The sequence below is a fragment of the Corynebacterium sp. HMSC073D01 genome (assembly GCF_001815555.1).
In the GTDB taxonomy this organism is placed as follows: domain Bacteria; phylum Actinomycetota; class Actinomycetes; order Mycobacteriales; family Mycobacteriaceae; genus Corynebacterium; species Corynebacterium glucuronolyticum.
In genome coordinates this window covers 1-57,671 of sequence record NZ_KV821027.1, presented here as the reverse complement: position 1 = coordinate 57,671, position 57,671 = coordinate 1, and the positions used below count along the sequence as shown (strand labels likewise).

The window sequence follows — 57,671 nt, the reverse complement described above, 5'->3', positions numbered from 1 at the left end:
CCTCGACCCCCAAGGCGCCCTCTCTGCGGGACTCGGAATCCGCCAAGATGAGCTGGATCTCACTGTGTACAACCTGCTGGTGGATACCGATGCCACCATCGAGGAAACGGTCATGTCTACCCGTGTCCCGGGGATGGACATTGTTCCGGCGAACATCGACCTTTCAGCAGCGGAAATCCAGCTCGTTAACGAGGTCGGTCGCGAGCAAACTCTCGCCCGTGCATTGCGTCCGGTGATGAAGGAATATGACTACATCGTCCTGGACTGCCAGCCCTCCCTGGGGCTCCTCACTGTGAACGCCCTGACCTGTGCACAAGGTGTGATCATCCCAATGGAATGCGAATACTTCTCGCTGCGCGGGCTTGCACTCTTGACAGACACAGTGGAGAAGGTGCGTGACAGGCTCAACTTTGACCTCGACGTGCTGGGGATCTTGGTCACTATGTTTGACCGGCGTACGACGCACTCTCGCGAGGTTATGGACCGGCTCGTCGACGTTTTTGGCGATAAGGTGTTTGACACGGTCATTACCCGAACTGTGCGGTTCCCCGAGACCTCCGTCGCAGGCGAGCCGATTACCACGTGGGCTCCGAAGTCCCAGGGGGCCGAGCAGTACCGAAACTTGGCCAAAGAGGTCATCGAACGGACCACACTCGAGTGAGCCCTGTAACGAATATCAGCGACGACGCGTCACTTTCTCAAAAAGCCGAACAGCCGGAGCTCACCGGGTTCCGCGTCGCGCTTCACAACTTTGAGGGCCCCTTTGACCTGCTTCTGCACCTCATTGGCAAGAAGAAACTGGACATCACCGAGGTGGCCCTAGCGGAAGTGACGGACGAATTCATCGCGTACACGCGCGCGTTGGGGGAAACCGCCGACCTCGATGAAACGACGCAGTTCGTACTCGTCGCGGCAACGCTCTTGGACATCAAGGCTGCCCGCCTGATTCCCCATGGTGAAAGCGATTCCGAGGAGGAGTTGGAAGCTCTCCGTGAACGGGAGCTACTCTTCGTCCGACTTCTCCAGTACCGGGCCTACCAGAAGGTTGCGGCACTGTTCCGGAAATGGGAGGCGGAGGCCGACAAAATTTACCCCCGCGAGGTCTCGATGGAAGAACCGTTCGTGGACGTGTTGCCCCCGCTGCGCCTGGATATTGACCTGGCAGACTTTGCCACGTTAGCTGCGAGCGTCTTTCGCCCGCATAAGGACGAAACGGTGGACACCGGTCACCTGCACCAAGTAGAGGTTTCCGTCCCCCACGAGGCTGGCTTCCTTCTCGATACTCTCTCGCTGGCTGGTAAGGGTACGTGGATGACTTTTTCCACCCTGACCCGTGACTGCACCGTCACAATGGAGATTGTCGGCCGTTTCCTCGCGTTGCTCGAGCTCTTCAAAGCACACGCCGTGGACGTGGATCAACCCGTGCCGCTCGAAGAACTCAATGTAGCCTGGACGGGGAAGACAGTGGATCCAACGGTTGTTGCTGCTGCGAACTGGGACTAGGAAAGTGCCCCTTCTTCCGTCGCGGCATTAATCATCTGAGAGGCTTCTGGAATTGATTATTGGGCAACGTTGAGAGTTCGTTATTTTGTGAAATGACCGCTTGAATAAACGTATTGAACGGAGTTTAATCATGGGTATGCAGTTACGGTCTGAGTTGGAATCCATTCTATTGGTGGTGGATACTCCTGCGACTGTTGCGGCGCTAGCTGCGGCGACAGAGCACTCAGAGGACGACGTTGCTACCCAGTTGCGGGCGATGTCCAATGATTTCAGCGGCCGGGGTAGCGGGATAGATCTCCGTGAAGTTGACGGAGGTTGGCGCTTTTACACCCGGCGCGAGAACTCCCGCGTTGTGGAACGTTTCATCACAGGTGGAAGCCATACGAAACTCACGAAGGCGGCAATGGAGACTCTAGCGGTCGTGGCCTACCGCCAACCCGTGACGCGTTCTCAGATTTCTGCCATCCGTGGCGTGAACGTCGACGGTGTGATGCGCACGCTGAGCCTTCGCGGGCTCGTTCGCGAATGCGGCACAGAGCAGGGTGCAATTCTCTATGAAACGACGGAGCTTTTCCTTCAACATTTGGGTATCGATTCGCTTGACCGGCTGCCAAACCTTGCCCCCTTGCTGCCGGAAGTAGACCAGATTGAGCAGATATAACCAAGATGAAATAGAAACGGATGCAGTCGATGTGTCGGACGTCGCTACGTCATCCGACACCGCCCATTCACCGGGTATGCCCACTGCACTGGGCGTAGCTCATGGCGTGATTGCGGATGATGAAATGAATTCAGCCGATAGCGTTCGTGAGTCACTAGACTGGGAACTCATCGCCTTTGATCGGGAGCATCTCTGGCACCCCTATGCTCCCACCCCCAACACGTATCCCCACGTGCTCGTTCATGGAGCAGAGGGGGTCTACCTTTCCACAACTGAGGGGAAGCTCATCGACGCCATGAGCTCCTGGTGGGCTGCAGCTCACGGTCACCGCCATCCGGAGATTGTGGAGGCGGCCAAGAAGCAGATTGACACGTTGGAGCACGTTATGTTCGGTGGCCTGACGCACGAACCAGCGGTGCAGCTTGCTAGGAAACTTGTACAGCTTACGGGCCTTCAACGCGTCTTCTACTCTGACTCGGGATCCGTTTCCGTCGAGGTGGCAATGAAGATGGCGCTCCAATACCAGCGGGGGAAGGGCCACCCGGAAAAGAATCGATTTCTGACCTGGCGCAGTGGCTACCACGGCGACACGCAAGGACCCATGAGCGTGTGTGATCCCGAAGGAGGTATGCACTCTATGTGGGAGGGGACCCTCACGACACAGATCTTCGCCCCCGCTCCACCTGTCCTGGGTGCAACGGAGGCAGAACAGGACGCGTATGTGGCGGAATTCGAGAGCTACATCACCGACTCGGTGGCTGCCGTCATCGTTGAGCCTCACGTTCAAGGCGCTGGGGGGATGCGCTTCCACGACACAGCACTTGTGGAGAAAGTAGTGGAACTCTGCCACAAGCACGGAATTTTGTTCATCGCTGACGAAATCGCCACCGGCTTTAAGCGGACCGGACCGATGTTCGTCACCACAGGTATGGGTGTGGACATCATGTGTGTGGGCAAGGCATTGACCGGGGGCTTCTTAAGCTTCGCAGCAACACTCACAACCAGTGAAGTCGCCGAGGTCATTGGGACACTGATGCATGGTCCAACCTTCATGGGCAACCCACTTGCGTGTGCGGTATCGCTGGCCTCAGTCACTCTGATGGAAACGGCACCGTACGACATTGCACACATCGAGTCGGTGCTCACCGAAGGACTAGCACCAGCGAGGGACGTGCCCGGGGTAGCTGATGTAAGAGTGTGTGGTGCTATCGGTGTCATCGAAATGAACCACGATGTGGACATGATCGCTACGACTCGGGCTGCAATGGACGAAGGAATCTGGATTCGCCCATTTGGGCGCCTCATTTACGCTATGCCACCGTTTATCTGTAGCGATGACGAACTCGCCACAATTTGCCGGGGCCTTGTATCCGCTGCCGCACATGCGTAGCTCTTGCGGGAAACCGACACCAGCTGTGAGAGACAGCGAGAGTCCCACAAAAACGCAACGCGCAGTTGGCGAGAACATTCTCGAGGCTGCCAGGGAAACCAATTGGTGGTCAGTGGAAGCCCCAGTCGAACGGCCAGAAATGGATGTGCCTCCAGAGATGGTTGTGCCTAGGGAATACCTAAAGAATGACTAAGGAACGACAAAGGAACAATTCGGCGCAGCGCCAAGCAACGCTACGCAGCGCCACGCAGCTCCAAGAAGCGCCAAGCAACGCCACTCAGCACCAATCGCAACGGTAAACACAATGACGCAACGTGAGCTGCGCAGCCCCATTTTAGGGCTCCCTCCGACTAGAAGTCCGGGCAGCTGCGGGGCACGGCAGCAACCTGAGTGCTCAGGGAATGGCGCAGAAACCACGGGAATGACGCAACACTAAGGAAATAGAGAAAGAGAGAAATTAGGAATGAAGATAGCAGTCACTGGAACCAACACCGATGTAGGAAAGACGATCGTCACTGCGGCGTTGGCAGTAGAGCTCAATCGTCGAAACGTTGCAGGTGGGCAATGGCACATGATCAAGCCAGTGCAGACGGGAGTCAACGATTCGGACGCGCGGACCGTGCGCCAGCTCACCGGCATCGAGACTGAAGAGGTCATGCACTACCCGGAGGCTCTCGCCCCCGATCAGTCGGCTCTGCGAGCGGGGATCGAACCGGCGACGCTGGAGGAGGTAGCCGCTGAGGTGGACAAGCGTGACGGTAATTACCTCGTCGAAGGTGCAGGCGGCATTCTTGTTCGTCTCGGGCAGGACTGGACCTTCCTTGACTTGTGCCTCACTCTGAATCTGCCAATTATTGTCGTCACGTCCATGCAGCTTGGTTCCCTTAATGCAGCTGAGCTCACCGTGTCACACATTCGCTCCCGCGGTGTCACGGTGCTCGGTGTCATTGGCGGCAGTTATCCGGCAGATCCGGACTTGCCCACTCGCCTGAACGTCGATGAGATGGAGGCAAAGACGGGAGTGCCCTTCGCTGGTGTAATGCCAGAGGGAAGTGGGACCCTTGGGAAAACAGAATTCGCCCGTGTCGCAGCTGAGCTGAAATTGAATAAATTGGGTCTGTAGTGTACCGTTGCCCCGTCGAGCGTCTTCCGAGTTCAACGGTGGGCGCAGGAAACGACCGGCTCCACGGGATCGCCAGATAGCGAAGCGCGTGGAGGGCTAGAATCGGATTCAGATCAGCGCGCGCACCACCATGCACGTGCTGAATGGTGGCACCACGGCACTGATCAGGGAACCGATGAGCTAATCTGCGAACCGATTAGCTAAAAACTCTACAAACGAAGAAGGAATATTTGTGACACCATCCGCTCGCCGAGACGGCACACCGGGAAGGAACAAAGGCCGTAATGGCGGCTCCTCATCCCGGTCATTCAGCAAAAATACATCAGGAAAAGGCAAGGGCGCGAAGCGCTCCCACAAGAACCCGCACGCGCGCGACTATGAGCAGCCCCGCACCGGTGGTGCGGCAGGCGGACGAAACGGTCGACGGGCACAATCACAGGCTCCGGGGCATTCTCGTCGCGCCGAAGACGTTTACATCTCCAAGGCCAAGCCTGCACGTCATCAGTATGTCCACGGCGGTCACTCCGGTGGAGGAAGTGCCGGCGCCGAAGGTGGCGTTCGTCTGCAGAAGGTTCTCGCGCAAGCGGGTGTGGCTTCCCGTCGCATGTCGGAGGAACTGATCGCTCAGGGTCGCGTCGAAGTCAACGGTGAAATAGTCATGCGTCAAGGCGTGAGGGTTGATCCGGATACCGCGGTGATCCGCGTCGATGGAGTGCGTGTCAAGGTGAACGAGGATCTCGTCTACATCGCTTTGAACAAGCCACTAGGTGTGCAGTCGACAATGAAGGACGACATGGGGCGCCCGTGTGTCGGCGATATTGTGGGTGAGAAGGTGGATGCGGGTCTGCATCTGTTCCACGTCGGACGCCTCGATGCGAAAACAGAAGGTTTGTTGCTGCTCACCAACGACGGCGAGCTTGCTAACCGTCTGATGCACCCCAAGTACCACGTCTCCAAGACATACCTTGCCACGGTCCTTGGTGAGGCCGATCGCGAGCTGGTGAAGAAGCTTCGCGAGGGTGTCGATCTAGAGGATGGCATTGCTAAGGCTGATTACGTTCAGATCGTTGACACCTACGAAGGGCGCTCCCTTATCCGTGTCGAACTACATGAGGGGCGCAAGCACATAGTCCGTCGCATGTTGAAGGAGCTTGGCTTCCCCGTGCAGCAGCTTGTGCGCACAAAGATTCACACTGTTCAGCTCGGGGAGCTGACCCCCGGCGCGATCAGGCATCTCAACGATTCTGAGCTCCGCGCTCTTTACAAGGCGGTGGAAATGTGATTATTGCGATTGATGGGCCATCAGGAACCGGAAAGTCCTCTGTTTCCCGTGCCGTAGCCACACAACTCGGTGCCAAGTATCTCGATACCGGTGCGATGTATAGGATTGCCACCCTTCACGTATTGCGTGGTGGTATCGATCCTGCAGATGCCACCGCAGTTATCGAGCGGACGGCGGATGTGCCACTGCAGGTCTCCGACGATCCCGCAGACACGCGCGTCTTCCTGGCAGGTGACGATGTTTCTGCCGAGATTCGCGGTCCGGAAGTGACGGCAGCTGTTTCCGCTGTATCGGCGATCCCCGAGGTTCGCGAAAACCTCGTTGCCCAGCAGCGTCGCATCGCAAAAGAGGCTGGCGATATCGTCATGGAAGGGCGTGACATCGGTACTGTAGTGCTTGTCGACGCTCCAACCAAGGTGTACTTGGACGCTCGCCCGGAGGTCCGGGCACAACGTCGCCACGACCAAAATCTGGCGGCAGGAAAGCAGTCGGATTATGACACTGTCCTCGCCGACGTCATTCGTCGCGATGAGCGTGACTCCAGCCGGAAGGCATCACCGCTCCGCCCTGCAGAGGATGCCACTATCATCGATACGTCTGACCTCACCATGGACGAGGTCATCGCTGCCGTCATCAACGCCTACCAGGAGGGAAAATGACCGATAAGCCAGTTAATGAAACAGACGGTGACGACATCGTCTTCGTCTATCCGGCTGCGGACGGAGGAGAGATCTCCGCTGATGATGCCTTCTTGGAAGAAGATGTAGAAGTTACGGGCGGTGGTTACGCCAACTCCGAGTTCGAGCCCTACGACTTCGACTTTTCCACTTTCGATGAGGAGATCGACGGGTTGGATGACGATGATCTGACCGATGAAGCTAAGTGGGAAGAGCTGGAGCGTGCGTTCGGTGTAGAGAAGCCCACACACACGGAGGAAGCCCTGTGTACGGTCGCTATTGTCGGTCGACCGAATGTTGGCAAGTCTTCACTCGTGAACCGCTTTCTCGGACGCCGCGAGGCGGTCGTGGAGGACACCCCCGGGGTCACCCGTGACCGCGTGAGCTACCTCGCTGAGTGGAATGGACAGCGCTTCTGGGTGCAGGATACGGGTGGCTGGGATCCGGATGCCAAGGGTATCCACGCGGCCATCGCTCGCCAGGCGGAAGTTGCAATGGAGACCGCTGATGTCATCGTAATGGTGGTAGATACCAACGTCGGGATCACCGCTTCCGATGAGGTCATGGCTCGTAATCTGCAGCGTTCGGACGTACCCGTGATCCTCGTGGCGAACAAGGTAGACTCTCCGAAGCAGGAGGCAGAAACCGCAGAGTTTTGGGGCTTAGGTCTCGACTACCCGTACCCGGTTTCCGCACAGCACGGCAAGGGTGGTGCAGATGTCTTGGATCAGATTCTCGAACTGTTTCCTGACGAGCCACGCCAGACGTCGATCACGGAGGGGCCACGTCGTGTCGCTCTCGTTGGCAAGCCAAACGTGGGTAAATCTTCCCTTTTGAACAAACTGTCCAACGAGGAACGATCCGTTGTCGATAACGTCGCCGGAACCACCGTCGACCCTGTCGACTCGCTGGTGCAACTCGAAGGTGGCCTGTGGAAGTTCATCGATACCGCAGGGCTGCGTCGAAAAGTAAAAAATGCCTCCGGTCACGAGTACTACGCCTCCCTTCGCACCAAGACCGCGATCGATGCAGCCGAAGTCTGTATCCTCATCATCGATGCCTCGGAGCCGATTTCCGAACAAGACCAGAAGCTGCTGGGGATGATTGTGGAGTCGGGCAAGGCTCTCGTTATTGCTTTTAACAAGTGGGACCTCGTAGACGAAGATCGAAGGGACTACCTCGACCGGGAGATTGACGAGCAGCTGGCTCATGTTCCGTGGGCGAAGCGGATCAACATCTCGGCCAAGACAGGGCGTGCACTGCAAAAGCTTGAGCCTGTCATGCTCGAGGCACTTGAGTCCTGGGATCAGCGTGTGTCCACAGGCCAGTTGAACAACTGGCTGCGGCAAGCTATCGCCGCCAACCCGCCGCCGATGCGCGGTGGCAGGCTGCCACGCGTGCTTTTTGCCACGCAAGCATCCTCCCAGCCACCGGTCATCGTCTTGTTCTCCACAGGGTTCCTCGACGCGTCCTATCGGCGCTACCTGGAACGCAAGTTCCGTGAGCAGTTCGGGTTCGAGGGTACTCCCGTGCGGATCGCGGTCCGCGTGCGTGAACGGCGCGGTGGCAAAACCAACCGAAAGAAGCGTTAGCTCTTTTCTGCAGCATGATGAGTGTGCTGATGTAGGCCCCGGCGGCATCCCCAAAGGAGGGTGCCACCGGGGCTTACCTTGTGGAGTGATGAGGCTCACGAATATCGAGCCATGTACGGACAGACGCATGCCGTAGCGTAAGCTAAAACCCATGGATTCGAGGATTGCGCTGGCCATCGACACCGCTAAGCTTTACTACGTCGAGGGGCTTTCTCAATCCGAAGTCGCAGGAAAACTAGGTGTGTCCCGCCCGACGGTGTCCAAGCTTCTCACCCTTGCCCGGGATGCCGGATATGTGCGCATTGAAATCGATGACCCCCGTACCTCTAGCTCAATCCTCGCCGAACGCTTAAAGCAGGCCTTCGGGCTAACCGAAGCGCGGGTGGTTCCAGCAATTACGGCAGCATCTGGGGCGACAGTTAACGATGCGCCCTCCCTTTCTCTCATGGAGCTCGGAAAAATAGGGGCTCAGCTGCTCGATTCCCTTGTCTCCGATGGCGACCTCATCGGCGTGAGCTGGGGAAACACCCTGCACGCTATTGCCAATCAGCTGCATCAGAAAACAGTGACTGGCGTGCGGATTGTCCAGCTAAAAGGGGGTCTATCACACTCGGCGCACAGCACCAACGATTTCGACACCATCTCAAAGTTCTCCGAGGCGTTCTACGCCCCCGCGCATCTTCTGCCACTTCCCGCAGTTTTCCAATCTGCAGAGGTAAAGCGATTGGTGGAGCAAGAACCGTTCATTGAACAGCTGACTTCGCTCGCCCGCGAGTCCACGATCGCTGTTTTTACAGTCGGCGCGGCCAGCCCGGATTCCACGCTTTTGCAGCTGGGATATTTCAGTGACGCGGATGTAGAGCGGATCCTCGTACACGCTGTGGGCGATATTTGCTCCCGGTGGGTCACAGCCGACGGTGAGATCGCGGTGCCTGAAATCGATGCCCGCTCCGTGGGGATTAGCCTCGCAGATCTGCGAAAAGTTCCGGTGCGGTTACTCGTAGCGGGAGGGTTAGAGAAAGCAGCTCCTCTCCGCGTCGCCTTGGAAAAGGGGATGGCCACCCATCTCGTGACAGATGCGACCGTCGCCGAGCATATTCTCCAGACCCTTTAGCACGCACCGGTAGGCAGACGCATACCGGTTGGCAGACGCATACCGGTGGGCACCTGTCGGCGGGTACCTGCTGCCGCTAGGCACCTACCGACAGTATCCGGCCAGAGGATACCGTTTGGCACACCGGTTGCCAGCGGGTGCAAGCCACAGTTGTACACTCTTCGGGTGTGTGATGGAAGGCTGCGCGTGGTCAACGGGGTGTGTACGTGGGTAGTTGTATGCTGTCTTCTCGCCCTAGCGTTTTCAGGGGAGCCTGTAGCTCGAGCACGAGAGCAGAATAGCCGTCTAGCTGGAGACGGACAATGCTGTGTGTCAGCCTCGTTGGCACCCACATCGTTCCCGCTGGCCGTAACCGATGAGTCAGGGGCTATTGTCGCGCGCGAGCGTACTCACATCACTGTTATGTATACCGCGAGCGGGCGCTGGGTGGAGACATCCAATGCCTACGAAGTTGTGCCTGCGTTATCCCTGATAAAGCTCCTCATCGCCGAATACGTTATCCGTCACGCAGACGGCCTCGGCGCAGCCGCAGATCAAACCAAGGCCTTGGAAATGGTACAGGGCTCTGACGATGAGGCAGCCAAAGAACTGTTTGAAAAATATCCTGCATCAATTCGAATTATTGTCAAAGAGGAAAATCTCCGCTCAACCTGGGTGGGTAACAAGTGGGGCGCAGGGGTAACGACGACAGGCGACATGGTTCGCTTTCTCCACAGCTTAGTAAAACAGAATTCGCCAGTTATAGAGGCGATGGAAGCAGCCCACGAGATAGCAGCAGACGGTTACGCACAAAACTTCGGCACTGCCACCTTGCCTGGCGTGACCGGGACAAAATTCGGCTGGTCGAACGACCGCCGCTCGTTCCACTCCACAGCCTCGGTCGGAAATGGATTCATCGTAGTGGCTTCAACCCAGGGGTCGCGGCAACAACACACCGCCGATGTCACCGGTGCGTTCACTCACCACACGTGTGTCGTCTCACCGATGATTTCTCTTTTGCCTGCGGCACCCACGAGCGTGGAGGCACCTGCGAGGGACGAATGGAAAACGATCTTGCTTCTTCCTGAAGCAATGCCCAGGGAAAAACAGAGAAAATACGCATCATTTATCGGTTTACTCCCGGCGTTATCCAGTGGGTCCTGTTCCACTGATGACATAGAGGTGCTCCCGGTCACCCCGGTCCAACGCGTTCCTTCTCTACCCGGCGATGCGATGCAGTGCACCGTGGGGGACAATCAGGTCAATCCGCATCCTGTGGTGTTCGCGGATCACAGATAACCGCAGCCCCAGCGGAGAACTGTGCCACCCATGCAGGATCCTTGTACACGGCCGGTACGCGCCCGCGCATGACGTCGGAGGAAAGCGCGGTGGCAGCCGACGAATCCCGCTGTGGGAGCTGAACAGACGAGGCGAGGAAGACGATGTTGCCACCACGCTTGCCCTTCAACACCGTGCTGTCTGCGATCAGAGCGACATGGGCAAACGTCTCCCGAAGTGTGGCCGCCTCACGTTTGGCGGTATCGAGACCAGCCTGCGCACCACAGTTAACGGCGTAGAGACCCGGTTGTGCCAGACTGCTCTGCACTGCCTCAGTGAATCCCACGGTAGTGAGGGGAACAGGAGTGGTGGAGGATGAAAACACATCCCGGATGACAATGTCCCGAGATGCTGGACGAAACGACTCAGTCACGTTTCGCGCATCGCCAACGCGAATCTTCACGTGTGGCGCGCGAGGTATGTCGCACAGATTTCGGGCTAGATCCGCAAGCGCAGAATCAATCTCAACAACGGTGTTCCTGCTGCTAGGGTACGTGGCTGCCATATATCGAGCTAGCGAACAACCGGCGCCGCCAAGGTGAGTGATTCGACGAGGTTCGGTGCCTGTCTCTCGTTCGAACCACGCTACTCCGGCTGCGATCCATTGCATGTAGGGGAAGGAAAGGCGGGTAGGCTCACCGACGGTGATGTGAGACGAGTACTGGCCGTTAATGAGAAGGTTCCAGGAATCCGCGTAACCGGCTACCTTCTCAAAGGTAGCAATTCCGGAGTCGATGGGGTACTCCCGTCCGTTTTCACGGACGAGAACATCGTCGGAAGCGTCTTCGGCACGTGTGAGCTCGACGGTATTTCGCCGACGTGTTCCAGGTTTCCTATGCGCCATGACTCTTTCCCTCGCCGCTGTTAAGCGCTTGCCTATAGAAATCGGTGAGGGTGCGCGTAGCTTCCAACCAAGAGTATTTTTCAGCCTCGGCGCGCGCCTGCTCAGGGAACGCGGAGTTCTCATAGGCGGCAATGATGAGACGAACCCATTCCTGTACGTCGTCCGGTGGCGCAAGAAAACCGGTGTGGCCATCGACAACAGTGAACGGAATCCCGCCTGCGCGGGCTCCAACGACCGGGATACCGCTGGCCATCGCCTCAAGAGCCACGAGACCGAGGGTTTCTGTTTTGGAGGGGAACAAGAATACATCGGCCGACGCGAATGCAGCAGCCAGCTCTTCCCCCTGCATGTAACCCATAAACGTGCACCAATCCGAAGAGAAGAGTTGCTTTAACTCCTCTTCATCGGGACCTCCGCCGACAAATGCCAGGCGAGCCTTCGGTAAACGCGTGCGAAGGTCGGACATGACCGAATGAAGAAAAGCGAGGTTCTTTTCCTTGCTTAGCCGACCGACAAAGAGCATGAGAGGATCGTCTGGGTGCCCAGAAGAGAGCTTCTGACGCATTTCTTGAGTCGCCCGTCCGGGGTGGTAGAGATGAGTGTCCACAGCCTTTGGCCAGAGGTGAACGTTTTTTATTCCAACGCTGGTTGCGCGTTCGAGCATTGGTGTAGATGTGACGAGGTTGATCTTCGCACGATTGTGGAAAAAACGAATGATCCGCTGAACGGGTCCACTGATAACCCCTAAACCAAGGTCATTCATGTAATCGGGGACGTTAGTGTGAAAACTAGCAACCAGCGGAATTCGCTGTGTACGCGCTACGCAGATGCCACCCGCAGCCAACCACACGGGATTCACGACATGGATGATATCTGGGTTGAAATCAATAACGGTGCTAACCGCGTGCGGGGTGAGCCACCCGTACTTAAGTTCCGGGTAGACGGTTAGCCCAGTAGCAGGGACACCCACGACGGGGAATCCTGCGAAGGTAGTAGGGCAGGGCTGCGGTGCAACGACGATGCATTCGTGCCCGAGGACACGGAGCTGCTCGAGCGTTTTCGTCAAACGCGTGACGACACCATCGATTTTGGGTAGAAATACCTCAGTGAAAAAGGCGATGCGCATGAAAATTAGTGTAAGAAGAAAGGCACCGTGCGCCCGCACTGGGGTGAGCACACGGCGCGACAATATTACTTGTTCAGGTTCGGCTCACCGGGGTGCTGGTGCTTTGTCCACAGCGAGCGAGCCGGGATCTTATCAAGATCGGCGCGGTCTGCGTACTTCTTTGCGGTGTTTTCCACTTCATGGAGAAGCCCCTCGGACAGGGTAGTAGGTTCCAAACCAAGTTTGAGGAAGTTGTCATTGGTGACGAGTAGCTCGTTTTCAGCAGATTCCTTCCTGGGATTGGGAACCATCTGAACCTCTGCTCCGGTGATCTTGGAGACGAGCTGAGCGAGATCCCGCACTCGGTGGGTCTCGGTCATCTGGTTGAAGATCTTCACCCGATCGCCGCGGGATGGAGGATTCTCGATAGCGAGCTCGATGCAGCGCACCATATCACGGACGTGAATGAATGCGCGGGTCTGTCCACCGGTACCGTGCACCGTCAGCGGGTATCCGAGGGCAGCCTGCATGAGGAAGCGGTTGAGAACGGTCCCGTAATCGCCGTCGTAATCGAATCGGTTGATGAGGCGCTCGTCTCGTTCAGTTTGCGGTGTGTGCGTACCCCAAATGATGCCCTGGTGAAGGTCGGTGATGCGCAATTCGTCGTTTTTGGCGTAATACGCGAAAAGGTTCTGATCGAGTACCTTGGTCATGTGGTACACGGAGCCTGGGTTCGTGGGGTACAGGATTTCCTGCTCAATCTCTTTACCGTCGGCCTTCACAGTCACGGTGAGGTAGCCCTCAGGGAGTTTCATCCCGGCAGTACCATACCCGTAGACACCCATCGTGCCCAGGTGCACGACATGAATGTCCTGATCATTTTCCACAATGGCGACAAGCAAGTTGTGTGTCGCATTGACATTATTGTCCACGGTGTAGCGCTTGTGCGTGGAGTTCGTCATGGAATACGGCGCGGAGCGCTGCTCAGCAAAGTGCACGACCGCATCGGGCTGCTCAGTGGCAAGGAATTCCCGCAGCTTGTCGTACTCCTGCGCAATATCAATGTTGAAAGTGCGGATCTCCTTGCCGGTTACGTCCTTCCAGGCCTTGACCCGCTCATTGAGGGGACAAATCGGTGTGAGGGAAAATGCGCCGAGTTCCTCGTCAATCGCTCGCCGTGAACCGTTGTCCACTATGAGTACGTCGTGTCCCGCATCGGACAAGTGCAAGGCTGTTGGCCAGCCGCAAAAGCCATCGCCTCCGAGGACTGCAATTTTCACGTAGATCTCCACATACCATGGTCGAAAATAGTTACAGCGTTCAACTTTAGTGGGTATTTACTAACTTCGCTGCGCAAGAACAAAAATATTGATGAGCCGGTTACCCCCAATGATGGTGCACATGGGGGAGCACACGAAGATGGTCAGCCTCAATCTGCTGAGCTATGGGGGACATCGCACGTGCAGATGTATCCGTGTGGGGCATCAGATCGTTTGCGCTGGCTGAGAAACTTTCGCAGCTCGTCGTGGTTAGTCCCCTGGTGACGGCGAACTGTAGGAGGAGCGGCACCGTATCTAGAAACGTCAGTGCCCGTTTGAACGCTGAAAGTCACTGAAAGGAAAGGTTGGACCAAAAACAGAAACGCCACCGGTCTCCCGCACCTACTAGTGCGGGCAGTTGGTGGCGAATCGATATGAAGCGCTTCGGACGGACCACCATAGCAGTCCGGGAGAAAGACGGTATGTGCACGTTGAATGTCTATGACACTCACGTTGCTGATGGGGAGGTTAGTTGCTCTCCTGCTTCTTTTCCGGCAGCTGAATGCCGAGAGCATCGAAGGCTACGGGATAATTCTTGGTTGCAGAATCGGTGCCGTTCCAGCACTCCACGTTCTTGATTTCCGGAAGCATTGCGCGGTGGAAGATCGGATCCAACCCCTTGGAACGCTGCTCCGAGTAGTTGCGCAGCAATTTGATAGCTACACCACCGAGTGGAACGATCGCGATGAGGTTGATGATCACCATCGTGCCAGCAAAGGTGTCGCCGAGTGCCCAGATGAGCGGAACAGATCCGACGGAACCAAAGATGACGAACAGAAGAACGACAACTCGGAATACTGTCAGAGCCGTCTTGGAATCGGTGAGGTACTGCACGTTTGCCTGTGCTAGGTAGTAGTTGCCAATCAGCGAGGAGAAGGCGAGACAGAAGAGAACGAGCGTTACGAAGTGGATACCCCAGGTGCCCACGGAATGCGCAACGGCGTCCTGGGTGAGAGACGAGGTTTGCCCGTCGGCAGCAGTGTGGTAATCGCTCAGGAGGATGATGAAGGCCGTGATGGAGCAGACAAGGAGCGTATCGAAGTAGACTCCCAGAGTCTGAACGAGCCCCTGTTTCACCGGGTGCGAAACCGTTGCAGTTGCTGCAGCGTTCGGGGCAGACCCCTCGCCGGCTTCGTTGGAGAATAGGCCACGCTGCATTCCGTACATGAATGCCATGCCCATAGTGGCGCCACCGATCTGGCGGAACCCAAAGGCCGCACCGAAGATGTCGGCGATCATTCCAGGAACCTGTTCAATGTTCAGAGCGACGATGATGATGCCGAGGATGAGGTAAGCCACAGCCATGAACGGGACGATCATTTGGGTGAAGTTCGCAATACGCTGAATTCCGCCGAAGATAACAAGGCTGGCGAGAACCGCCATAACAATGCCGATTCCGAGGCGTACGAGGAACGTCGTATGCTCATCCATTGGGGAACCAATGGTTTCGACTGATTTAGCGATGGCTTCTACGACGGCGTTGGACTGGAGGGCGTTGTACACAAAACCGAAGGTGAAGGCAATTGCGATAGCGAAGATTGTTGCCAAGACCTTGGAATTTAATCCGCGCGTCATGTAATAAGCTGGGCCACCGCGGTAGGAATCTCCGTCGTGGGTCTTCCACAGCTGGGCAAGAGTCGATTCCACAAAGCTCGTGGCACCACCGACGATGGCAACCATCCACATCCAGAAGACGGCGCCAGGGCCACCAGTGGTAATGGCGATGGCGACACCGGCTACGTTGCCAGTGCCCACGCGAGAGGCCGCGGAAATCGTGAATGCCTTGAAGGGGGAAATATCTTCCTCGTTTTGCTCTGCAGGCTTTTCAAGAACAGCCTTGAACATATCGGGGATTTTGCGGATTTGGACAATGAATGTCCGGAAACCGAAGTAAATGCCTGCCAGCATGAGGGGGATGGGCAGGAATGACCACAGGTGACCGTTAAAGGTTCCCACAGCATTCTCCAACACACCCATGACGCTGTTGAAGCCTTCCATAATATTCATGGGAGTAGATTACACGACTGGCATTTAGTTAAAGTAACTGAAACCTCCCTAAGCATCATGGAAAAACCCGACTTATCAGATGTTCCGCAGCAGGAGGTGAAACCTACAGCACTGGATAGGGCAGGCAAACCGCTAACTACAAACGATGAATATTCAAATAATGATTGCTCACTGGTGCACTGTGGTGGAAAAGCGTGGGCCGTCAGTAGAGCTAGGCAGGCCATCGCCTGGGGTAGGGCAAGGAGAGGTAAGCCGCTATCTTGGCACAAGGAGCACGTTTTCTTGGGGCGGCTGGGGCCTTTGTCTTAGAGTGGGTGGGGCATCGCTTGGGATAGGTAGGCCCTGTCCCTGGTTTTAGGGACGTACGAAGAAGATACGAAGAGGCCGCATGCGTGGCGCTGATGAGGCCAGGAAAACGCCGAACTTATTACCGCCGACTTAACTGAGGCGGTATCCTCAATATATGGCCTATCATGCAGACTCTTCCAACATGGATAACCTTGAGGTCCTCACGTGGGATATGTTCGGACAAGCATCACGCGAGCTCGCTCAACAGATTGTCGATTCGGGCTATGAGCCCGACATTATTATCGCGGTAGCTCGGGGTGGATTACTGCCCGCTGGTGCCCTTTCCTACGCCATGGGCGTGAAGCTTTCCGATGCAATAAACGTCGAGTTTTACACCGATGTGGAAGAAACTCTCCCCGACCCGATCCTTCTCGAACCGTTGCTGGACACCAACGCTCTTGGTGGCAAGAAGCTGCTTGTTGTTGATGACGTTGCGGATTCCGGTCGTACCTTGGATCTTGTGCTGAAGATTTTGCAGAAGAGTGCTGCAGAGGTGCGATCTGCTGTCATTTACGGCAAGTCTCGCTCTGTTGTCGAACCGAATTACGTGTGGCGCCACACAGATCAGTGGATTGCTTTTCCATGGTCAGCCGAGCCCCCGGTTACCAAATCGAACTAGGGGCGACGATCCACTCAATAATCAAGGGGAGCGAAGGATAAAAGGTCCGCAGCAGGCAAGCTGCGGACCTTTTATCGTGTGCGAAGTCGGGGATGATGCATCGGTCTAACGCCACACATGGCAGAACCATTAGATCTGGAAAAGCAGGTTCCTGCCTTCAACGATCCGGATGGAAACGCAAGGTGGCATAGTCGTTATCGAGGCGTTAGTACCAGGTCAATTCATCATTTGGCAGGGCAGTGCAGGCATCGATGGCCGGCGCGGTTTCTCCTGCATCGCGCGTCAGTGCCCAATAGGTCAGCGATGCCATGGTGGGAGAAGTTGGTAGATCATCGTGAATAATTTTGTCGTCCTTGAAGGGGCAGGCCTGCTTGACGTTGACGTTAGCAACATCGGCACCGTCGACGGGGCTAAGCTCACTCGTGCTGTTCGGCGTGACAACGGTGTCATCGGGGGAGAAGAAGGACGTGTAGATTACGCCAGGGACCGTGTCCGGCTGTGCATTTAGCCACGCGTTGAAGTCGCTGCCGATAATTTGCTGGGCGCTCGCCGGCGACAGGAAGAAAGTCATGAGGTGTGGAGCAAGGGTGATGAGTCCACGCGCAAAGGTGCCGAACCCGTTGATCGCTGTGCCGTGGAACGGGGCACCCATCGCCACTACACGGTTGACCTTCTCAGCACCATACTTGGCGATGTACGCCTTGGGGATCATGCCGCCTTGAGAGTGCCCGACGAGGTCGACTTTGTCTGCACCGGATTTCTCTAGGACATAGTCAATCTGGTGGGAGACTTCCGCCACAGACGTCATGATGTCACCCGTCGCGTACATACTGGGGTTCAGATTTTGAATCGAAAGCCCTGTGTTCTTCCCATAGTTGTATCCCCAAACACAGAAGCCCTCGTTGTGGAGTGAAGATGCAGAATCGTAAAAGTCTTTGATATTGCGTGTGGTGCCGTGCAAGAAAAGCACCGGATGTGGATGTTCGGCTGCGGGAACACAGTCGGGATCGTTGAGGAATGACGGGGCGCCAATAGGCGTGATGGGGTCGCTGAACTGCCCATTCGCGGAATCCTGCGTGGAGGACCCGTCGGTCGTCTGAAGGTCGCGGAGTCTGGTCCCCGTTTCAGCGGTCCGGGCATCGGGTGTCGGTTCAGCGGATGTCCTCTGGGCCGTTGCCACAACCGTGGTAGTCGTAGACGGCTCCGTGGATGTGTGCTGCGTCGTTGCAGCGACTGCTGGAACTGCGAGGGCAACCGCTACAGATGTAATTGCGGCTGCGCATGTAAGACGAACGGACATGGTCATTTCCGGTTCCTAAAACTTCCTAATCTCTTGAGACACCTGGGGAGCGCACAGTCGGTGAGCCTTAACTCACGTCCAACTCCGAAAAGAAACTATAGTCGAGCGTCTCGACATTTTTCTCCACCTGGATAGGGTGCAGAAAGCGTAACTATGGAGCATGCATAGTAGTTTTCTATTCAAAAACAGTTGTGAAGGAATGGATGACGGGATTTGGGCATTTCAACGGATGTGAGCCGCCATGCTAGGTGGGGGCACTCCGCAGATGCCGCTATGTGGTTACGGAACACGGCACGCTTGCTCGCGGGTGGAGCACACCCCTTTGGGGGGATCTGGCTTCACGTGGCGAGGCGACGCGTTGTCCCCGTGCCTTTTTGGGTGCTGATCTGTGTGCGTGGAGTGCGCATAACAAAAACCGGCGCCGCGTTCGCGGTGCCGGTTTTTCAGTCGGACTGACAGGATTTGAACCTGCGACCCCTACACCCCCAGTGTAGTGCGCTACCAAGCTGCGCCACAGTCCGCCGCTGCCCTTGTTGTGCAGCTCATTCAGATTACAACATTGCAATCCGGATCCAAAATTGGCAGGTGAAGCGGTGGAAAGTCGCCGGGTTTTGAAGCAGTAATAGCTGGTGATTTTCCGCCTGGCATCACTTTGTCAGGCATCTACTGATGTATTGGTGATGGTATCGGTGATATTCAGGGCACCTTCAAGGAGTGAGTGGATGAGCGGATCGTCGAGGGTAGCTGTCAGGCGGGCAACCTCATCGTCGGAAAGCCTGCCGGTGAGTTCGATCGACCGTGTGAGATCGAAGGAACCGTCGCCAGTGAAGTCGGCGACCTCAGTTGCCGCTGTGGGGGTCTGCTGAACTTCGACGTGTACGTTGTCCAACCCGCGGATGCGTAGTTTCTTGGCGTTGACACGGATTTGCTGGGACGTTGACGTAGCGATGGCGCTCATGAGAAGTCCCGTGGGGGTGATGCCGTATCCCTTACCGCCACGCGTGGTTTCGCGGTCGGAGATGAAATGGCGGACGCCGGCGCGCACCGCGTCGGTGTACTTACCCGTCCGGGTAGAGCGTGCCTCGGCGACGGTCTCGTCTATCTGTTCACGGAAGCGCTCACCGACCTGGGTATACGGCTCGGCCCATTCAGCAATAAGTCGCCCGGCGCGTGCCGCAGACCCAGGCTTCGTGCACAGGTGATCCGTTTTATCCAAGGCGACGAGGGACTTAGGGTACCGGGAGACCTGGAAGATGAGCTGGGCGCTGTCGATGCCGACAGTCTGATCGGTGGGTGAGTGGAGGAGAAGGAGGGGCTTCTTTAGATCCGGAAGGTAGGTCTCCGGGTTGGTCTCTGCAAGGTCTTCGAGGAGCTTGCGTGAGATCGTCATGGTGCGTCCCACAAGGGAGAAGGTGTAATCGCCTTGGCGGTCGACCTCGCTGATCGCATCTGGGAACTGGAATACCGCGTGTGCAGGGTCGAAGGGTGCGCCGATGGTCGCAATTGCTTTCAGCTTCTTCATCCGTTGACCGGTGCGCAGAGCGGCAGCACCGCCGAGGGAGTGTCCGACGAGAAGGGCGGGAGCTTCGTAGTTCTCTTCCAGCCATTCGTAAACGGCGTAGAGGTCTTCACAGTTTGACGTGAAGGTCTGGTCAGCGAACTCACCTTCGGATTGGCCGAGGCCGGGGTAGTCAAAGCGGAGAACGGCGTAGCCATACTCCGAAAGTGTTTTGGATACACGTGATGCACACGGCGTATGGCGGTTACCTGTGAAGCAGTGTGAAAAGATGGCGAACGCTTTGGGCTCTGTATCCGGGAAGTCAATAGTTGCGGCGAGCCCGAGGCCTGCCGGTGAGGGGACTGTGACGTTTACTGAGTGCATAGTGTATTCCGATCCTTCTCTTCCGCGGTGTCCTTCAGTGCTGGTGGTAGGTAGTTGTTGAGCAAACCGTACCGTTCGCACCTGAGGCTACTCATCTCAACGCGAATGCGTGAAGTTTTACCGTCCCCAATCCTAATGATTTTGCCCCTTAATAGGTGTGTCGGTATATCACGGAAGTGCTTGGCGTGACTGGCGCCACGGCGGGTCGATGCTGTCATAGCCCGTGTGTTGGAGGGGACAGCTATCGACTTACGTGTCCCTCGATTCTGCCCGCTGTGGTGTTGACTGGTGGAGATGGCTGGTGAGATTCGGCGCCGAAATGGGAAATTTTTGTGGCGGTGCTGGTAGCCGTGAAGAAGGCAAGGGAATCCGTGCGCTAGTCTGGAGACAATGACCGCGTAGCTGGTGTGCAGCGCGCCCGTCCACGGGTGTGTGCATACAGGCATGAGTGAGGTACGAACAAGGAAGGCGACACATGGCCGGAATGGATTGGTTATGGAACGCGTTGGGCTCCAAGAAGGGGCGCAACCAAAAGCAAAGTAAAAAGGTGGTTGCTGCGGCGACACAAGTCGCAGACGATCTTGCTACGCTTTCCGATTCCGATCTAGCTCGCTATGCCCGCGAACATATAGACGACCAGCCGGCCTTTCTCGCCGCGTTGGGAGTTGCCTCCACACGAACCATCGGACTCACGCCTTTTGCTGTGCAGTCGCAGGCTACGCTCCGGCTTCTTGATGGTGATGTCATCCACATGGCAACGGGCGAGGGAAAGACCCTCGTGGGGGCAATGGCGGCAACGGGGTTTGCGCTCAAAGGCAAGAAAGTGCACCTCATCACTGTGAATGACTATCTGGCCGAGCGCGATGCAACGTGGATGCGCCCGCTGGTGGAGTTCTTCGGGCTCTCCGTTGCCTTTGTCACGGAAAAGTCCACCCGTGAGGAGCGCATCGCGGCATATAAGGCGGACATTGTCTACGGTCCCGTCAACGAAATTGGTTTCGACGTGCTCCGTGATCAGCTCATTACACGACGTGAGGATGCCGTCCAGCACGGCGCGGATGTGGCCATTGTGGACGAGGCTGACAGTGTGCTTGTCGACGAAGCGCTGGTTCCGCTGGTCCTCGCCGGTTCGGTCCCCGGTACAGCGCCCCAGGGCCACATCACCGATATCGTTCGCACCCTCACCCCGGGCAAGCATTACACGGTTGATGCCGACGGGCGTAACGCGTTTCTCACGGATGAGGGAGCTGCTGTGGTGGAGAAAGCGCTCGGAATTGATTCTCTCTACAGTGAAGACCATGTCGGTACCACGCTTGTGCACGTCAACCTCGCCCTTCATGCGGAGGCTCTGCTCCAGCGTGATGTGCACTACATCGTTCGCGATGGGAAGGTTCAGCTTATCGACGCGTCAAAGGGGCGTGTTGCGGACCTGCAACGCTGGCCCGACGGGATCCAGGCGGCCGTAGAGGCGAAGGAAGGCCTCGACGTAACCGAGGGCGGACGCATCCTCGATTCCATGACGCTCCAGGCGCTTATCGGGAGGTACCCCGCAGTGTGCGGGATGACGGGCACTGCTGTAGAGGCAACCGATCAGCTACGGGAGTTTTACAACCTGCGCGTCTCCGTCATTGATCGAGCTGAGCCCTTGCGTCGCTTCGACGAAGCCGACCGAATCTACGCTACGGCGGAGGAGAAGATGGAGGCAGTCGTCGCCGATATTCTCGAGCGACACGCCACCGGTCAACCCATCCTCATCGGTACCCATGACGTGGCGGAGAGCGAGGAACTTGCACAAGCTATCCGTGAATACGACATTGATGTCAACGTCCTCAACGCGAAAAACGATGCCGAGGAGGCCGAAATCATCGCTGAGGCCGGAGACATCGGTAGGATCACCGTGTCCACGCAGATGGCAGGGCGTGGCACAGATATCAAATTGGGCGGTGCCGACGAGGCTGAACACGAAAAAGTTTGCGAGCTCGGGGGCCTCTGCGTCATCGGCACCGGTCGTTACAAGTCCTCGCGCCTCGACAATCAGCTACGCGGCCGTGCAGGACGGCAGGGAGATCCCGGTCACGCTGTCTTTTATGTCTCTCTGGAGGACGAGCTCATCCTCAGTGGTGGCGACGGTGAATCCATTACCGCCCACCCCGGGCCGGATGGTCTCATCCAGGAAAAGCGTGTGCAAGATTTCGTTGAGCACTGTCAGCGTGTTACCGAGGGGCAGCTGCTGGAAATTCACTCACAGACATGGAAGTACTCCAAGCTGCTTGCAGACCAGCGTGTAATCATCGACGAACGGCGCGCGACCATTTTGGACACAGACAAGGCGCTGCAAGATTTTGCGGAGCGCACGCCGGATCGTGTGCAGGAGTTGGAGCGTACCGTCGCACACGACACACTTGTGCAGGCCGCGCGTGATGTTATGCTTTACCACCTCGACATGGGGTGGAGCGATCACCTCGCGCTCATGGACGAGGTACGAGAATCCATTCACCTGCGAGCCATCGCGCGGGAAACGCCACTGACTGAGTTTCACCGCATTGCGGTGCGTGAGTTCAAGGATCTCGTTAACCGCGCTGTAGACGAGGCAGTGGATACGTTTAACACTGTAACCGTCGATAACGAGGGTGCCCACTTAGATGATCTTGGATTGTCTCGTCCGTCGGCGACATGGACATACATGGTCGGGGATAACCCCTTGGAAAAGAAGTCCGGGCGCTTCATTCAGGGGGTAACGGATATCTTCCGGTAGACAGAAAATTACCCCACGTGGCGCGTCGAACTGGCTATAGTTGAAAGCAACCGCATGCTTTTTCTACGAGAATTGGAGGCCGCTTAATGGCAGACCATAACGAGATTCCTGAGGCACAGGTAGAAACTACCTCCGTTTTCCGCGCAGACCTCTTGAAGGAAATGGAGTCGAGCGCAAACACGGGTTCGCAACCGGGACTCAACGCGGATAGCCTTCCTTCCGGCTCAGCGCTGCTCGTGGTCAAGCGGGGCCCGAACGCTGGCGCACGGTTCCTTCTCGACCAGCCGGTAACGACTGCTGGTCGTCACCCCGATTCCGACATCCTGCTTGATGACGTAACGGTCTCGCGCCGTCACGCGGAATTTAAGAAGGTTGACGGTGGTTACGAGGTCACCGACGTGGGAAGCCTCAACGGTACGTATGTTAACCGTGAACCTCAGAACAGCCAGGTGCTGTCCTCAGGCGATGAGGTACAGATTGGCAAGTTCCGCCTCGTGTACCTTCAAGCCAAATAGTCCAAACTAATACCAAACTAATACCCAGGCCTTTCCGTTACACGGAAAGGCCTTTTGTAAAGACTGTGTCCTTGATTGTTTACGGCGTGCCGTTAAGGTGGTGGTGAGGGTACAATCTGAAACCATAACGGTAGGTTTTGTTAGAAGAGGGTGTTGTGAGCGTTCCTGCACGTAAAAATGAGGTAGCTTCCTCTGTTTATGAATCCGCCCGAGGTGGGCGGATTCCCAGGGCAAAGAAAACAATGTCGATTGGTGTCGTGCTCAAGCGCATTAACGAGGAATTTCCAGACGTAACCGTATCTAAAATCCGGTTCCTGGAGTCGGAGGGACTCATCTCTCCATCCCGGACATCCTCTGGATACCGTCGCTACACCGAGGACGATGTCGAGCGCCTGCGTTACATCCTCATTACACAGCGGGATCATTATCTGCCGTTAAAGGTCATTCGGGAACAATTAGAGGCTATCGACGCCGGTGAGGTCGCCTCAATCATGAGTGCGTCATCGTCGACTCCCGTGGTTAGCCCGGAGAACTTCCGCGATCCTGCTCCCGTGCGACTTTCCGATGTGGATCTCGCCAACGGCTCCGGTGCGGACGAGGATCTCGTATTCGAGTGCATCAAGCTGGGACTCATCACCCCTGATCCTGCGGGATATTTCACGGCAGATGACATGGCAATTGTCACCACTGTCGCACGCCTGACCGATGCAGGACTTCAGTCGCGCCATCTCAAGAGCTTGAAGAACGCGGCGATTCGCCAATCGGACATCGTGGAACAGGTAACGCAGCCCCTCGCCATGGGACGGGATGACACAGCGAAGCACCGGGCAGACGAAAAACAGCAGGAGATCGCTGCGCTCGTCGTGTCTCTGCATGCGACCCTCTTGAAGAACGCTCTCAGGAGTTAATGCGATGGGGAAGAAACCGGCTCTGCGCGAAGCAATCATGGATCAGGTCTGGTACTCCTTCGACCGTACCTACGCATGCCTGAGCTTTCGGGTTGGGAATGTTCTCCTCCCCGTGTGGGTGCCCGGAAGTTCAGCTGTCCATCTAGAGCGACGGCTCGTGCGACCCCCAAATCGCCCAGAAGGGGTGGATCTGCTCCTGGATCGGATTGAAGACATTGGCGTGGACAAAGTTGCGATAACCGGCTATTCCGACGGTGTGTTTTATGCCACCATTTATTTGAGAAACGGTGAGGAGATCGACTGTCGGCCGACGGATGCACTGGTCATGGCCGATCTCATCGAAGATACGTTGTATATCGGAGAGGATGTCCTCTGTGAATGTGGACTTTCCGTTGATGAACAAACGGATCTTTTCGATCTATTTGAAGGTACGGTACCCCTCCAACCGCAGGGCGAACACATTCAATTCGATCCGAGCGATATTGACATTTCAGACGACGATGAGTTTTCGGCTCTCATGGGTGACTTGGGAATCAGTGAAAGTGATTTGAAGCTTGACTTAGAGAACCCCGATGACCAGTGAGTTTAAAGCGCCATGCTGTACGTGTGGCGCTTTTTTCATACGACACGCCGTCTACAACTTGTAAACTACACGGATGTGACTAGTGTTAAAGTTGAACTTCAGAGTTGCAAGGTGGTTCTGCTTTGCACATTGGAAATGTAGGTAAACACCACGACTAAAGGATGACACATGGTAAACGATGATCGCCCGATGCAAGAGTCCCTTTTCGACATCGGACCCGATGAAGAAGTTGGCTACCGTGTTCCCACAACCTGCCAGGTTGCCGGGATCACCTACCGCCAGCTTGATTACTGGGATCGAACCAACCTGGTGCAGCCTTCCATCCGCGGTGCTCACGGTTCGGGCTCGCAGCGCCTGTATTCGTTCCGTGACATTCTTGTTCTGAAAATTGTGAAGGGGCTGCTGGACACCGGTATTTCCTTGCAAAATATTCGTTCTGCCGTTGAAAAGCTGCGCGATCTTGGTGTCAATGATCTTGCGACTATCACCCTCGTTTCCGACGGCAAGACTGTGTATGAGTGTCGCTCCGCCGGAGAAGTTATCGACCTGCTCAACGGCGGACAAGGCGTGTTCGGTATCGCCGTGCCGAGCATTATGAAGGATCTTACGGGTACGATCACGCAGTTCCCGCACGAGCGACTAGACCAACCAGCAGAGGGCGAGTCCACGGGTGTGGACGAACTGGCTGAGCGTCGTCGCCGCAAGCTTTCCTAGCTTCGTATTACAAAGCCGCACGGGTAAGTCATCCTCCCCGTGCGGCTTTTTCTTCTAATCTATTGCTGGGAGCAGTGTGCATCAGGTCGGGGTTGTTTCCTTAGATCCGTAAATGACCATGTCTGATGCGGGTGGAGGCCGACGGGAAGCATGAGTATTTCCGTTTTGTAAGGCTATCTGTGACGGTGACACGTTTCCCTGTGGCCGAGTTCGTGAATCCGCTTGACTTCCTAGAGGACATTTCGTTTGACGCTTTAGTCTCACACGCAGCTTGGAGCAGGCGATTGAGGTTACAGGCGGTGCGTTTGGCGAGTCCACAGCGGAACTTGTGCGCCACTCTGTCCCGATGTCCCCAGCGCCCCGATGCCACTACGTCCAGATGTCACCACCACGACTCCCGTCGTGAAGAGCGGGAGGAGCGACCCCGGTCTTATGACTGCCTTCGCGTGCAGTGGCACCCGCGAGGCGGCCACCCGGCCGTACGTTTCGTTTCCTCTGGGCCATTGAGACGCAGGTAGAGAAACTGGAGAAGAGGCCTACGGATTGGCATAAGCGGGCGCAGTTCCGTTTAGGCGGCAGCCCCAGCCCACCTCGTGCTAGCCGGGTTGTGTTAGCCGGGTTGCGGGGTGGCGGCTACCGGGCTAGCAATTAGAGCTAGCACGCCGGGCCACTCAAACGAAACACCATCCACAGGCAGGCGAACCGTGACGGCACGTCCGGAACAGAACGTCGTCGAGAAGCGAAAAGCCCGGCCACAACGGGCCGGGCATTGAAGTGTGCGCTCAAAGCTACTGCGTGGGGCTTAGGCTCTGCAAGGCCACACGAAGCGCCTGCGGAGTAGCAGCATCGGTAACGAGACCACCGGTCGCATCTGCGGCCCAGTTCTCGAGTGCCTGATCGTGATCGCCCTTACCTATATGGATGACATTGACGCGGACATCAGCATCGCCGCGAGTTGCATTGAGCTCATCGGTGTAGGCCGTGTCGTCAGCGAGATCTGCCGTTCCGGTGGTGAGAACGGTAAGGTTCACCGGCTTCTGGATCGCCCGGCTCCTATCTGCGGCGGTGCCGAGAGCTGCAACTACGCTGGAACGTGTCCACGACTCGCCGCCGGAACCGAGGATGACGACGTGGTTCGCTGCTGCTTCCCCACCTGCACCCTCATCGAAGGTGACGTTCTGGCGCCATCCCTTCGTCACGCCCGGATTAAGCGGGGATGAATAATTCCACAGTGAGATGCTCGTCCCAGCGCCACCGACGGCGCGGGCATAGTCGGCGACGGCCGACTGCGCCTCTGTTAGCCACGAATTGTCGGACCCGTTAGCAACGTTGCCCATGGCGGCGGAGGTATCAAGGAGTACAAGCGTGTCTCGCGGCTCACTGAAATCAACGGCGGGAGCTGCCTGTTTCTGCTCGGACGTACCGGTACCCGACGAATTACCCGCGATAGCGGAAGCAGTGGCGAGCCAGGACGCGTGGGTTTCATCCGGTTGACGGAAGGAATCCTGGGATTCGAGGAACGAACCGAAATCGAAGGCAGCGCGTGCCTGCAGCTCAGGGACCTTGTCCGTGGAGGTAAGAGGCACGTAGTAGGTGGATAGTGCGTAGTCGTCAGGGTTATAGAAGGAGTATCCCTCCGGTCTCTGCGCTTGGGTTGCAGCGATGATTGGGCGACCTTCGGAAACAGCGCTATCAAGGGATTCGACCTGACCTTTTTCCAGAAGCTGGGAAGCAACTGCCGCGTCACCGTTTGCAAGAGCCACGGCCACAGCCGCCGAGACAGTGGGGTTATCCGCAGGGAATGCGATGTCTAGGTCTTTGAGATTCGACCAATCTCCGCCGGGGAAGTCCGCGCCATCTTTGTGAACTAGCCCCAGTTGTGTTTGCGCCGCGATGGGCCAGTTTTCCGACGCACCGGAGCGACCGGATGCCGCGAGGAACTGGTGCACGCCATCTGGAGAGCCAGCTATCGCCACGCCGGCGGCGCTTTCAATGTCTTCCCTTACAGTGCCCGTCACACAGTGGTCCTGGACGACGGGAGCAGTGTCTGAGTATTGCTGTAGCAGTTGGACAAGGCCACTGTCATTGCTTGCGGCGACGTGAAACGAAGCTGAACCCTCAGGGCAGTCTGCCTTGGCATTTCCCGGGGTGTCTGAGTCTCTGTTGACCCAGGCGTAGATGCCTCCGGCGATGACGAGAAGAAGTACCGCCAGAAGGGCGACGAATCCCTTTGACACGGAGTAGTTGTTTTCCCCGGTCGAATGACGTGCCACAGTAAGTCCACCTTCTATGTTTGGTCGTGCGGTCTAAAGCTCACCCGTGCAGGCGAGGGTTATTTCCATTGTAAGCAATGCGCGGGGTGCTGGTTGTCTCCAGTTAGGGAGTGTCTACTCCGGCGGCTTCGAGTGCCGTCAACAGGCGCGAGCGGATGGCAGTGCCACGCCGGGCGAGTTCGCGTTGTCGATGCACGAACTGGGCTTTTCCCTCTGTCGTCTCCACCGCGACAGGATCGAGCCCGAAGGCGCGGCAGTCATACGGTGATGCCTGCATATCGAGAATGCGCGCATCGCAGGCGAGGAGAAAGGCATCTACAGTGATGTCGCTGGTAATGAGTGGTTCCATCTTGAACGCCCACTTGTACAGGTCCATCGTCGCATGCAAACAGCCGGCTTGCTCCATCACGGGCTGCAGATCCCGCGTGAGTTGCGTTTGGTTGAGGGACCGGGCGGCATCGGTGAAGAAGCGGAACGCATCGTAGTGGGTGCAGCGGATATCGTGGCTGTCCACAACGTCGACAACGCCGTCGGAGCCGAGGCGCAGTGGAAGCGAGTGGCGGGGCGTTTCCTTGTAGCACATCGCCCATTCGTGCAGGCAGAAGCAGTCATAGTGGGCGGTGTGTGCGGTCGTCGCACGCAACAGATTGGCTACGTAACGCGCGGTTTTTCCACGCTTGGCTAGGAACGCATCGGTATCGCACCAGGTGATGTCGCCATCGCTGACGTAGTACTTCCAGTTCGCGTGCGGGCATGCGCGCGCGATGGCGATGCCTGCTCCCGGATGCCAGCGCCGGAACTTTCCGGGCGAGTTGCGGTAGTAGTCAAAAATGAAGTCCCACACGGGATGTTTCTCACCCCGCGCGTGCCGGTCGAGGTGGGCTTTGGTGAGCGTGTCGACGCTCTCCTCGTGGGCACGGGCGAGCGGCATCCATTCGCTTGCGCTTAGTACTTTCTGGGGCCTACTCATGCGTCCAGTCACGCACCGTTCCTACGTACTCCTCGATGAGGTCCTCCAGAGCGACCATTCCGAGAATTTTCCCATTCTCTGTGATGAGACCCATGTGGGCGCGGTCGCGGCGCAGGATCCGCAGGGCATCGTCCATGGGCGTGGCAGCATCCATGACCTTCAGCGAACGGATCTCCGAGCGTTCAATAATCTCGTCCTCTGCTCCGGGATCCTCGGACACCATCTTCTCTAGTACATCCTTGACATGGATGTAGCCGACAAAACCTGTGGTCGAGCGGACGGGGAAGCGGGAGAAACCCGTTTCAGCTACAGCGGCCTCGAGCTGCTTGACAGTCGGGTTCAGAGGAACGGAGATGACCTTGTCCAGGGGGATACACAATTCCTTCACCCTGCGTCGGGCAGCACCCAGCGCCTTCTTCAGTCGAACGTGCTCCTCGGCGTCGATAAGCCCCTCGGAACGAGACTCCGCGATCATCGCGGCGAGCGAGGAGGAATCAACAGTGGAATCAAGCTCGTCTTTTTGCTCGATCCCGAAGGCTTTGAGTGTCATCCGTGCGATCCAGTTCACAAAGTGGATGAACGGCCGAGTGATCTTTTCAAAAGCAATGAGTGGCGGGACGAGTATCAGCGCCGTCGATTCGGGGCCTGCGATCGCGAGGTTCTTCGGCACCATCTCGCCGAGCAGAATGTGGAGGAACGTGATGATGAAAAGGGAGATCGCAAAAGACAACGGGTGGAGGAGGTCTGCCGGAATGGCCATAGCCGCAAAGGGACGCTCCAGAAGGTGAGCGATCGCGGGTTCGCCGAGCTTGCCCAAAATAAGTGAGGCAATAGTCACGCCGAGCTGCGCGGCCGCGAGCATGAGGGAGAGATGCTCCATCGCGTCAAGGACGGTGCGTGCACGATGATTCCCCTGGCTGACGAGGGTTTCCAGACGATCCTTGCGAGAGGAGATGAGAGCAAACTCGCCGCCCACGAAGAAAGCGTTGAACAGCAGCAATACGATGATGAGGAGGGATGCCGTCCAGATACTCATTGCTGCATCGCCTCCGCTTCCTCGTTCGTGATGGGGGTCAACAGGGCTCGATCGATGCGCATTCCGTCCATCTGTGTGACGCGTGCGATCCACCGACCGGGGAGTCCGGACTCGAATTCGTCGAGGTAATCCCTATCTGTTTCGGGCAAAAGGACGGTTTCCCCGCCCTCGGGTATCGCCCCGAGCGTGGCCATGATGAGACCACCGAGTGATTCGTATGGGCCCTCGGGTGCGTAGTACCCGATCTTATCTGGCAGCTCATCCACGCGAGCGAGACCAGAAACGTCCCAACTGTGTGTGCCCGCTTTCCGGTATTCCTGCTCCTCGTAGGCATCGTCGTGTTCGTCGTACACCTCGCCGAGGATTTCTTCCACCACATCTTCCATCGTGACAAAACCGGCAGTACCGCCGTATTCGTCCGCGATGAGGACGACCTGCGATCCTGCAGAACGGACAGCCTTGAGCACGGCATCGCCGTCGAGGGATTCGGGGACGACGGGCACTGTGCGAGCAAGCTCGATGACCTGAGTTGTTGAGCGCTTATCGCGCGGCACGCCGAAGGCTGACTTCACGTGGACAACGCCGAGCGTCTCATCCAGATCACCGTTGACAACGGGGAAGCGAGAGTAGCCGGTGTCGATGGCGACGCGCAGGAGGTCGTTAACAGTGTCATCGGCTTGCAAAGAAACAATGGTAGACCGTGGTGTCATGAACTCATCAGCATCCGATTCGCCAAACTTGAGCGAACGATCGAGCATCTGGGCTTCGGACTGATCAAACTTGCCCTGATTAGCGGAGTTTCGCACCAAAGCGCCGAGCTCCTGCGGGGTGCGGGCCGACGCGAGCTCGTCGGCTGGTTCAACGCCGAGCTTTCGTACTAGCGCGTTTGCCGCCCAGTTGAGTGCTTTGATGAACCAAGAGAAAACCTTATTAAAGATCTGGACGGGCGGGACGACGAAGCGGGCAGTTGCCAGGGGTTTAGTAATGGCTAGGTTCTTGGGCACCAATTCGCCGTAGACCATGGAAAGGAGCGTGGCAACGATAAGCGCGAGAATGAGTGCCACGGAGGTCGCGAGCTCTTCACTAAGTCCCACGAGAGTGAGGAGAGGGGTGAAGTATGTAGAGAGAACCGGTTCTGCGAGGTAACCAGTAGCCAGTGTGGTGATGGTGATGCCCAGCTGGGCACCGGAAAGCTCAAAAGACAGATTGTTGTGCGCCTCTTTGATCGCCAGCGCTCGGCGGTCGCCAACCTGTTTAACGTGGCTGTCGATCGTTGCCCTCTCGAGACCTGTGATTGCGAACTCAATGGCAACGAACAGGCCTGTAAGCCCCGTGAGGGCGACGAAGCCAACGAGGGATAAAATACTTAAAAATATGTCCATCAGTGATCACACATAGCATAACAGTGGAAACAACAGCACCCGCGCTTTGACAGACAAAACGCGGGTGCGAGACAAAAATTATTTAGTACTCAACTTCCGAGCGATCCTCAGACCACAGGGTGTGGAAGGTGCCTTCCTTGTCCACACGCTTGTAGGTGTGAGCACCAAAGAAGTCGCGCTGACCTTGGATGAGAGCGGCGGGCAGGCGGTTGGAACGCAGACCGTCGTAGTAGCTCAGTGACGATGCGAACACGGGCACCGGCACTCCGCGCTTTGTTGCCTCAACGACAACGCGGCGCCAAGAGTCCACCAGACCATCGAGCTCACCGTTGAAGTACGGGTCGAGCAGAAGAGACGGAAGCTCCGGGTTCTTCTCAAAGGCATCGGTAATGCGGTTGAGGAAGGTTGCGCGGATGATGCAGCCCCCGCGCCAGATCTTGGCAAGCTCACCGGGCTTAATCGTCCAGTTGTATTCCTTCGCCCCGGCAAGGATCTCGTCGAAGCCCTGAGCGTAGGCAACGAGCTTCGAGGCGTACAGAGCGCGACGAACGTCCTCGACAAATTGATCCTTGTCCACAGCTTCCTCAGACAGGGTGCCGGAGGGCAGTTTGTCCTGCGCAGCAGCGCGCTGGTCGAGGCTGGAGGACAGTGCACGGGCGAAGACGGCTTCACCAATACCAGTGACCGGGATGCCGAGGTCGAGAGCTTCCTTGGCCGTCCACCGACCGGTACCCTTCTGGCCGGCCGCATCCACAATGACGTCGACAAGCGGTTTGCCCGTCTCAGCATCCTTATGGGCGAGAACCTGAGCGGTGATCTCAACCAGGTAAGAGTTCAGGTCACCCTTGTTCCACTCGCCAAAGATCTCGGAGATCTCATCGGTATCCAGCCCGCCAACGCGACGCAGGAGATCGTAAGCCTCGCCGATGACCTGCATGTCAGCGTATTCGATGCCGTTGTGTACCATCTTCACAAAGTGTCCTGCACCATCGGAGCCGACGTGCGTGCAGCACGGCTCGCCGTCGACGTGAGCAGAGATGGATTCCAGAAGCGGTCCGAGAGATTCGTACGCCTTCTCCGTGCCGCCGGGCATAATCGACGGGCCGTGAAGTGCGCCTTCCTCGCCACCAGACACGCCGGTGCCAACGTAGTGCAGGCCACGGGCGCGGATTGCCTTCTCGCGGCGGATGGTGTCGGTGAACAGAGAGTTACCGCCATCGATGATGATGTCGCCTTCCTCCATCGCATCGGCGAGCTGCTCAATGACGGCATCGGTGGCGGCACCGGCCTGAACCATGATCATGGCACGGCGTGGCTTTTCGAGGCTAGCCACGAAATCCTCGATGGTTTCGGACGGGAGGAAATCTCCCTCGGAGCCGTGGTTTTCCATGAGCGCCTGTGTCTTGGCGAAGGTGCGGTTGTAGACGGCGACGGTGTAGCCCTTGGAAGCGAAGTTGCGGGCGAGGTTGGAACCCATGATGGCGAGTCCAACGACGCCGATTTGGGCCTTCTTGTCAGGAGTTGCTTCTGTCATACTTAGTATCGTACCTAGTCCGCCGGTGGGAGAGCAGTCTCGGCAACAAAGTTGCCAACTTTTTCCTTCACACGAGCCGGAACCCCGCAATCGCGGTAGCCTTAAGGCCATGAAGCTGCAAGAGTTATGTGCCCGTGCCCATTCCCGCCCTCTCGATGAGCAGGAAATAGCGGAATTTAACGCTGCCACCGGCGGGTTGGACAGCACGCTCGGGGCGCGATACACGGCTATTTCCCGCGGAACGGTAACAATGGAGTTGGAGATCACAGACCGCGTCACCCAGCCTTTCGGTATCGTTCACGGTGGTGTGTACTCAGCACTGGCGGAATCGGCGGCATCTGTTGGTGGGCTCGTGGCCACTGCGGGAGCCCGGGGAGTTGCGGGCATCTCCAATTCCACCGATTTCGTCTCGTCCGCAGCGCACGGCACGATCACCGTGACGGCGCAGGCCGTGCACTGCGGAAAAACGCTGCACCTGTGGAACGTGACCTGTACCAGCGGCGAGCGGATCCTGGCCAAGAGCGCCGTCCGCCTCATCGTGCACAGTGCGCGAATGGACTAAAAACGAACTTTCCAGCTTGTACGTCCTCTGTTGGAAAATAGTACGAGCGCAGAAGTATGTTGGGTGCGTTGTTGTCTATGTCTGTAGGCTGAGTCCGATGGGTGAATCGTCGCTTGTAGCTGTTGCCCGCACACTCATTTTCTGCACAAGAAATCCCCTGCCCGTTGCGGGCAGGGGAAGGTCGTTTCGCGGTACGCCGGTTCTTTTACTTAGGAGAACAGGTGGACGAGACCGAGGAAGATGCCACTAATAGCGATCAGGCCGGTCACGATAACGAAGATATTCGATGCGTTCTTGCGGTATGGCTTGAACACATCGACGGTGTAGATCGCGATCATCGGCATGAGGTACAAGATGGACGCGATAACAGGGCCGGAGAGCGATTCGATGATGGACAGAATCGAGGGGTTCATGATCGCCGCGATCCAGGTTGTGACGAACATAAACACGGCGACACCGGTATTGATTGCCTTCATCCCTACCTTTTCCACAAAAGCGGGTGCAGAGGCACGAACGAGTCCGGCAGCGCCCTCAGCGGCACCGAGGTAGTGGCCGAAGAAGCTGGAGACGATGGCGGCAAAGGCTACCAACGGTCCGAGGTAGGAGATCAGGGGGTTGCCGTGCACGTTGGCCAGGTAGGACAGAACCGGGAGGTTCTGTTCCTTGGCCTCAGCCATGCCGTCGGGGCCGAGTGCAAGGACGCAGGACCAGACGAAGAACATCGTGAACACGACGAGGAGGATCATCGTCCAGAACAGGACGCGTGATGCGTGCTGAGTGGAGCGCGAGCCGTGTGCGCGCTGCATGGCAACGGAGAACTGGGAGATTGCCGGGGAGTGGTTGAATGCGAACACCATGACCGGAATGATGATGAACACCGAGTAGATGATGGAACTCGGGGAGTTATCGCCAATTTCCATGAGACCACGGAAGTCCCAGGAGGGGATGAGGTAGATGGATACGCCGAACAAGCAAGCGATGAGCGGGTACACCATCCAGCCGGTGACGATAAGCATGAGGCGCTCGCCCCACAGCAGCACGGCCATCATGGCGGCGATGAGGATCGCGGAGAGGATCGCGCGGGGTACTTCGGGCCAACCCATCTGGTTGACGAAGAAGGAGTTCACGGTGTTGGTGATGGAGACACCGTAGATGAGCACGATGGGGTAAATCGCGAGGAAGTAGAGGATCGTGATGATCCAGCCGGGAATCTTGCCAAAGTACTGAGCTGCGACGACCGTGATGTCATCGGCGTACCCCGGGGAGAGGCAGACGAACCGCGACAGCGCACGGTGAGAAAAGTACGTCATTCCCGGAATGAGAAGTGTGACGATGAGTAGCGGCCAGAAGCCGCCGATACCAGCGTTGAGTGGGAGGAACAAAATTCCGGCGCCGACGGCGGTACCGAACAAGCTGAATACCCAGCTGCGGTCGTAAGCTTTGAGGTCGGAGGGAATTTCGTCGCGTTGCCGTGCGGAGTCGTCTGCAGCCGCAGTGGGTGTGCGGTCGACGGCATCATTGGCTTGTGTATTTTTTGATGAAGCCACGTTGGTCCTTTTCTGTAGATTATTGGACTAACTGTGTTGACCAGATCACATTCTGCTCAACATTTTACGTACACCACCCTAGGGGGTTGTAACAGTGGGAAACAAACTGAATTACGTATGTCGGGTACCCCCGATTGGTTAGACTACAGTTGTTTTTATGCCGACATGGAAACAGATTACGGATAACAACCCGCAGCATTCAGTCGCCTATGCCCAGCGCTGGGACCGTATCGAAGCGGAGGGAAAAGACATCTACGGGGAGGCTCGGCTTGTCGACGCTCTCGTGGATCGGAAGTCTCGAATCCTAGACGTAGGCTGTGGTCAAGGTCGGATCGGTGGATACCTCGTTGGTTGTGGGCACGCGGTGACGGGGGTGGACATCGATCCCTATCTCATCGACGTTGCCCGCTCTCGTCATCCGGAAGCCACCTGGGACGTCGCCGACCTCGTTGCCGATGAGCTCCCGGCCGGCCCCTTTGACGCTGTCATTAGCACGGGAAATGTCTTTACCTTCTTGGCTCCGGGCTCCCAGGGTGCGGTGTTAGAAAAGCTAGCGGGTCTTCTCAAGCAATCTGGTCGCCTGGTACTCGGGTTTGGATTGGATCGAGGTTACAGCTTCGATCAGTTCGAAGCTGATTGGGAGGCGGCGGGTCTGCGCAGCTCCTTGCTGCTGGAAAGCTGGGATCTCCGTCCGTTCACGCGAGGACGTTCCTCCTTTGTGGTCGCCATCCTCGAGCACGCTGAGAAGCAAGCGAAGCCGTCGCTAGACCTCGGCCTGTTGAAGAAGTTTTAAAAAAATGGACTGGGCACCTACCCAGTCCATATTTTTTAGAAAGTAGTGAGGCCGTAGGAACGGAATACGGCCCGTGCTGCCTCCACCGCCTTTGCTGACGGCGGCTTCACGCCCTCGAGCTTGTACTCCATATCGAGGTTCTTCCACTTATCGGCACCCATGTTGTGGAAGGGGAGAACCTCCACACGCTCGACGGATGACTTCCAGCGGGAAACGATTTGAGCGACGCGCTCAATGTTTTCCGGAGCGTCCGTCCAACCAGGCACCAGGACGAAGCGAATCCAGATCTTCTTGCCAAGTTTGGTGAGACGCTCACCAAAGTCCAACGTTGGCTGAAGGTCGCGGCTCGTTACCCTCTTGTATGTGTCCGGAAAGCCAGACTTCACATCGAGGAGGAAGAGATCGATGTTGGCGATGTCATTATCGGTGAGCCTGGCGCCGAGGAAACCAGACGTGTCGATCGCCGTGTGGATGCCCGCCGCGTGAACTGCCTCCAGAATCCGTCGCGTAAACGCGATCTGGAAAAGCGGCTCACCACCGGAGATCGTCAGGCCGCCACCAGAGGCGTTAAACACGGGGCGATACCGTTTAATCTTCTTGATGATCGCCTCGACATCCTCCAGCGTGCCCTCCTTCATATCCATTGTGTCGGGATTGTGACAGTACACGCAACGCAGCGGGCACCCGGAGAGGAAAAGCGTCATGCGGGTACCGGGTCCGTCGACGGCCGTCACAAGTTCCCACGAATGAACGAGCCCCACGGACCCCGTTCTCCTCGCCGCGAAAAGTTCGGAGCGCTCGGCTTCTGCAAGATCGGAATGTCCGCCGATGCCGCCGGCCATGCCACGTATGCGTTCACCGTCGGAGGGAGCGATAGTAACCGTTGAGTTTAATCCATCTGCCATAGTGTTCCTCCTCGTGATTAGTCGTTGTTCATCTCATTTCGACCGCATCCATGATGAGCACCTGTAGGAGGCGGTTATCGCACAACGTCCACTGTTAATTAGATATTACCAAATGTAAAGCCGTGGTGAGATAGGATCCACGGGCATATGAAAGCGCCCGCCACGGGAGTACGCAGCGGGCGAGTTGGGAAAACTATCCCTTAAGCGTTGTGGTGGAACGTACGGGAGAGGACGTCCAGCTGCTGCTCGCGGGTCAGCTTGACAAAGTTAACGGCGTAACCGGAAACGCGAACGGTGAGGTTCGGGTACTTCTCCGGGTGCTCCATTGCGTCTTCGAGCGTGGACTGATCCAGCACGTTGATGTTGGCGTGGTAGAGGCCAGACTCGGAGTTGTTCTTCTCGCGGTTAGCCTTCATGGATTCCATGCGGGACTCGAAAGTCTGAGCAGACATATTGTTATCTCTCTTTCTGTATTTACGGGGCCCCGGGCCGGTTCCTCCACAGGGGAGGGGCCCAGGAAGATTGTTTGAAGCCTACGGTGTCGATTAGGCGGGGCAGTTATCGCCGTCGATGATGAAGCCGGCGTCCAGGATGCCAACGAGGTTGTTGACCTGCTCATCCTTGTTGCGACCAAGGCCCGACGGGGTGATGGTGTTGGTCAGCGAAATGCCGTCCAGCGCATCGTTGTAGTCCAGCTTGCCCACGGAAAGCATGGATGCAACCATGCCGTGGCTGTCTGCGCCGTTTTCGGGGTTCGCACCCGGTGCGAACGGGGTGCCTGCCTTGTGGCCGGACGGGAAGGCACCGGTGGCCTTGCCGTACACCACGTTGGAGGTGATGGTCAGCACGGACTGCGTCGGGATAGCGTCCCGGTACATCGGGATTTCCTTGATCTTCGACATGATGGTGTGAACCACCGTAGCCGCAATATCATCGGCGCGGTCATCGTCGTTGCCGTAGCAGGGGAAGTCACCCTCGGTCTTGTAATCGACGATGAGGCCCGTCTCGTCGCGCACCGGGTAAACCTTGGCGTACTTGATGGCGGAGAGCGAGTCAGCAACGATGGACAGTCCGGCGATGCCACAGCCCATGGTGCGGACAATCTCGGCATCGTGGAGTGCCATCTCGACGGCCTCGTAGGCGTAACGGTCGTGGCAGTAGTGGATGATGTTCAGAGCCTCGACGTAGGTGCCGACAACCCAGTCCAGCATCTCCTCGTACTTCTCCCATACCTCGTCGAAGTCGAGCGGGCCATCGCCCTGAACGCCCTCGCGCTCGTCGGTGATCTGCTTGCCGCTGACCTCGTCGCGACCGCCGTTCATGGCGTAGAGGAGAGCCTTAGCGGAGTTCACGCGGGCACCGAAGAACTGCATCTGCTTACCCACGCGCATCGGGGACACACAGCACGCGATTGCCGCATCGTCGCCCCACTGCTTACGAATCTGCTTGTCGGACTCGTACTGGATAGAGGAGGTCTCGATCGAAATAGCGGCGCAGAATTCCTTGTAACCAGCCGGAAGTTCCGGATCCCAGAAAATGGTGATGTTCGGCTCCGGGGCGGGACCAAGGTTACGCAGTGTCTGCAGCAGGCGGAAGGAAGTCTTGGTGACCAGCGGGCGCCCGTCGTTGGAAAAGCCAGCATCGGACCAGGTTGCCCAGTAAGGATCGCCAGAGAAGATCTGATCGTAATCCTCGGTGCGGAGGAAGCGAACGATGCGCAGCTTGATGACGAGTGCGTCGATGATCTCCTGGGCATCGTCCTCAGTAATGGTGCCAGCAGCGAGGTCGCGCTCGAAGTAGCAGTCGAAGAATGCGGAGAGGCGACCGAAGGACATAGCGGCGCCGTCCTGGCTCTTGACGGAAGCAAGGTAGCCGAAGTACGTCCACTGAACAGCTTCCTGGGCGGTCTTAGCCGGGCCGGAAATGTCGAACCCGTACATTTCAGCCATGTGCTTCAGCTTCTTCAGCGCCTTGATCTGCTCGGAGTGCTCCTCGCGGTAGCGAGCCCAGTGTTCGGAGAAGTTGTCGCCTGCAACCTTGTCCTTTTCCGCAGTCTTCTCCTCGATGAGACGGTCAACACCGTAGAGTGCAACTCGACGGTAGTCGCCGATGATGCGGCCACGGCCGTAGGCATCCGGCAAGCCGGTGATGATGTGGGAAGAACGAGCGGCGCGGATGCGCGGGGTGTAGATGTCGAACACCGCGTCGTTGTGGGTCTTGCGGTAGCGGGTGAAGATCTCCTCAACATCCGGGTTAACTTCCTTGCCGGCCTCCTTGATGGCCTGCTTCACCATGCGCCAGCCACCGTTCGGCATCATGGCACGCTTCAGCGGGACATCGGTCTGCAGACCGACGATGACGTTGTCGTCGTCAGAAATGTAGCCAGCAGGGAAGGCATCGATGTCAGCAGGGGTTTCGGTATCAACATCGTAGATGCGCTTCTTACGCTCGACGGAGAGGTAGTTCTCCTCAAGGTGATCCCAGACACGCTTGGTCTTGTCGGTCGGGCCGGAGAGGAACGAAGCATCACCCTCGTACGGAGTGTAGTTCTTCTGGATGAAGTCGCGGACGTCGATTTCATCCTGCCAGTTGCCGGGCTCAAAGCCCTTCCATTCTGCAGCGACCTTCTGGTTGTCTACTTGTGCAGTCACAGTTCCCGCCTTTCGGGTTAGGTCCGTTAAAACTTAGCTTGCGAGCCGGAAGCCGCTGCTTCAATCCAGGTACATACGTACGTGCCGTGGAGATCGCCCTGTCCGGGCGTTCGCGACTATCGGCCTTTCGTTGAGTCACTGTACACACAAAAAGATCATCCTATTTGCACGTCGCCCGCGAAGGTTTCGCCACCAAACTTTCGTCACCGCCGTGACCTGCCCGGTTGCGGGCGACGGGCCCGAGAAAGGGAAGAGAGATGTGAGAAATCTACCTGTGTAATGTGACCTACAACATACTATAAGTGGGGTGCCGGCAAACATTTTTGACCGCACTAAAAGCTTTTCTAACCCCGGCCGTTTATAAAGTGCGAGGTTAATCGAACTGACATCAGACAACCGACGGTAATGTAACACACTTTATTGTAGAAACGGTACGAAACTACTACCCCCGAATGGTGCACGTTATTGACGTTCGGTGATTGTGCGAGCGATTCACTGGATAGGACATCGGACAACCTCAAGGCGCGTTCTCAAGCGAATTCGCCCATTGGTACAGCTCATCTAAGGTATGTTGGCGCAGTTTCTACGGGTGAGGAACGTAGTGTGAATGGTAATGGTGGCGGGATATGTCGGCGTTGTGCTGCATGTTCTCCACGTCCTATCGCGGGTCTCTTTGGCCCTCTATATAGGGTGTGAAAAAACTAGGATGGATGTACGTGACGGATCGGGGGACGCTGGTGCGTCGGCAAGGCACAGTTGTGCCTCCACGGTCCGCAGGGGTCTGATGTTTGGAAGGGAACATGTGTGCCGACAAAAACCACACTCGTGTTTCTGCTTTCGGGTGGACCGCTGGCCCCACCTCTTCGCGGCATAGGTGTGTCGGAAGACCAACCGCGTTCAACTTTGGGAAAATGGAAAGTGATGAGCACTCCAGAGCACCTTTCGCATGTAGATCCCGATCTTTGGCCGGCCGTCGCTACTGTTCCGACGGGTGGGCTTTTCGGGCGTACCCGCGTGCGGAAAGCAGAAGCGCACTTCGCGGACATATGCCGCGAGGCTGGTATCAGTCTAGGAACCGGTGCAGATATAACCGTCTCGTCGGATGCATTGTTCTATCGTCTTGCTGAGTCCGGGTGGCTCGGGATCGGTGAATCGTACATGGCAGGAGAGTGGACTGCCGGTGATCTGCCGACGGTTCTTCGCCGTCTCATGAGTGTTGCCTATGTGCCGAAGAAAAAAGTTCGGGTCGTTCCCTCGAACGAGGAGGCTATGGGGATCCCAACGGACCTTCGCCGCCTCGCGTCCGGGAGTTTGGTCAGCCTGCAACCTGGCATCTTTAACGCGGGCATCCCGACTGTAACCACACCCAATCCAGCTCTGACCACACGAACCTATTCGGCGCCGGGACGGGTCCTGCCGCGAGACCTCGACGAAGCCCAACAGCGGGCGCTTGCCGTTTTGTGTGCAGACGTAGATATCCGCAGTGGCGATTTCGTCAGCGAACTTGGATATAACGGTGCAGCGTTGAGTGCGGTTGCATCTTCCATGGGGGCTAGGGCAGAGTACCTGAGTGCTGACCCCCTCAACGTGGAAAAAGTGCGAGCTGCTCGCATCCCCGGCGTATCCGTCGGGCGCATACCCTTTCCAGTCCCAACTGAACGCACGCGGCCCCGTCGATTCACGGTAGTGACTACGGGAGACTACGCCAATGTGCTATCTGAATCTGCGTTCTCGGCGTTTGTGCGGTGGGGAAGCGAAAACCTGTCTCCGGTCGGCTCAGTCGCTGTTTCCGCCCTCGTGCGCACTGGCGATCACGCGATTATTGACCACGTACTTCAGGTGACACGGCGCTACCTCGCACCAACCTTTAGACTTCCAGATGCGGCAAAGATGAGCAGAATCGTTAGCCGTGCAAGTGGCTTGCCGAAGCTGTCGACCACGGTCTTTGATACGCACGTCGCACCAAGCTTCGGTATCTTCTTTACTAACTTTGACAACGCCGAATCTGAGGCCGCAGCGTTGGGATTTGACTCCTGTTATCGCAACTTGTTCCGCTTCACACTTGCAAGCGTCGAGGCGTTAGGGGAGAGCGGGATGATCGGTGCCCGACATATAATTGCGAGCCACTAGGATGTAGCGCTGGCAAACAGTTTCCTCTACATTGGGGTGCATGGCTGAAGTAACTTTTCAAGGAAATGCAGTAACGACCTCCGGCAGTCTCCCCGCCGTCGGGGACAAGGCTCCGGACTTTACTGTTGTGGCTGGCGATCTATCGGACCGCACTCTTTCCGATTTCTCCGGGAAGAACCTGGTCATCAACATCTTCCCGTCCGTAGACACCGGCGTTTGCGCACAGTCGGTGCGTACCTTCAACGAGAAGGCATCCTCACTGGATAACACCGTTGTTCTGTGTGTATCCCGCGATCTTCCCTTCGCCCTCGACCGTTTTTGCGCCGCGGAGGGGCTGGAGAATGTGGAGACGGCATCCGATTTCCGCCACGGTTTCGGTGAGGCGTTCGGTATCGAGCAGGTAAGCGGACCTCTGACAGGTCTTTTGGCTCGCGCTGTCGTCGTCATCGACCCCCAGGGGGAGGTTACGTACACCCAGCTCGTTCCGGAGATCGGCGAGGAGCCGGATTACGATAAGGCCCTAGCAGCGCTGTCCTAAGAGCCCGGGAAGTAAAATTGTCGGTCGTGGGAATCCTCCCACGACCGTTTTCTTTTTAGAAAGAGCTACACTTGTGCTTGCTGTTATGCTCGTCGGATCGCTCGTTGCAGGGCTTATCGACGCCCTCATCGGCGGTGGGGGACTTATCCTTCTGCCTCTCATTCTCATCTGCAACCCGCAGTTTTCAAATGCGCAGGCACTGGGCGTAAATAAGGTAGCTGCGATTGTCGGGACGGGAAGCGCGGCGTTCACTCTGGGGGCAAAGGTAGATTCGGCGAGGCGATCGCTACGCTATGCACCGTTGGCTTTGGTCGGTGCGGGTCTTGGAGCGTTGGTGGCGAGTAACGTCGACAAGGCGATTATGCGGCCAATCATTGCAGTTGCGCTCGTCCTGGTAGGGGCGTTTGTGCTGTTCAAACCGTCTTTTGGGCAATCGTCTACGCGGTATCCGCACACCACCGTCAGGGTTGTGGCCATATGTGCGGCGGTGTTGGCTATTGGCATCTACGATGGCACGTTCGGTCCGGGAACTGGAGTGTTTTTCATCATGGCCTTTACGAGCATCCGCGGCGGGGATTTTCTCGAGAACGCCGCTTGGGCGAAGATTGCGAACACATTTACCAACCTTGGGGCGCTCATCGTGTTTTCGTTCCACGGGGAGATTCTGTGGGGACTTGGCCTTGCGCTTGCAGTTGCGAACGTCATTGGGGCACAGATTGGCGCCCGACTCGTGATGGCGAAGGGGGCGGGGATGCTTCGCATTCTGATCTTGGTCCTCGTCGTGGTGATGTCTGCGAAGCTGGGATACGACCAGTTCCTCGCCTAGGCGGGGAAGTCCTAAATGACATAATGTACATTATCGGACAGTTACCCGTACATTGGCGTTTTGTGGGGCTTCATGTCCGGTTGACCGCTCCCTCCAAGGAGTCATGCTATGGTTCATGCCCGGTGATGAGGCCTCGTACTGCTTTCGATGTCCTATCCGTGCTCGACGATCTCAGGACCCGTCAACACCCGGCGAATTGTCCGCCAATTGTTCTCCGCAGGATGTTTCGCTCTTACGTCTGCATGGTTGGGAAATCTCTACGGGTTCCTTTGAGGCGTATCGTACTTAACCCCTACAACTGATCGGCGCCAGGGAAAGAAAAAGCGCAGCCCCCTTTTGGGCTACGCTATTCAACACTCAGGTCCTCCAGGGGTGTTTTTACGCTGGGCTCTGCACGTCACTAATTCGTCACTGTGACAAATTGCGGTACGTGTATGTCAGCTGAAAGACGGTCCACGCAGTTAACGCCACGGCGATGAGTGTGACTACCCACATGGATTTCACTGCAACGAAAATTGTGAAGCCGATAAGGACGACAAGTCGCAACCAAATGAATGGAAGCATACGTTCGGCGAGCATGTCTATTCCTTTTCAAACGTGAGGCGAATGTTCGCCTCGCCTTCCTCGTTGATCAAGGCCGCAACAAACTCCGGAGGCTTGACATCGTAATCGAGGCGGTTGATCGGAAGCGTCGAGGCGATGGTCACGTGCTTGCCACTGCGAACGACATCGAAAACGGGCTCCACGTGGTTGGTTACGCCGTGGACGGTGAGCTCACCTGGAATTGTGACCTGGCCCACGCTACCGTCGCTGGGGATTCCGCTTAGATCCACGGACTCGTTGGTGGTGAAGCTCGCCGTTGGGAATTGGTCTGTGTGGAACAGCTTGCGGCGGATGCTGACATCGCGATCCTGGACATCTGTGCGCAGTTTCACAAGGTCAGCGGTAACGTCGCCGGAGACGAGCGTGTCGTCTTCCACCTTGACGGTCCCTTCAACGTAACGCGTCGAGCCGGACGTGTACTTCTTCTCGTTGGGGAGCATCTCGTAAAAGGTGAAGCCCACCGAAGAATGGTTACTTTCCGGGCCGGGAACGACCTTCCATGTGCCGTTGAGGTCGGTGGATGCGCTGGTTACGCCGGTGTTGTCGATGCCCTCCGTCTTCACACCATGGGAGGTGAAAGCCTTGTACACCATCGGTGCTACTCCGGCGAGGGCAACAACGATGATAGCGACAATGGCAATGGGGACGATGAGAGGTAATTTCCTGCGACGCATAATGTCGATTAGTTTACCGTAGTTTTTCAGTAACTCGAGTTAGGGTAACCAGATCGTCGATAAGCCCCTCGAGCTCGGTTTGCGTGGCCCCGTCTCGGACAGCCTCACGGATGTCTTCGGCTGCGCAGCGAACCTCAAAGAGCTTGTCCTTTAGCTCATCTGCCTGATCTGGAGTGAGCATGACAGCATTGTTGGGAATATTTGTGTTGGATAGATTGTTTCTTTGTTCGTACGCGCGCTGTCGACAAGCCTGGCTGCAGTATTTGCGGCGACGCCCGCAGGAACCTGCCTCGATCGGCTTGCCACACCACGCGCACGACGGCTGCTTTCTGGCTGTTTTGGACTGTTCCACGTCTAACACCATAGGCCATGGTTGCGGTCGTAGGTTATAATAGTTTGTTACGTCACTGCTTCATCGAGCGTGGAGCAGAGAAATTGGACACTCACGAAGGGAAGTTGCAGCTACATGGCAGATCGGGTACTGCGCGGCAGCCGCATGGGCGCCGTCAGCTACGAAACTGACCGCGATCACGATCTCGCGCCTCGTCAAATGGTGAAATACCGCACGGAAGATAATGAGATCTTCGATGTACCCTTCGCCGACGATGCGGAGATTCCGCAGGAATGGCTGTGCAAGAACGGGAAGATCGGCACCCTCGTTGAGGGTGAGGGCATGGAATCCAAACCGACGAAGCCACCACGGACGCACTGGGACATGCTCTGTGAGCGCCGTTCCATGGAAGAGCTCCAGGTACTTCTTGACGAGCGTGTCGACGCACTCCGCAAGCGTCGTCGCCACGCTGCCAAGCTGCTTAAGCAGCAGAAGGAAGAGGAAGCAAAGAAGAACGCATAGGTTGCTCTGGCATCCTGTTCGTAGAGGTATCCCGTCATCAACAGGGATCCCATCGTGCGGGCGCGGTTGAAGGTGGACACGGATTTCCCCTCAGTCGCGCCCGCAAAGTATGCCAGGGAGAGAAAATGATCCGGCGTGGGAACGGCGCGGGCGAAATCGGGGTCCCCGTACAGTTCAGTGAAGCTCGTCGGCTCAGCAGTGATCAGCTCTGCCGCTTTTCGTCGAAGCGGTCTGCCCTATCGAAACCTGCTTCGGTGTGCCAGTCAACGGCGGATAGGTTGTGGACGATGTTACCGGAGCCGATGGGCAGTGCGCCGGGGATGGTGGAGAGCTTCTTTCCGAGCTCAATGTGATAGTCAACGGGTTCGTCGGCGTTGACTGAAACCTGGATGACGGGAATATCTGCGTGGGGGAACATATGGCGCAGGACGCTCCACGTGCTATGGTCGATCCCCCACCGCGTATCCTTTTCCACGCAGATGGGTTTTGCGGCCTCCACAACTTCCTCCCGCGACCTCCGGAGAACCGGGGACGGGATATTCAACCTCGCTGAGCGCGGGCGGGAAGCCCCAGAAATCGTGAATGGTTCGGGGGTCTTCCATCGCCGTCACGTTGGTGCCGTGTGTGTGTACCAGTGGGCGGACACGGCGATGATTGCTTCTGGGTTTCCTACCTTTTCGCCCAGCTTTTTCCACGTCTGGGTGAAGGCGTTTTTGCTAAATCGCGTTCATAGGCGAACCGTGGCCAACGAAAAGTGAGGGCACCAATTTAGGTGACATGTCACCAATGGTACACTATCTTTGCGCCAGAGCGCGGGCAGCTACTCCTTGATGCGTGAGCTCACCGAGCTCAACGCATCTGCGGCCTTGGCGGCCAGCTGTGATGCCGCGTTGAGAGCCTGCTTGCCGCGGTGCTTGAGACCCCAGGCGGTAACGACCTTGAGGGAATCGCCAACAAACGAACCGTCAAGCTTGGACTCCCCCAGCTCCCGCTCGGTGAATGTGATGGGGACCTCCCGTACGTCGAAGCCCATCCGCAAACAACGGCGGGCGATGTCCGTTTGGAAGATGTATCCAGCGCTGGAAAGCTCGTCAAAGTTCAGCGCCTCTAAAACTTCGCGCTTGAAGGCGCGGAAGCCGGCCGTCATATCGGTCAGGCCACCACCAAGCATGAGCCCGATGTACAAGTTTCCGCCCTTGGAGAGGATATACCGCTTCTTCGGCCAGTTGACCACCTTGCCACCCGGCACGTACCGGGAGCCGATTACCAGGTCGGCACCGTTTTCAATCTCATGGAGGAGCTTCGGTAGATCCTCTGGAGCATGGGAGCCATCGGCATCCATCTGGCAGATGACCGTGTATCCGCGATCGAGCCCCCAAGTGAAGCCCTCGACGTAGGCGGCCAGAAGGCCTTCCTTCGCTGTGCGGTGAACAGCGTGAATACGTGGGTTCGCGGCGGCGAGTTCGTCTGCGACGTCGCCGGTCCCATCAGGGCTGTTGTCGTCGACGACGAGGAGATCTGCCTCGGGGACAGCCTTCATCAGACGGTCGGAAATAAGAGGCAGGTTCTCGCGCTCATTGAACGTGGGGATGATAACCAAAGTGGTGTTGTCAGCCATAACCACTAGGGTACTCCTGTTACAGTTGGGCAGAATGAGCAGGCACAGTGGTCAGTGAGAAGGCGTAGGTCACTGGTCGGCGGCAGAAGATCGCGCACCCGATGAGCGCCAGCAATCCGAGCGAAGTGAGGATCCACTCGAGGGCGCGTCCCCACTGCGCGGCGGGTGTGAGTCCCTCCTTCAACGGCAGCGTTGCCACAAGCTGATCCTGGGTAAAGATATCTGTCTGGCTGATCACCGTGCCATCGGGGGCGAGAATGGCGGAGACACCACTGGTGGCGGCAACAACCACTGCCCTGTCCAATTCCATTGCGCGGAATCTGCTCATCGCCAGCTGTTGGTACGTCATGTCGGTAAAACCAAAGGTGGCGTTATTAGTAGGGGTAGCAAGAATCTGAGCGCCGGCGCGGACCGCATCGCGGTAGGCGGCATCGAATGCGACCTCGTAGCAGGTTGCTACACCGACGGCGACGGGATGCTCAAGCTGTGCCGCGACCATGTGTACAAGCCCGTTTCCCGTACCCGGCTTGAAGTTACCGGCCTGGTCCACATAGGAGGAAAACAGCCGGAAAAAGGACCGGAAAGGCATCCATTCACCGAACGGCTGGAGGTACTTCTTGTGGTGGTACTCCCCTGTACCAAGCTTCGGGTCGAAGACAACCATCGTGTTGCGGGGCCCAATCTCATCACGGGTGATGGTGCCAACGAGGATCGGTGCGCCGACAGCATCAACAGCTTCTTCGATGAGCTCCCGAGCCTGTGTGTCCGCAAACGGGTTGACATCTGAGGAATTCTCGGGCCAGATGACCATATCCACCGGCTGACTGAGCTTTTTCGTGGACTCGACATGGTTGGCAAGGACTGCCCGCTGCTGTGCATTGAAGTCGAGACCCATCCGGGGGACGTTGCCTTGGATCGCGGCAACGGTGACGGCCCCTGTGCGCGTGTTCCCCGGGTTTGTTAGGGGAAAGGCGCCAAGTGAGACTGTGGCGACGGTGACGAGGGCGATGACTCCCGCCAGGTAGCGACGTGAAAAGAGGAGGACGAGGCCGAGGGCTGCGGTGACTGCCGCTGCCGTGACCAAAGCCGGTCCGCCGAGGGGCGCGAGGAGGGATAACGGCCCGTCGACCTGTCCCCACGCGAGGCGCACCCAGGCGAAACCGCCGAAGGGCCAGGAGCTGCGGAAGAATTCGACGGCGACGTAGAAGAGTGGGAAGAACAGGCTGCCGATGCGCGAGCGCAGGAGGATAACGCCACCTGCGCCGATGAGAGCACCATAGAGGGCTTCAAAAAAGGACAGTGCCACGAACGGAAAAGCGCCGACGAATTCCCCCACCCACGGCAGGAGAAACAGATAGCAGGTGAAAAAGTGGGCGAAGCCGAGGAGCACTCCCCACCTCTTCCCTACCTGTTCCCGGCCCCAGGGACTCAGGACGGCGATGAATAGCGCCACGCCGACAAGGGCGAGCTCCCATTGGCCGTGGGGCTCGTAGCCGAGGTAGGCGAGCCAGCCGCCGAACGCCGCGAGGACTAGCCGAAGTACTGTGTAAAGTGCAGTTTTCATGGTAGAGGCTAGCGCCAGCCGTTCTCCTCTTCCCATTTCTTGATGTCCTCGGAATCGATAACGCTATCGTCATTAACGACGTTTTGGTCGCTGCCAAAGCTTCCGAAGCGGGTGTCTTTTTGTCGTTGACCAGCAGCCCCGAACGGCGAGAAACCGGGCTGAGTGAACACCTGGTAGGCCATGTTGTCCATGCGTTCTTGCAGTTTCCGGGCGATCATCCGGCGGGCGACAGAGCGCGTTGGCCCGAAAATAAGTAGCAGGCCGGCAACCGTCGAGAGGTAGCCAGGCAGGGCGAGCAGTGTGGAGCCGACCATGATCAGCCCGTTGTCGCCGAGGACAGCACCGGCATTTTCCTGGCCTGCAAGCGCGCGAGAGGTGATCGAGCGCATTTCCACCATCGATAGGATAATTCCCAGGATAAAGAGGATGCCGAGGCCGACGAGAGCCCACCCGGCTCCCACCAGGGACGCGATGCCCCAGAAGGTCAGGCCTTCGAGGAGGACGTAGACAAGAAATAAAATAGCGAGATTCATTGCTGTCCATCATAGCGATGGACGATGTGGTTATCCTTACACCATGGCTGTTTCTGACGCGGATATCCGGGAAACCATCGCAGAATTGTTCGCTCGCAGGGATCCGGACAAGACGATCTGTCCGTCGGAGGTCGCCCGAGCGCTAGGCGGCGATCAGTGGCGGGACCTCATGGAACCGGTGCGCACCGTAGCGGGTGAGCTGGCCGCTCGTGGCGACGTGGTGGTAACCCAGAAGGACCAGCCTGTTGATATCGCTACGGCGCGCGGACCTGTCAGAATCGGGCGGGGTTAGTCCTCTTCGTCCTCGCCCTCGGCTTCCGCTTCCATGTCGAGGAAGGTCTGTTTCAGGGTATCGATGTCCTCGGGGCGTGGGTTTTCCCAGAGGCCACGGTCAGCGGCCTCAAGAAGCCGCTCGGAAATGTCGCGGAGAGCCCACGGGTTGGATTCCTGGAAGAAGTCCCGGTTCTCGCGGACGTAGCTGTCTGTGAGCTTTTCGTACATCCAGTCGTCCATGAGGCCTGTCGTGGCATCGTAGCCGAACAGGTAGTCCACGGTGGCACTCATCTCGAAAGCGCCCTTGTACCCGTGCTTTTTCATCGCGTCGATCCACCGCGGGTTGACCACGCGGGCGCGGAACACGCGACGGGATTCCTCATGGAGCGTGCGGGTCTTCACGCGCTCGGTGCGTGTGGAGTCGCCGATGAATGCGTCGGGGTCTGCACCGGTGAGGTGGCGCACGGTGGCGACCATCCCACCGTGGAATTGGAAGTAGTCGTCTGAATCGGCAATATCGTGTTCGGCTGTGTCGATGTTCTTGGCGGCGACGGAGATGCGTTTGTAGGCGGCCTCCATATCGGCGACGGCCTTTTCGCCGTTGATGCCGCGTCCGTATGCGTAGCCACCCCACTCGGTGTAGACGGCTGCGAGGTCTTCGTCGCCGTGCCACTGGCCGGAGTCCATGAGCTGGAGCAGGCCGGCACCGTAGGTGCCTGGTTTGGAGCCGAAGATGCGCTTGACGTGGCCGGTCGATCCGGCAGCGTTGGCGCGGATGTAGTTGGATTCGGCGGGTTCGTCGAGGCCTGCGACGAGCTGCACCGCATCGTCGATTAGCGAAAGAACGTGGGGGAACGCATCGCGGAAGAATCCGGAAATGCGGACGGTGACATCGATGCGCGGCCTGCCGAGCTCCTCCAGCGGAATGACCTCGAGGCTCGTGACGCGGCGGGAGCCCTCGTCCCACACGGGAAGAACACCGAGAAGCGCGAAGACCTCGGCGATATCGTCGCCGGAGGTACGCATCGCGGAGGTGCCCCACACAGACAAGCCGACGGATTGCGGGTACGCGCCGTCGTGGTCGGATTGGTAACGCTCGATGAGCGAGTCTGCGAGCAGCTGCCCTGTCTCCCAGGCAAGCCGTGACGGGATCGCCTTCGGATCGACGGAGTAGAAGTTGCGCCCCGTGGGGAGGACATTGACAAGCCCGCGCATGGGAGATCCGGAGGGGCCTGCGGGGATGAACTCGCTGTCCAGGGCGCGGATAATCTGGTCGACCTCCCCCGCCGTCTCGTTCAGCCGGGGAACCATCTCCTCGCAGGTGAAGCGGAGCAGTGCACATACCGCATCCTTGTCGCTTCCTGTCGGAAGCTCGACACCGTCCACGACATCGGCTACGGCCGTGGCATCGAAGTCGCGCTCATCGAGGTCTGTAAGAAGCTTTTCGACGATCAGTTGCGTCCGGTCAGTCTCCGTCCGCTCCTCACCGTCATCCTCAATATCAAGTCCTAGTGCTTGACGGATGCCAGGCAACGTCTGCGTTCCTCCCCACAGCTGACGGGAGCGCAGCATGGCGGCGAGGAGCTCAATGCGGGTGTGACCTGTGGGGGCTTCGCCGAGGATGTGGAGCCCACCGCGGATGGCGACGTCCTTGATCTCGCACAGCCAGCCGTCGACGTGCATGAGCATGTCATCGAAAACGTCCTCGTCGGGGCGCTTGTCCCAGCCCAGATCCTTGTCCATCTTCGCTGCGGTGAGCAGCGTCCAAATTTCCTGGCGGATAGCCGGCAGTTTGGATGGGTCAAGAGCAGTGAGGTTCTGGTGTTCGTCGAGGAGCTGCTCCAAGCGGGTGATGTCGCCGTACGTCTCCGCGCGGGCCATGGGAGGAATCATGTGGTCGATGAGCGTGGCATGGGCGCGACGCTTAGCCTGCGTCCCCTCGCCGGGATCGTTGACAAGGAACGGGTAGATCATCGGCAGATCCGCAATCGCCTGGTCAGGGAAGCATTCCGCAGACATGCCGATCGTCTTCCCCGGAAGCCACTCGAGGTTACCGTGCTTGCCCATGTGAACGATGGCATCGGCACCGAACTCCTCCCGCAGCCACAGGTACGTGGCCAAGTAGTGGTGCGTCGCGGGCAGATCAGGGTCATGGTAAATACCGACGGGGTTATCCCCGAAGCCACGAGGCGGCTGCACCATGACCACAACATTGCCAAAGCGGAGGCCGGCGACGTAGATGTCCTTCGTCTCCGGGTGGACGTAGAGCTCACCGGGCGCCTCGCTCCAGGCCTCCACCATCTTGTCCTGCATGGACTGTGGCAAGGTAGCGAAGTATCGCCGATATGTGTCGGCGGACACCCGCAGCTCGTTCTTCTCCATGACCTCCGGGGTCAACCATTCTGGATCGTGCCCGCCGGCAGCAATGATAGCGTGCATCAGCGCATCGCCGTCGAGATCCGCATAACCGGGGATCTTCGCGGTATCACCGAGGTCATAGCCCGCCTCCTCCATGGCGTGCAAGACTCGCAGGGTCGATGCCGGCGTGTCGAGGCCAACCGCGTTGCCGATGCGAGCGTGCTTCGTGGGGTACGCCGATAGCATAACGGCGATTTTCTTGTCCTTGTTTTCCTTCAACCGCAGCATGGCGGTATTGACGGCAATGCGAGCTAGACGCGTACAACGCTCGGGGTCTGCGTGGTAGGAAATTAGTCCGTCGGCTCCGTACTCCTTGAAGCTGAAGGGAACCGCGATGATGCGCCCATCGAATTCGGGTACGGCGACCTGGCTTGCCACATCGACAGGAGACAACCCCTCGTCGGAGTCCTGCCACTGGTCGCGCGGTGTGGTCAGCGCCAGTCCCTGGATAATGGGGATATTCATCTGCGCGAGCTGCTCGACGTTCCACGCCTCGTCGTCACCTCCGGCACCAACACCTGCCGGCTTGGCCCCACCAGCCGCCAGCACTGTCGTGACGATGGTGTCGCATGTTGCCAGCACCTCAAGCAAAGCCGGATCGGGTTGGCGGAGGGATGCCGAGTACACGGGCACCGGCACTCCCCCATTTTCCGTGATGGTCTCAGCGAGCGCGTGCACGTAGGCCGTGTTGCCGGCGAGCTCCTGTGCGCGGTAGTAGACGATACCAATCCGGGGGCGGCCGACTGCGGGTTTCTCATAGCCAGCGAGGTAGCCCCACATGGGCAGGTGAACAGGGGCTTCGAAGCCGTAGCCGGTAAGGAGGATAGTGTCTGACAGGAAGTAGTACAGGTTGGCGAGGTTCTGGGGCGCGCCTTCGGCGAGGTAGGTGTGAGCCTGCGTCACCACGTTGGAGTTGACGGTGGAAATGTCGGTCAGTTCGGCGTCGACGGCAAGCTCGCCGGACACACACACCACAGGCTTTCCAGTGGAGAGAACCGTTTTCAGGCCAGTCTCCCACGCGCGCTTGCCTCCCAACAGTCGGACGATGATGATCTCCGCCCGCTCGCACAGATCGGTGAGTCGCTGCGGGCTAAGACGAGTCGGGTTGGCTACGTCGAAGTCAACATCGGGTTCCTCGTTTGCGACAGTGGCGGAGAGGAGATCCGTGTCGGAGGTGGAAAGCAAGCAAATCATGATATTGAGTTTACTTAGGTTTGCCTACTGTAGAAAGCAACCAGTCGGCATGCCGAACGAGCGTGGTGAAGTACGGCAGATTGTGGTTGATGGAGGTCCGCCCCGGAACGTCGATGAGCTGGGATTCCCAGTAGGTGACCGAGTCGGATTGGGCCTTCCACGTCGCTGCCAAATGCCGTACTGGTTGTACGGGAATGACATCGTCGTGCGCGGAACCCCACAAAAGGACGGGTGCCGATGGAGCCATCCCGGTGCGCCCGAGCGTCTGCCTATCCAGGCTGGCCCGGACAGCTGGGGCATCGCCGTCCGCGACGAGGTCCATGAGTCTCTTGCCTGATACCGTCCAGGAGGCAGTGGAGTGATAGCGCGACATGGCAAGCATGCCACCGGCACACGTTGCTAGGTTGATTCCGATTTCGTGCAGACCAACCTCATTAAACATGGAGGCTAGCTCAACGAATTCCGCGTCACCCTGTGCGGCGAGGCCGGCGATGGCGTAAGACAAGACTCCCACGAGCATTCCCCCGTCGATGTAGGCCACCACCTCGTGCAAATTGGCGGGAGGAGCGCCGGCGACGGCACCGGCCACCGTCACATCTGGTGCATACGTTGGCCGTTCCAGGGCGGAGCACACCGCCCCGCCGCCTTGTGAGAATCCCCAGAGGCCGACGGGTGAGCCCGGAGCCACACCGAGGTAACGGGCGGCCCTGACGGCATCGATGAGCGACTGCCCAGATGCGATGTGATCGCAGTAATACTGCATGCCTGTGTCGGGATTGCGTGGGTAGTCCGTGAAGACAACGTTCGCCCCGCAGGCAGTGAAGTAGTTGAACGCGGGCTGCTCGTAGGCGGCGACGAAGTCAAATGGGCGCCCTGGGAGAAACGTAAACCCGAGGGAGAGTGACTGGGACGGATCACAGTGGCGGGCAACCCCCTGGGTTGCCGGCGCGATGGCGATCGTCGGTCGAACACCAGGGCCATCCCAGGGCATCGTCGGGCAGATGAGCCCACCCGTTGCGGTTTGCCTATTGCCATGAGAGTCTGTGGTGACAAATTCCATCCGCTCGACCCGCGCCGGGACGCGAAAAGGATTGCCCTCCGGCGATCCCAATCCGGCGAATCCGGTTTCGGTGTGACGAACAACCTGACCTGGTGTGAATCCTGACACAGATTCCGCTTCAACAAAGGTTGGCCTAAGTTCAAAGGGGCCTGACCTGGAAACTTCCGGTCTTTGCAGGTGCTCGCCGTGCAGTCGTCGCCAAGCGCGACTCAGTATCAGACGTCCGATGTCTAAAGACCCTCCGGCGAGGACTTTGGCGGCTGTGTCCAAGGAGTGGTTCATGTCTCCACCTTATCTAGAATGAGTCTTATGAAACCTGTTTCGACCCTTGAAAATTCGTTTTCCCTCGGCGACCGCGACCGTTCAGACGGTTGCCCGGGCGCACAAAAGATGCACCATGCCAATGATGGTGCCATCGGCCGAGTGCGCGTTGCAGGCGGACACCTTACGCCTGCCGGGTGGAAAGCTCTCGCCGCCATGGCGCGCGACCTCGGCGACGGCGACATCCACATGACCACCCGCGGCAACCTCCAGATCCGCGGCATCAGCGACGAGGATACCTTCACCCAGGAGGTCATCTCCTCCGGTTTCCTCCCCTCCCGCGCCCACGACAAGGTTCGAAACATCATCGCCTCCCCTATGGATGGGGAAATCGCCGATCTCGTCCGCGAGCTCGACCGCGCCCTCCTCGCCTCGGAGAAGGTCACGGGCCTGTCCGGGCGCACCCTCTTCGGGCTTGACGACGGCTCCGCCACCATCTTCGCCCACGAAGTCGATTTCGGTGCCATCCGCGTCAACGACGTGTTCTACCTCGTCCTCGGCGGCACCCTCACCGGTGTCCAGATGAACCACGACCAGGTTGCAGCCTCCATCGTGGCGATCGCTGAAAAGTGGCAGGAGATCCGCAGCGATGCCTGGCGTGTAAAGGAACGCCCCGAAAAGCGCAACGACCTCATCCGCGTGCTTGACGGTGAAGTCACGTTCACGGCACCGCCGAACATTCCCCCGAGCCACGACCGCCCGATCGGCTGGATCGATGGCGAAAACGGTGTCACCCTTGTGGGAGCCGTCCGCTTTGGTGTCGTACCCGCCGACCTTGCCGATCTGATCGCCGCCACAGGAAAGAAGTCGACGGTGACCCCGTGGCACCGAATTGTCATCCACGGCTTCACCGAGGCCGAGGCCGAGGAGGCCGTCAAGCGTCTGGCCCCCGTCGGCATGATTTTCGATGCCGACTCCCCCTGGCTTCGCGTCACCGCGTGCACCGGCCTACCCGAGTGCCAAAAGGGCAAGTCCAATACCCGCCGCGATGCCATTCAGCTGGTGGAATCCGGCTCAGCCCCGGAGGGCCTCGTCCACTTCGTGGGCTGCGAGCGCCGCTGTGGGCACCCGCTCGAGGACCACACCGAGTACCTCGCCACCGGTGACGGTGAATACGAGGTCAACAAAGTTAAGCTCAGCTGGTAACTGCCCGCATATAAGCCGTCGGTAATGGCCGGCGGCTTTTGCGCGCTTAAGATATAAACCGGCGACACAGCCAGGCAGAGACGTGAAGAAAGCAGACAGATGGCATTTTCCTACATCACCGACGGTAACGAGATCTACCGCCGATCCTTCAGCATGATTCGCTCAGAATCGAACCTTGAGCGTTTCACCCCCGAGCAGCAGACTATTGCCGTACGCATGATTCATGCCGCAGGACAGACAGATCTTGCCGATGACATCGAATTTTCCGCAGGCGTTGTCGGCGCTGCCCGCTCCGCGCTGGAAGCGGGCAAGCCAATTTTTACCGATGTCACCATGGTGGCCACGGGTGTCACCCGCAAACGCCTGCCAGCCGATAACCGTGTGGAGTGCCTCCTCAAGGATCCGCGCACAGTGGACCTTGCACACGAGCTTGGCACCACTCGTTCCGCCGCCGCAGTCGAGCTGTGGGATCTCGATGGCGCTGTTGTCGCCATCGGAAATGCCCCCACTGCGCTCTACCATTTGCTGAATAAGTTGGAGGACCCGCGTGTCCCCCGCCCCGCCGCAATCCTCGGCATCCCCGTCGGCTTCGTGGGTGCCGCCGAATCCAAGCGTGCGCTCGCCGATGTTGCCTCTGGCCTTGGTGTGGAATTCATCACCGTACATGGGCGTCGCGGCGGCTCAGCCATTACGTGCGCCGCGCTCAACGCGTTGGCCACTAGCAAGGAAATCATTTAAGTGAATAACACCTCTTCTCCTGTCCTCATTGGTGTGGGCGTCGGCCCCGGCGACCCGCAGCTGCTCACTCTCGCCGCAGTAGATGCCATTTCGTCTGCCGATGTCGTGTGCTACCACGCCAAGCCGGGCGGTTCGTCTAACGCGCGGGCCATCGCCGACCAATTTTTCACCGCGGGACAGATCCATGAGCTCCTTGAGTACCCAGTGACAACGGGCTCGCATCCCGACGGCTACACGGCGGCACTTGCCCAGTTCTATTCGGAGGCATCTGAGCGGTTGGCAGCTCACCTCGATGCGGGGCGCACCGTCGCCGTCCTCGCCGTCGGCGATCCCATGCTGTACTCCTCCTACCAGCATCTCAGTAGGCTCCTTGCTGATTACCCGCAGCGCATCATCCCCGGTATACCCTCCGTCACCGCTGCGGCCGACGTGCTGGGCACCCCGCTCGCAGAAGATGAGGATGTGTTGTCCATCATCCCGGCAACTCTCAGCGAGGATGCTCTGCACGCCAGCTTGGCTACGTGCGACACAGCTGTCTTTATGAAGCTCGGCCGCAACTTTGACAAGGTTAAGAAGGTGCTCACGGAACAGGGACTGGCAGAGCGGGCCTACGTTGCTGTCCGCGTCGGCATGGACGGGCAGAAGGTTCTTCCACTCACCGAGGCGAACGCCGAGGAGATCCCCTACTTCGCCGTCGCCGTCGTTCCCACCCAGCTTGTCGATGCCCCCGTCTCCCCCGCACCCGGCAGCGTCACCGTCGTCGGGCTCGGGCCTGGTGCTGCCCGCTGGACAACCCCAGAGGTTTCCCGCGCACTCCGTGAGGCGACAGACATCGTCGGCTACACCACCTACGTCAAGCGTGTGCCAGAGCGAAAGGGACAAGTCCGACACTTAAGCGACAACAGGGTTGAGGCGGAGCGCTCCGAGCACGCCCTCCAGCTCGCCCGTGAAGGCAAGCGCGTTGTTGTCGTCTCCTCCGGCGACCCCGGCGTGTTCGCCATGGCGACCGCCGTCCTTGAGGTCCAGCACACTCGCGGCTACGAGGATGTTTCGGTCCGCGTGCTGCCGGGGATGACGGCGGCCCAGGCCGTTGCTTCCCGGGTCGGTGCTCCTCTTGGCCATGATTTTGCCTTGATCAGCCTTTCCAACCGGCTTAAGCCGTGGGACCAGGTGGTGACAAGGGTTCGCGCCGTTGCCGGTGCGGACATGGCCATGGCCATCTACAATCCCGCCTCCAAGAAGCGCACATGGCAGGTGGAAGAATTCAAGAAGATCCTGCTTGAGTACCGCACGCCGGACACCCCCGTGATCGTCGCCCGCGCCGTCGGCGCGCCGGAGGAAAAGGTGACGGTGACCACCCTAGGGGAGCTAGATCCGCAGGTGGTGGACATGCGGACGATGCTCGTCATCGGAGCGTCGACAAGCGTGAGCTTTACGACGGTCGACGGTACGCGCGTATACACCTCGCGTTACTACGGCACGCCCGAGTGGGGTGAGAAGCCCGCAGATTTCGATGTAACAAAAAGGTAACGTATGCTATAGAATTACGTTGAAATAAGGAGGAAAAGCTATGGGAACCGCCACCAAGAAGATTATCGCCGGTATCGTCAGCGCCAGCATCATCGCCGGTGCGACACCGGCAACAGCGGCCAAGATCTATCCCAGCCTGCCGGAAAGTCAGCAGCAGTCATCCAGCGAGGTTGACAGCGATCTCGGCTACACTGCGGCATCCAAGAATGAGTCATCGGAACTCCGCAACGTTTCAAGTGAACTTGGCGACACGAAGACCGACAAGTGGTTCCGTGGCCTCCCCGAGTGGCTACAGCGTTTCCTCATGACGCTCGCCGTGTCAGCCACCGTGCAGGCCGTTCTCCTCGCTCTCCTCGGTCCGATCCGTGGCTGGGTGTACCGCACCTTCAACGTCTAAGTATTACTTTAACACCCCGCTCAGGCGGGGTGTTTTTGTATTTG

General features: G+C 57.9%; 52 protein-coding genes and 1 tRNA gene (1 of these 53 running past the window's edge). 28 read left to right on the top strand and 25 right to left on the bottom strand.

What is annotated here, in order from left to right; all coding sequences use genetic code 11:
* The 10 genes from HMPREF3044_RS03420 to HMPREF3044_RS03375 form a co-directional block, all read left to right on the top strand.
* Positions 1–661: the 3' portion of a ParA family protein gene (locus HMPREF3044_RS03420; RefSeq protein WP_005390191.1), read on the top strand. 236 nt of this gene lie to the left of the window's left edge; 661 of the gene's 897 nt are visible here — the last part of the coding sequence; its start codon lies beyond the left edge, outside the window; the stop codon is at positions 659–661.
* A complete protein-coding gene (locus tag HMPREF3044_RS03415) occupies positions 658–1,503 on the top strand; it encodes a segregation and condensation protein A (RefSeq protein ID WP_005390190.1) in 846 nt (281 codons plus the stop codon). Before HMPREF3044_RS03420 ends, HMPREF3044_RS03415 begins: the two co-directional genes overlap by 4 nt.
* A 130-nt stretch (positions 1,504–1,633) precedes the next feature.
* Positions 1,634–2,164 (top strand): SMC-Scp complex subunit ScpB, encoded by a 531-nt coding sequence (gene scpB / locus HMPREF3044_RS03410; RefSeq protein WP_005390189.1) that lies wholly within the window; start codon positions 1,634–1,636, stop codon positions 2,162–2,164.
* A gap of 124 nt (positions 2,165–2,288) precedes the next feature.
* Entirely contained in the window at positions 2,289–3,554 is a 1,266-nt protein-coding gene (locus tag HMPREF3044_RS03405; protein ID WP_070739341.1) for an adenosylmethionine--8-amino-7-oxononanoate transaminase, read from the top strand.
* A 463-nt stretch (positions 3,555–4,017) separates the two neighbouring features.
* Entirely contained in the window at positions 4,018–4,677 is a 660-nt protein-coding gene (gene bioD / locus HMPREF3044_RS03400) for a dethiobiotin synthase (protein WP_070739324.1), read from the top strand.
* Positions 4,678–4,909: 232 nt separating this feature from the next.
* Positions 4,910–5,959 carry a pseudouridine synthase gene (locus HMPREF3044_RS03395; RefSeq protein ID WP_070739321.1) on the top strand — a complete coding sequence of 350 codons (1,050 nt, stop codon included), beginning with the start codon at positions 4,910–4,912 and terminating at the stop codon, positions 5,957–5,959.
* Positions 5,956–6,618: a (d)CMP kinase gene (cmk, locus tag HMPREF3044_RS03390; protein WP_005390185.1), complete on the top strand. Its 663-nt coding sequence runs from the start codon at positions 5,956–5,958 to the stop codon at positions 6,616–6,618. Before HMPREF3044_RS03395 ends, cmk begins: the two co-directional genes overlap by 4 nt.
* Positions 6,615–8,228, top strand: coding sequence for a ribosome biogenesis GTPase Der (gene der, locus HMPREF3044_RS03385; protein WP_005390184.1), 1,614 nt, complete (start codon positions 6,615–6,617; stop codon positions 8,226–8,228). Before cmk ends, der begins: the two co-directional genes overlap by 4 nt.
* Before the next feature lie 151 nt (positions 8,229–8,379).
* On the top strand, positions 8,380–9,342 hold the full coding sequence (locus tag HMPREF3044_RS03380; protein WP_005390183.1) for a sugar-binding transcriptional regulator: 963 nt from the start codon (positions 8,380–8,382) through the stop codon (positions 9,340–9,342).
* A 309-nt stretch (positions 9,343–9,651) separates the two neighbouring features.
* Positions 9,652–10,620, top strand: a complete 969-nt coding sequence (locus HMPREF3044_RS03375; RefSeq protein ID WP_236589083.1) for a hypothetical protein — start codon at positions 9,652–9,654, stop codon at positions 10,618–10,620.
* Here HMPREF3044_RS03375 and HMPREF3044_RS03370 read toward each other — a convergent pair.
* The 4 genes from HMPREF3044_RS03370 to HMPREF3044_RS03355 form a co-directional block, all read right to left on the bottom strand.
* Positions 10,583–11,503, bottom strand: a complete 921-nt coding sequence (locus tag HMPREF3044_RS03370; RefSeq protein ID WP_070739315.1) for a spermidine synthase — start codon at positions 11,501–11,503, stop codon at positions 10,583–10,585. The genes HMPREF3044_RS03375 and HMPREF3044_RS03370 overlap by 38 nt on opposite strands.
* Positions 11,493–12,629 (bottom strand): glycosyltransferase, encoded by a 1,137-nt coding sequence (locus tag HMPREF3044_RS03365; RefSeq protein ID WP_070739338.1) that lies wholly within the window; start codon positions 12,627–12,629, stop codon positions 11,493–11,495. Before HMPREF3044_RS03365 ends, HMPREF3044_RS03370 begins: the two co-directional genes overlap by 11 nt.
* A 65-nt stretch (positions 12,630–12,694) precedes the next feature.
* Positions 12,695–13,888, bottom strand: coding sequence for an NAD-dependent epimerase/dehydratase family protein (locus HMPREF3044_RS03360; RefSeq protein ID WP_196793933.1), 1,194 nt, complete (start codon positions 13,886–13,888; stop codon positions 12,695–12,697).
* A 507-nt stretch (positions 13,889–14,395) separates the two neighbouring features.
* Positions 14,396–15,904 carry an alanine/glycine:cation symporter family protein gene (locus HMPREF3044_RS03355; RefSeq protein ID WP_210400517.1) on the bottom strand — a complete coding sequence of 503 codons (1,509 nt, stop codon included), beginning with the start codon at positions 15,902–15,904 and terminating at the stop codon, positions 14,396–14,398.
* Positions 15,905–16,397: 493 nt separating this feature from the next.
* On the opposite strand from HMPREF3044_RS03355, the gene HMPREF3044_RS03350 reads away from it, so the two are divergent.
* Entirely contained in the window at positions 16,398–16,901 is a 504-nt protein-coding gene (locus HMPREF3044_RS03350) for a phosphoribosyltransferase (RefSeq protein WP_005390173.1), read from the top strand.
* A 205-nt stretch (positions 16,902–17,106) separates the two neighbouring features.
* Here the strand turns inward: HMPREF3044_RS03350 and HMPREF3044_RS03345 are convergent, their stop codons facing one another.
* The 3 genes from HMPREF3044_RS03345 to HMPREF3044_RS03335 form a co-directional block, all read right to left on the bottom strand.
* Positions 17,107–18,207, bottom strand: a complete 1,101-nt coding sequence (locus HMPREF3044_RS03345) for a lipase family alpha/beta hydrolase (protein WP_005393873.1) — start codon at positions 18,205–18,207, stop codon at positions 17,107–17,109.
* Positions 18,208–18,648: 441 nt separating this feature from the next.
* Positions 18,649–18,722, bottom strand: a tRNA-Pro gene (locus tag HMPREF3044_RS03340).
* 134 nt (positions 18,723–18,856) lie between these two features.
* Entirely contained in the window at positions 18,857–20,083 is a 1,227-nt protein-coding gene (locus HMPREF3044_RS03335) for a bifunctional alpha/beta hydrolase/OsmC family protein (protein ID WP_070739309.1), read from the bottom strand.
* A 475-nt stretch (positions 20,084–20,558) separates the two neighbouring features.
* Here HMPREF3044_RS03335 and secA2 point away from each other — a divergent pair, with 475 nt between their 5' ends.
* From secA2 to HMPREF3044_RS03310, 5 genes are all read left to right on the top strand, one after another.
* Positions 20,559–22,838, top strand: a complete 2,280-nt coding sequence (gene secA2, locus HMPREF3044_RS03330) for an accessory Sec system translocase SecA2 (RefSeq protein ID WP_005390170.1) — start codon at positions 20,559–20,561, stop codon at positions 22,836–22,838.
* A gap of 86 nt (positions 22,839–22,924) precedes the next feature.
* Positions 22,925–23,353 carry an oxoglutarate dehydrogenase inhibitor Odhl gene (gene odhI / locus HMPREF3044_RS03325; RefSeq protein ID WP_005390169.1) on the top strand — a complete coding sequence of 143 codons (429 nt, stop codon included), beginning with the start codon at positions 22,925–22,927 and terminating at the stop codon, positions 23,351–23,353.
* A 242-nt stretch (positions 23,354–23,595) separates the two neighbouring features.
* The gene (locus tag HMPREF3044_RS03320; protein WP_070739306.1) at positions 23,596–24,261 is read left to right on the top strand and encodes a transcriptional regulator FtsR; all 666 of its coding nucleotides are present in this window, start codon (positions 23,596–23,598) and stop codon (positions 24,259–24,261) included.
* Positions 24,262–24,265: 4 nt separating this feature from the next.
* Entirely contained in the window at positions 24,266–24,844 is a 579-nt protein-coding gene (locus HMPREF3044_RS03315; RefSeq protein WP_005390167.1) for a bifunctional nuclease domain-containing protein, read from the top strand.
* A gap of 168 nt (positions 24,845–25,012) precedes the next feature.
* Complete coding sequence (locus tag HMPREF3044_RS03310; protein WP_005390165.1) at positions 25,013–25,558, top strand: MerR family transcriptional regulator; 546 nt, start codon at positions 25,013–25,015, stop codon at positions 25,556–25,558.
* A 788-nt stretch (positions 25,559–26,346) separates the two neighbouring features.
* Here HMPREF3044_RS03310 and HMPREF3044_RS03305 read toward each other — a convergent pair.
* The 5 genes from HMPREF3044_RS03305 to gndA all read right to left on the bottom strand — a co-directional run bounded on the left by HMPREF3044_RS03305 (position 26,347) and on the right by gndA (position 32,753).
* Positions 26,347–27,831 carry a hypothetical protein gene (locus tag HMPREF3044_RS03305; RefSeq protein WP_246820868.1) on the bottom strand — a complete coding sequence of 495 codons (1,485 nt, stop codon included), beginning with the start codon at positions 27,829–27,831 and terminating at the stop codon, positions 26,347–26,349.
* 103 nt (positions 27,832–27,934) lie between these two features.
* Entirely contained in the window at positions 27,935–28,801 is an 867-nt protein-coding gene (locus tag HMPREF3044_RS03300) for a 3-methyladenine DNA glycosylase (RefSeq protein ID WP_070739303.1), read from the bottom strand.
* Positions 28,794–29,837 carry a hemolysin family protein gene (locus HMPREF3044_RS03295; RefSeq protein ID WP_005390158.1) on the bottom strand — a complete coding sequence of 348 codons (1,044 nt, stop codon included), beginning with the start codon at positions 29,835–29,837 and terminating at the stop codon, positions 28,794–28,796. The genes HMPREF3044_RS03300 and HMPREF3044_RS03295 overlap by 8 nt, the downstream gene beginning before the upstream one ends.
* Positions 29,834–31,219, bottom strand: coding sequence for a hemolysin family protein (locus HMPREF3044_RS03290; RefSeq protein WP_005393885.1), 1,386 nt, complete (start codon positions 31,217–31,219; stop codon positions 29,834–29,836). The genes HMPREF3044_RS03295 and HMPREF3044_RS03290 overlap by 4 nt, the downstream gene beginning before the upstream one ends.
* Before the next feature lie 82 nt (positions 31,220–31,301).
* Positions 31,302–32,753, bottom strand: a complete 1,452-nt coding sequence (gndA, locus tag HMPREF3044_RS03285; protein WP_070739300.1) for an NADP-dependent phosphogluconate dehydrogenase — start codon at positions 32,751–32,753, stop codon at positions 31,302–31,304.
* A 109-nt stretch (positions 32,754–32,862) separates the two neighbouring features.
* On the opposite strand from gndA, the gene HMPREF3044_RS03280 reads away from it, so the two are divergent.
* Positions 32,863–33,315 (top strand): PaaI family thioesterase, encoded by a 453-nt coding sequence (locus HMPREF3044_RS03280; RefSeq protein WP_070739297.1) that lies wholly within the window; start codon positions 32,863–32,865, stop codon positions 33,313–33,315.
* Positions 33,316–33,524: 209 nt separating this feature from the next.
* Here the strand turns inward: HMPREF3044_RS03280 and HMPREF3044_RS03275 are convergent, their stop codons facing one another.
* Positions 33,525–34,862, bottom strand: a complete 1,338-nt coding sequence (locus tag HMPREF3044_RS03275) for an SLC5/6 family protein (protein ID WP_005393887.1) — start codon at positions 34,860–34,862, stop codon at positions 33,525–33,527.
* 157 nt (positions 34,863–35,019) lie between these two features.
* Here HMPREF3044_RS03275 and HMPREF3044_RS03270 point away from each other — a divergent pair, with 157 nt between their 5' ends.
* Positions 35,020–35,655, top strand: coding sequence for a class I SAM-dependent DNA methyltransferase (locus tag HMPREF3044_RS03270; RefSeq protein WP_070739294.1), 636 nt, complete (start codon positions 35,020–35,022; stop codon positions 35,653–35,655).
* 35 nt (positions 35,656–35,690) lie between these two features.
* On the opposite strand, the gene pflA is transcribed toward HMPREF3044_RS03270, so the two are convergent.
* The 3 genes from pflA to pflB form a co-directional block, all read right to left on the bottom strand.
* On the bottom strand, positions 35,691–36,560 hold the full coding sequence (gene pflA / locus HMPREF3044_RS03265; protein WP_005393891.1) for a pyruvate formate-lyase-activating protein: 870 nt from the start codon (positions 36,558–36,560) through the stop codon (positions 35,691–35,693).
* 200 nt (positions 36,561–36,760) lie between these two features.
* Positions 36,761–37,012: an autonomous glycyl radical cofactor GrcA2 gene (gene grcA2, locus HMPREF3044_RS03260; protein WP_005390145.1), complete on the bottom strand. Its 252-nt coding sequence runs from the start codon at positions 37,010–37,012 to the stop codon at positions 36,761–36,763.
* Between the two features lie 93 nt (positions 37,013–37,105).
* Positions 37,106–39,211: a formate C-acetyltransferase gene (gene pflB / locus HMPREF3044_RS03255; RefSeq protein WP_005390144.1), complete on the bottom strand. Its 2,106-nt coding sequence runs from the start codon at positions 39,209–39,211 to the stop codon at positions 37,106–37,108.
* Positions 39,212–40,085: 874 nt separating this feature from the next.
* On the opposite strand from pflB, the gene HMPREF3044_RS13605 reads away from it, so the two are divergent.
* From HMPREF3044_RS13605 to HMPREF3044_RS03240, 4 genes are all read left to right on the top strand, one after another.
* Positions 40,086–40,133 (top strand): tetracycline resistance efflux system leader peptide, encoded by a 48-nt coding sequence (locus HMPREF3044_RS13605; RefSeq protein WP_141759632.1) that lies wholly within the window; start codon positions 40,086–40,088, stop codon positions 40,131–40,133.
* Positions 40,133–41,341, top strand: a complete 1,209-nt coding sequence (locus tag HMPREF3044_RS03250) for a cyclopropane-fatty-acyl-phospholipid synthase (protein ID WP_070739291.1) — start codon at positions 40,133–40,135, stop codon at positions 41,339–41,341. Before HMPREF3044_RS13605 ends, HMPREF3044_RS03250 begins: the two co-directional genes overlap by 1 nt.
* Positions 41,342–41,381: 40 nt before the next feature.
* Positions 41,382–41,879, top strand: coding sequence for a thiol peroxidase (gene tpx / locus HMPREF3044_RS03245; protein ID WP_005390141.1), 498 nt, complete (start codon positions 41,382–41,384; stop codon positions 41,877–41,879).
* 85 nt (positions 41,880–41,964) lie between these two features.
* Entirely contained in the window at positions 41,965–42,705 is a 741-nt protein-coding gene (locus tag HMPREF3044_RS03240; RefSeq protein WP_005393898.1) for a TSUP family transporter, read from the top strand.
* Positions 42,706–43,113: 408 nt separating this feature from the next.
* On the opposite strand, the gene HMPREF3044_RS13045 is transcribed toward HMPREF3044_RS03240, so the two are convergent.
* Genes HMPREF3044_RS13045 through HMPREF3044_RS12535 form a run of 3 tightly spaced genes read right to left on the bottom strand, consistent with a single transcriptional unit; the run spans position 43,114 to position 44,334 of the window.
* Positions 43,114–43,284 carry a hypothetical protein gene (locus tag HMPREF3044_RS13045; RefSeq protein ID WP_005390139.1) on the bottom strand — a complete coding sequence of 57 codons (171 nt, stop codon included), beginning with the start codon at positions 43,282–43,284 and terminating at the stop codon, positions 43,114–43,116.
* 2 nt (positions 43,285–43,286) lie between these two features.
* Positions 43,287–43,982 (bottom strand): YceI family protein, encoded by a 696-nt coding sequence (locus HMPREF3044_RS03235; protein ID WP_005390138.1) that lies wholly within the window; start codon positions 43,980–43,982, stop codon positions 43,287–43,289.
* 13 nt (positions 43,983–43,995) lie between these two features.
* The gene (locus tag HMPREF3044_RS12535; protein ID WP_311197335.1) at positions 43,996–44,334 is read right to left on the bottom strand and encodes a hypothetical protein; all 339 of its coding nucleotides are present in this window, start codon (positions 44,332–44,334) and stop codon (positions 43,996–43,998) included.
* 114 nt (positions 44,335–44,448) lie between these two features.
* On the opposite strand from HMPREF3044_RS12535, the gene HMPREF3044_RS03230 reads away from it, so the two are divergent.
* Complete coding sequence (locus HMPREF3044_RS03230) at positions 44,449–44,835, top strand: RNA polymerase-binding protein RbpA (protein WP_005390133.1); 387 nt, start codon at positions 44,449–44,451, stop codon at positions 44,833–44,835.
* A 202-nt stretch (positions 44,836–45,037) separates the two neighbouring features.
* On the opposite strand, the gene HMPREF3044_RS03225 is transcribed toward HMPREF3044_RS03230, so the two are convergent.
* The 4 genes from HMPREF3044_RS03225 to HMPREF3044_RS03210 all read right to left on the bottom strand — a co-directional run bounded on the left by HMPREF3044_RS03225 (position 45,038) and on the right by HMPREF3044_RS03210 (position 48,550).
* Positions 45,038–45,334, bottom strand: a complete 297-nt coding sequence (locus tag HMPREF3044_RS03225; RefSeq protein WP_141759630.1) for a class III extradiol ring-cleavage dioxygenase family protein — start codon at positions 45,332–45,334, stop codon at positions 45,038–45,040.
* Positions 45,335–45,655: 321 nt separating this feature from the next.
* Complete coding sequence (locus tag HMPREF3044_RS03220) at positions 45,656–46,453, bottom strand: polyprenol monophosphomannose synthase (protein WP_005390124.1); 798 nt, start codon at positions 46,451–46,453, stop codon at positions 45,656–45,658.
* A gap of 19 nt (positions 46,454–46,472) precedes the next feature.
* Entirely contained in the window at positions 46,473–48,017 is a 1,545-nt protein-coding gene (lnt, locus tag HMPREF3044_RS03215; RefSeq protein WP_070739288.1) for an apolipoprotein N-acyltransferase, read from the bottom strand.
* Positions 48,018–48,025: 8 nt separating this feature from the next.
* On the bottom strand, positions 48,026–48,550 hold the full coding sequence (locus HMPREF3044_RS03210) for an FxsA family protein (RefSeq protein ID WP_005390122.1): 525 nt from the start codon (positions 48,548–48,550) through the stop codon (positions 48,026–48,028).
* A gap of 43 nt (positions 48,551–48,593) precedes the next feature.
* On the opposite strand from HMPREF3044_RS03210, the gene HMPREF3044_RS03205 reads away from it, so the two are divergent.
* Positions 48,594–48,842, top strand: a complete 249-nt coding sequence (locus HMPREF3044_RS03205; RefSeq protein ID WP_070739285.1) for a DUF3253 domain-containing protein — start codon at positions 48,594–48,596, stop codon at positions 48,840–48,842.
* On the opposite strand, the gene cobN is transcribed toward HMPREF3044_RS03205, so the two are convergent.
* Together cobN and HMPREF3044_RS03195 are read right to left on the bottom strand one after the other, a co-directional pair.
* Positions 48,839–52,435, bottom strand: coding sequence for a cobaltochelatase subunit CobN (cobN, locus tag HMPREF3044_RS03200; protein ID WP_005393912.1), 3,597 nt, complete (start codon positions 52,433–52,435; stop codon positions 48,839–48,841). The genes HMPREF3044_RS03205 and cobN overlap by 4 nt on opposite strands.
* A gap of 10 nt (positions 52,436–52,445) precedes the next feature.
* Positions 52,446–53,603, bottom strand: coding sequence for an alpha/beta hydrolase (locus HMPREF3044_RS03195; protein WP_005393913.1), 1,158 nt, complete (start codon positions 53,601–53,603; stop codon positions 52,446–52,448).
* Positions 53,604–53,795: 192 nt separating this feature from the next.
* On the opposite strand from HMPREF3044_RS03195, the gene HMPREF3044_RS03190 reads away from it, so the two are divergent.
* The 4 genes from HMPREF3044_RS03190 to HMPREF3044_RS03175 all read left to right on the top strand — a co-directional run bounded on the left by HMPREF3044_RS03190 (position 53,796) and on the right by HMPREF3044_RS03175 (position 57,627).
* Positions 53,796–54,962, top strand: a complete 1,167-nt coding sequence (locus HMPREF3044_RS03190; protein ID WP_005390117.1) for a precorrin-3B synthase — start codon at positions 53,796–53,798, stop codon at positions 54,960–54,962.
* A 99-nt stretch (positions 54,963–55,061) separates the two neighbouring features.
* The gene (locus tag HMPREF3044_RS03185) at positions 55,062–55,700 is read left to right on the top strand and encodes a precorrin-8X methylmutase (RefSeq protein WP_005393914.1); all 639 of its coding nucleotides are present in this window, start codon (positions 55,062–55,064) and stop codon (positions 55,698–55,700) included.
* Entirely contained in the window at positions 55,701–57,230 is a 1,530-nt protein-coding gene (gene cobJ / locus HMPREF3044_RS03180; RefSeq protein ID WP_005393915.1) for a precorrin-3B C(17)-methyltransferase, read from the top strand.
* 40 nt (positions 57,231–57,270) lie between these two features.
* The gene (locus HMPREF3044_RS03175) at positions 57,271–57,627 is read left to right on the top strand and encodes a hypothetical protein (protein WP_005390114.1); all 357 of its coding nucleotides are present in this window, start codon (positions 57,271–57,273) and stop codon (positions 57,625–57,627) included.
* The last annotated feature ends 44 nt before the right edge of the window (positions 57,628–57,671 follow it).

Bases quoted from the DNA above. Each gene is read 5' to 3' on its own strand.
- HMPREF3044_RS03270 (WP_070739294.1), top strand. From the start codon at position 35,020: ATGCCGACATGGAAACAGATTACGGATAACAACCCGCAGCATTCAGTC.
- pflA (WP_005393891.1), bottom strand. From the start codon at position 36,560: ATGGCAGATGGATTAAACTCAACGGTTACTATCGCTCCCTCCGACGGT.
- lnt (WP_070739288.1), bottom strand. From the start codon at position 48,017: ATGAAAACTGCACTTTACACAGTACTTCGGCTAGTCCTCGCGGCGTTC.
- HMPREF3044_RS03185 (WP_005393914.1), top strand. From the start codon at position 55,062: ATGGCATTTTCCTACATCACCGACGGTAACGAGATCTACCGCCGATCC.
- HMPREF3044_RS03280 (WP_070739297.1), top strand. From the start codon at position 32,863: ATGAAGCTGCAAGAGTTATGTGCCCGTGCCCATTCCCGCCCTCTCGAT.
- HMPREF3044_RS03365 (WP_070739338.1), bottom strand. From the start codon at position 12,629: ATGCGCATCGCCTTTTTCACTGAGGTATTTCTACCCAAAATCGATGGT.
- HMPREF3044_RS03355 (WP_210400517.1), bottom strand. From the start codon at position 15,904: ATGGGTGTGTTGGAGAATGCTGTGGGAACCTTTAACGGTCACCTGTGG.
- HMPREF3044_RS03315 (WP_005390167.1), top strand. From the start codon at position 24,266: ATGGGGAAGAAACCGGCTCTGCGCGAAGCAATCATGGATCAGGTCTGG.
- HMPREF3044_RS13045 (WP_005390139.1), bottom strand. From the start codon at position 43,284: ATGCTCGCCGAACGTATGCTTCCATTCATTTGGTTGCGACTTGTCGTC.
- HMPREF3044_RS03300 (WP_070739303.1), bottom strand. From the start codon at position 28,801: ATGAGTAGGCCCCAGAAAGTACTAAGCGCAAGCGAATGGATGCCGCTC.
- HMPREF3044_RS03370 (WP_070739315.1), bottom strand. From the start codon at position 11,503: ATGGCGCATAGGAAACCTGGAACACGTCGGCGAAATACCGTCGAGCTC.
- HMPREF3044_RS03405 (WP_070739341.1), top strand. From the start codon at position 2,289: ATGAATTCAGCCGATAGCGTTCGTGAGTCACTAGACTGGGAACTCATC.
- grcA2 (WP_005390145.1), bottom strand. From the start codon at position 37,012: ATGTCTGCTCAGACTTTCGAGTCCCGCATGGAATCCATGAAGGCTAAC.
- HMPREF3044_RS03345 (WP_005393873.1), bottom strand. From the start codon at position 18,207: ATGACCATGTCCGTTCGTCTTACATGCGCAGCCGCAATTACATCTGTA.
- HMPREF3044_RS03290 (WP_005393885.1), bottom strand. From the start codon at position 31,219: ATGGACATATTTTTAAGTATTTTATCCCTCGTTGGCTTCGTCGCCCTC.
- secA2 (WP_005390170.1), top strand. From the start codon at position 20,559: ATGGCCGGAATGGATTGGTTATGGAACGCGTTGGGCTCCAAGAAGGGG.
- HMPREF3044_RS03230 (WP_005390133.1), top strand. From the start codon at position 44,449: ATGGCAGATCGGGTACTGCGCGGCAGCCGCATGGGCGCCGTCAGCTAC.
- tpx (WP_005390141.1), top strand. From the start codon at position 41,382: ATGGCTGAAGTAACTTTTCAAGGAAATGCAGTAACGACCTCCGGCAGT.
- HMPREF3044_RS03210 (WP_005390122.1), bottom strand. From the start codon at position 48,550: ATGAATCTCGCTATTTTATTTCTTGTCTACGTCCTCCTCGAAGGCCTG.
- HMPREF3044_RS03240 (WP_005393898.1), top strand. From the start codon at position 41,965: ATGCTCGTCGGATCGCTCGTTGCAGGGCTTATCGACGCCCTCATCGGC.
- cobN (WP_005393912.1), bottom strand. From the start codon at position 52,435: ATGATTTGCTTGCTTTCCACCTCCGACACGGATCTCCTCTCCGCCACT.
- bioD (WP_070739324.1), top strand. From the start codon at position 4,018: ATGAAGATAGCAGTCACTGGAACCAACACCGATGTAGGAAAGACGATC.
- HMPREF3044_RS03295 (WP_005390158.1), bottom strand. From the start codon at position 29,837: ATGAGTATCTGGACGGCATCCCTCCTCATCATCGTATTGCTGCTGTTC.
- der (WP_005390184.1), top strand. From the start codon at position 6,615: ATGACCGATAAGCCAGTTAATGAAACAGACGGTGACGACATCGTCTTC.
- HMPREF3044_RS03380 (WP_005390183.1), top strand. From the start codon at position 8,380: ATGGATTCGAGGATTGCGCTGGCCATCGACACCGCTAAGCTTTACTAC.
- HMPREF3044_RS03310 (WP_005390165.1), top strand. From the start codon at position 25,013: ATGGTAAACGATGATCGCCCGATGCAAGAGTCCCTTTTCGACATCGGA.
- gndA (WP_070739300.1), bottom strand. From the start codon at position 32,753: ATGACAGAAGCAACTCCTGACAAGAAGGCCCAAATCGGCGTCGTTGGA.
- HMPREF3044_RS03175 (WP_005390114.1), top strand. From the start codon at position 57,271: ATGGGAACCGCCACCAAGAAGATTATCGCCGGTATCGTCAGCGCCAGC.
- odhI (WP_005390169.1), top strand. From the start codon at position 22,925: ATGGCAGACCATAACGAGATTCCTGAGGCACAGGTAGAAACTACCTCC.
- HMPREF3044_RS03320 (WP_070739306.1), top strand. From the start codon at position 23,596: ATGTCGATTGGTGTCGTGCTCAAGCGCATTAACGAGGAATTTCCAGAC.
- HMPREF3044_RS03220 (WP_005390124.1), bottom strand. From the start codon at position 46,453: ATGGCTGACAACACCACTTTGGTTATCATCCCCACGTTCAATGAGCGC.
- HMPREF3044_RS03235 (WP_005390138.1), bottom strand. From the start codon at position 43,982: ATGCGTCGCAGGAAATTACCTCTCATCGTCCCCATTGCCATTGTCGCT.
- HMPREF3044_RS03205 (WP_070739285.1), top strand. From the start codon at position 48,594: ATGGCTGTTTCTGACGCGGATATCCGGGAAACCATCGCAGAATTGTTC.
- scpB (WP_005390189.1), top strand. From the start codon at position 1,634: ATGGGTATGCAGTTACGGTCTGAGTTGGAATCCATTCTATTGGTGGTG.
- HMPREF3044_RS03190 (WP_005390117.1), top strand. From the start codon at position 53,796: ATGAGTCTTATGAAACCTGTTTCGACCCTTGAAAATTCGTTTTCCCTC.
- HMPREF3044_RS03335 (WP_070739309.1), bottom strand. From the start codon at position 20,083: ATGCACTCAGTAAACGTCACAGTCCCCTCACCGGCAGGCCTCGGGCTC.
- HMPREF3044_RS03250 (WP_070739291.1), top strand. From the start codon at position 40,133: ATGAGCACTCCAGAGCACCTTTCGCATGTAGATCCCGATCTTTGGCCG.
- HMPREF3044_RS03350 (WP_005390173.1), top strand. From the start codon at position 16,398: ATGGCCTATCATGCAGACTCTTCCAACATGGATAACCTTGAGGTCCTC.